47 protein-coding genes (2 of these 47 cut by a window edge) are annotated in these 57,671 nt (G+C 65.8%); 31 read left to right on the top strand and 16 right to left on the bottom strand.

Annotation, left to right across the window (positions count from 1 at the left end; all coding sequences use genetic code 11):
* Positions 1 to 117: the end of an IclR family transcriptional regulator gene (locus AB4061_RS03020; RefSeq protein ID WP_441630758.1), read on the top strand. 723 nt of this gene lie to the left of the window's left edge; 117 of the gene's 840 nt are visible here — the last part of the coding sequence; the start codon falls outside the window, past its left edge; its stop codon occupies positions 115 to 117.
* Positions 118 to 163: 46 nt separating this feature from the next.
* Here AB4061_RS03020 and AB4061_RS03015 read toward each other — a convergent pair whose 3' ends face one another.
* A complete protein-coding gene (locus AB4061_RS03015) occupies positions 164 to 1,411 on the bottom strand; it encodes a Zn-dependent hydrolase (protein WP_441630756.1) in 1,248 nt (415 codons plus the stop codon).
* Positions 1,412 to 1,713: 302 nt separating this feature from the next.
* Here AB4061_RS03015 and AB4061_RS03010 point away from each other — a divergent pair, with 302 nt between their 5' ends.
* From AB4061_RS03010 to AB4061_RS02980, 7 genes are all read left to right on the top strand, one after another.
* Positions 1,714 to 3,291 carry an ABC transporter substrate-binding protein gene (locus AB4061_RS03010; protein WP_441630910.1) on the top strand — a complete coding sequence of 526 codons (1,578 nt, stop codon included), beginning with the start codon at positions 1,714 to 1,716 and terminating at the stop codon, positions 3,289 to 3,291.
* 205 nt (positions 3,292 to 3,496) lie between these two features.
* Positions 3,497 to 4,447 carry an ABC transporter permease gene (locus tag AB4061_RS03005; RefSeq protein ID WP_183031677.1) on the top strand — a complete coding sequence of 317 codons (951 nt, stop codon included), beginning with the start codon at positions 3,497 to 3,499 and terminating at the stop codon, positions 4,445 to 4,447.
* Positions 4,448 to 4,474: 27 nt separating this feature from the next.
* A complete protein-coding gene (locus AB4061_RS03000; RefSeq protein ID WP_441630754.1) occupies positions 4,475 to 5,362 on the top strand; it encodes an ABC transporter permease in 888 nt (295 codons plus the stop codon).
* Between the two features lie 7 nt (positions 5,363 to 5,369).
* Positions 5,370 to 6,452, top strand: coding sequence for an ABC transporter ATP-binding protein (locus tag AB4061_RS02995; protein ID WP_441630908.1), 1,083 nt, complete (start codon positions 5,370 to 5,372; stop codon positions 6,450 to 6,452).
* Positions 6,453 to 6,543: 91 nt separating this feature from the next.
* Positions 6,544 to 7,527 (top strand): ABC transporter ATP-binding protein, encoded by a 984-nt coding sequence (locus tag AB4061_RS02990; protein WP_441630906.1) that lies wholly within the window; start codon positions 6,544 to 6,546, stop codon positions 7,525 to 7,527.
* Between the two features lie 123 nt (positions 7,528 to 7,650).
* A complete protein-coding gene (locus AB4061_RS02985) occupies positions 7,651 to 8,841 on the top strand; it encodes an amidase (RefSeq protein WP_441630752.1) in 1,191 nt (396 codons plus the stop codon).
* Between the two features lie 32 nt (positions 8,842 to 8,873).
* Positions 8,874 to 9,284, top strand: coding sequence for a DUF3830 family protein (locus AB4061_RS02980; RefSeq protein ID WP_441630750.1), 411 nt, complete (start codon positions 8,874 to 8,876; stop codon positions 9,282 to 9,284).
* Positions 9,285 to 9,336: 52 nt separating this feature from the next.
* Here AB4061_RS02980 and AB4061_RS02975 read toward each other — a convergent pair whose 3' ends face one another.
* Both AB4061_RS02975 and AB4061_RS02970 read right to left on the bottom strand, forming a co-directional pair.
* Positions 9,337 to 12,450, bottom strand: coding sequence for an efflux RND transporter permease subunit (locus tag AB4061_RS02975; protein ID WP_441630748.1), 3,114 nt, complete (start codon positions 12,448 to 12,450; stop codon positions 9,337 to 9,339).
* Positions 12,451 to 12,459: 9 nt separating this feature from the next.
* Positions 12,460 to 13,656 carry an efflux RND transporter periplasmic adaptor subunit gene (locus AB4061_RS02970; RefSeq protein ID WP_441630746.1) on the bottom strand — a complete coding sequence of 399 codons (1,197 nt, stop codon included), beginning with the start codon at positions 13,654 to 13,656 and terminating at the stop codon, positions 12,460 to 12,462.
* A 509-nt stretch (positions 13,657 to 14,165) separates the two neighbouring features.
* On the opposite strand from AB4061_RS02970, the gene hpnD reads away from it, so the two are divergent.
* From hpnD to AB4061_RS02955, 3 genes are all read left to right on the top strand, one after another.
* The gene (hpnD, locus tag AB4061_RS02965) at positions 14,166 to 15,002 is read left to right on the top strand and encodes a presqualene diphosphate synthase HpnD (RefSeq protein ID WP_441630744.1); all 837 of its coding nucleotides are present in this window, start codon (positions 14,166 to 14,168) and stop codon (positions 15,000 to 15,002) included.
* Positions 15,003 to 15,072: 70 nt separating this feature from the next.
* Positions 15,073 to 16,347 carry a Zn-dependent hydrolase gene (locus AB4061_RS02960; RefSeq protein ID WP_441630742.1) on the top strand — a complete coding sequence of 425 codons (1,275 nt, stop codon included), beginning with the start codon at positions 15,073 to 15,075 and terminating at the stop codon, positions 16,345 to 16,347.
* A gap of 92 nt (positions 16,348 to 16,439) precedes the next feature.
* Positions 16,440 to 17,336, top strand: coding sequence for an SMP-30/gluconolactonase/LRE family protein (locus AB4061_RS02955; RefSeq protein WP_441630741.1), 897 nt, complete (start codon positions 16,440 to 16,442; stop codon positions 17,334 to 17,336).
* Between the two features lie 132 nt (positions 17,337 to 17,468).
* Here the strand turns inward: AB4061_RS02955 and AB4061_RS02950 are convergent, their stop codons facing one another.
* The gene (locus AB4061_RS02950) at positions 17,469 to 17,810 is read right to left on the bottom strand and encodes a hypothetical protein (protein WP_441630739.1); all 342 of its coding nucleotides are present in this window, start codon (positions 17,808 to 17,810) and stop codon (positions 17,469 to 17,471) included.
* A gap of 255 nt (positions 17,811 to 18,065) precedes the next feature.
* On the opposite strand from AB4061_RS02950, the gene ompR reads away from it, so the two are divergent.
* The 6 genes from ompR to AB4061_RS02920 all read left to right on the top strand — a co-directional run bounded on the left by ompR (position 18,066) and on the right by AB4061_RS02920 (position 24,230).
* Positions 18,066 to 18,788, top strand: a complete 723-nt coding sequence (gene ompR, locus AB4061_RS02945; RefSeq protein ID WP_006576352.1) for an osmolarity response regulator transcription factor OmpR — start codon at positions 18,066 to 18,068, stop codon at positions 18,786 to 18,788.
* Positions 18,789 to 18,801: 13 nt separating this feature from the next.
* Complete coding sequence (locus AB4061_RS02940) at positions 18,802 to 20,151, top strand: sensor histidine kinase (RefSeq protein ID WP_150990620.1); 1,350 nt, start codon at positions 18,802 to 18,804, stop codon at positions 20,149 to 20,151.
* 455 nt (positions 20,152 to 20,606) lie between these two features.
* Complete coding sequence (locus AB4061_RS02935; RefSeq protein ID WP_441630737.1) at positions 20,607 to 21,908, top strand: MFS transporter; 1,302 nt, start codon at positions 20,607 to 20,609, stop codon at positions 21,906 to 21,908.
* Between the two features lie 298 nt (positions 21,909 to 22,206).
* Positions 22,207 to 22,755 (top strand): peroxiredoxin, encoded by a 549-nt coding sequence (locus AB4061_RS02930; RefSeq protein WP_441630735.1) that lies wholly within the window; start codon positions 22,207 to 22,209, stop codon positions 22,753 to 22,755.
* A gap of 141 nt (positions 22,756 to 22,896) precedes the next feature.
* Positions 22,897 to 23,418 carry a carboxymuconolactone decarboxylase family protein gene (locus tag AB4061_RS02925; RefSeq protein WP_006155913.1) on the top strand — a complete coding sequence of 174 codons (522 nt, stop codon included), beginning with the start codon at positions 22,897 to 22,899 and terminating at the stop codon, positions 23,416 to 23,418.
* 230 nt (positions 23,419 to 23,648) lie between these two features.
* Positions 23,649 to 24,230, top strand: a complete 582-nt coding sequence (locus tag AB4061_RS02920) for a GNAT family N-acetyltransferase (RefSeq protein ID WP_441630732.1) — start codon at positions 23,649 to 23,651, stop codon at positions 24,228 to 24,230.
* Positions 24,231 to 24,279: 49 nt separating this feature from the next.
* On the opposite strand, the gene ispF is transcribed toward AB4061_RS02920, so the two are convergent.
* Together ispF and ispD are read right to left on the bottom strand one after the other, a co-directional pair.
* Positions 24,280 to 24,789 carry a 2-C-methyl-D-erythritol 2,4-cyclodiphosphate synthase gene (ispF, locus tag AB4061_RS02915; RefSeq protein ID WP_150987634.1) on the bottom strand — a complete coding sequence of 170 codons (510 nt, stop codon included), beginning with the start codon at positions 24,787 to 24,789 and terminating at the stop codon, positions 24,280 to 24,282.
* 89 nt (positions 24,790 to 24,878) lie between these two features.
* Entirely contained in the window at positions 24,879 to 25,649 is a 771-nt protein-coding gene (gene ispD, locus AB4061_RS02910; RefSeq protein WP_441630730.1) for a 2-C-methyl-D-erythritol 4-phosphate cytidylyltransferase, read from the bottom strand.
* A 295-nt stretch (positions 25,650 to 25,944) separates the two neighbouring features.
* Between ispD and mfd the strand changes: the two genes are divergently transcribed.
* The 4 genes from mfd (at position 25,945) to AB4061_RS02890 (ending at position 33,589) form a co-directional block, all read left to right on the top strand.
* Positions 25,945 to 29,406 carry a transcription-repair coupling factor gene (mfd, locus tag AB4061_RS02905; protein ID WP_441630728.1) on the top strand — a complete coding sequence of 1,154 codons (3,462 nt, stop codon included), beginning with the start codon at positions 25,945 to 25,947 and terminating at the stop codon, positions 29,404 to 29,406.
* A 148-nt stretch (positions 29,407 to 29,554) separates the two neighbouring features.
* Positions 29,555 to 30,760: an acetylornithine deacetylase gene (gene argE / locus AB4061_RS02900; RefSeq protein ID WP_441630726.1), complete on the top strand. Its 1,206-nt coding sequence runs from the start codon at positions 29,555 to 29,557 to the stop codon at positions 30,758 to 30,760.
* A gap of 87 nt (positions 30,761 to 30,847) precedes the next feature.
* Positions 30,848 to 32,152, top strand: coding sequence for an MFS transporter (locus AB4061_RS02895; protein WP_441630725.1), 1,305 nt, complete (start codon positions 30,848 to 30,850; stop codon positions 32,150 to 32,152).
* Between the two features lie 60 nt (positions 32,153 to 32,212).
* The gene (locus AB4061_RS02890) at positions 32,213 to 33,589 is read left to right on the top strand and encodes an amidohydrolase (RefSeq protein ID WP_441630723.1); all 1,377 of its coding nucleotides are present in this window, start codon (positions 32,213 to 32,215) and stop codon (positions 33,587 to 33,589) included.
* A gap of 72 nt (positions 33,590 to 33,661) precedes the next feature.
* Here the strand turns inward: AB4061_RS02890 and AB4061_RS02885 are convergent, their stop codons facing one another.
* The 4 genes from AB4061_RS02885 to AB4061_RS02870 all read right to left on the bottom strand — a co-directional run bounded on the left by AB4061_RS02885 (position 33,662) and on the right by AB4061_RS02870 (position 39,066).
* Positions 33,662 to 34,903: a thiolase family protein gene (locus AB4061_RS02885; protein ID WP_441630721.1), complete on the bottom strand. Its 1,242-nt coding sequence runs from the start codon at positions 34,901 to 34,903 to the stop codon at positions 33,662 to 33,664.
* 67 nt (positions 34,904 to 34,970) lie between these two features.
* Complete coding sequence (locus tag AB4061_RS02880) at positions 34,971 to 36,089, bottom strand: saccharopine dehydrogenase family protein (RefSeq protein WP_441630719.1); 1,119 nt, start codon at positions 36,087 to 36,089, stop codon at positions 34,971 to 34,973.
* A gap of 62 nt (positions 36,090 to 36,151) precedes the next feature.
* Positions 36,152 to 37,783, bottom strand: a complete 1,632-nt coding sequence (locus tag AB4061_RS02875; RefSeq protein WP_441630717.1) for an AMP-binding protein — start codon at positions 37,781 to 37,783, stop codon at positions 36,152 to 36,154.
* The gene (locus AB4061_RS02870; protein ID WP_441630715.1) at positions 37,783 to 39,066 is read right to left on the bottom strand and encodes an acyl-CoA dehydrogenase family protein; all 1,284 of its coding nucleotides are present in this window, start codon (positions 39,064 to 39,066) and stop codon (positions 37,783 to 37,785) included. Before AB4061_RS02870 ends, AB4061_RS02875 begins: the two co-directional genes overlap by 1 nt.
* Before the next feature lie 271 nt (positions 39,067 to 39,337).
* Here AB4061_RS02870 and AB4061_RS02865 point away from each other — a divergent pair, with 271 nt between their 5' ends.
* Positions 39,338 to 42,019, top strand: a complete 2,682-nt coding sequence (locus AB4061_RS02865; RefSeq protein ID WP_441630713.1) for a LuxR C-terminal-related transcriptional regulator — start codon at positions 39,338 to 39,340, stop codon at positions 42,017 to 42,019.
* A 112-nt stretch (positions 42,020 to 42,131) separates the two neighbouring features.
* Here AB4061_RS02865 and AB4061_RS02860 read toward each other — a convergent pair whose 3' ends face one another.
* The 4 genes from AB4061_RS02860 to AB4061_RS02845 all read right to left on the bottom strand — a co-directional run bounded on the left by AB4061_RS02860 (position 42,132) and on the right by AB4061_RS02845 (position 46,873).
* On the bottom strand, positions 42,132 to 44,429 hold the full coding sequence (locus AB4061_RS02860; protein WP_441630711.1) for a molybdopterin cofactor-binding domain-containing protein: 2,298 nt from the start codon (positions 44,427 to 44,429) through the stop codon (positions 42,132 to 42,134).
* Entirely contained in the window at positions 44,426 to 44,893 is a 468-nt protein-coding gene (locus AB4061_RS02855; protein ID WP_441630709.1) for a (2Fe-2S)-binding protein, read from the bottom strand. The genes AB4061_RS02860 and AB4061_RS02855 overlap by 4 nt, the downstream gene beginning before the upstream one ends.
* 93 nt (positions 44,894 to 44,986) lie before the next feature.
* Positions 44,987 to 45,469 carry a MerR family transcriptional regulator gene (locus tag AB4061_RS02850; RefSeq protein WP_441630707.1) on the bottom strand — a complete coding sequence of 161 codons (483 nt, stop codon included), beginning with the start codon at positions 45,467 to 45,469 and terminating at the stop codon, positions 44,987 to 44,989.
* A gap of 159 nt (positions 45,470 to 45,628) precedes the next feature.
* Complete coding sequence (locus AB4061_RS02845) at positions 45,629 to 46,873, bottom strand: saccharopine dehydrogenase family protein (RefSeq protein ID WP_441630705.1); 1,245 nt, start codon at positions 46,871 to 46,873, stop codon at positions 45,629 to 45,631.
* 390 nt (positions 46,874 to 47,263) lie between these two features.
* On the opposite strand from AB4061_RS02845, the gene AB4061_RS02840 reads away from it, so the two are divergent.
* From AB4061_RS02840 to AB4061_RS02830, 3 genes are all read left to right on the top strand, one after another.
* Positions 47,264 to 48,499, top strand: coding sequence for an NADH:flavin oxidoreductase/NADH oxidase family protein (locus tag AB4061_RS02840; protein ID WP_441630703.1), 1,236 nt, complete (start codon positions 47,264 to 47,266; stop codon positions 48,497 to 48,499).
* A 198-nt stretch (positions 48,500 to 48,697) separates the two neighbouring features.
* Positions 48,698 to 50,362: an ABC-F family ATP-binding cassette domain-containing protein gene (locus AB4061_RS02835; protein WP_441630702.1), complete on the top strand. Its 1,665-nt coding sequence runs from the start codon at positions 48,698 to 48,700 to the stop codon at positions 50,360 to 50,362.
* A 40-nt stretch (positions 50,363 to 50,402) separates the two neighbouring features.
* Positions 50,403 to 50,555 (top strand): hypothetical protein, encoded by a 153-nt coding sequence (locus AB4061_RS02830; RefSeq protein ID WP_441630700.1) that lies wholly within the window; start codon positions 50,403 to 50,405, stop codon positions 50,553 to 50,555.
* Positions 50,556 to 51,120: 565 nt separating this feature from the next.
* On the opposite strand, the gene AB4061_RS02825 is transcribed toward AB4061_RS02830, so the two are convergent.
* Both AB4061_RS02825 and AB4061_RS02820 read right to left on the bottom strand, forming a co-directional pair.
* Positions 51,121 to 51,726, bottom strand: a complete 606-nt coding sequence (locus AB4061_RS02825) for a type VI secretion system amidase effector protein Tae4 (RefSeq protein WP_441630698.1) — start codon at positions 51,724 to 51,726, stop codon at positions 51,121 to 51,123.
* On the bottom strand, positions 51,719 to 52,300 hold the full coding sequence (locus tag AB4061_RS02820) for a PAAR domain-containing protein (RefSeq protein ID WP_441630696.1): 582 nt from the start codon (positions 52,298 to 52,300) through the stop codon (positions 51,719 to 51,721). Before AB4061_RS02820 ends, AB4061_RS02825 begins: the two co-directional genes overlap by 8 nt.
* A gap of 448 nt (positions 52,301 to 52,748) precedes the next feature.
* Here AB4061_RS02820 and AB4061_RS02815 point away from each other — a divergent pair, with 448 nt between their 5' ends.
* The 6 genes from AB4061_RS02815 to AB4061_RS02790 all read left to right on the top strand — a co-directional run.
* Positions 52,749 to 53,045: a hypothetical protein gene (locus tag AB4061_RS02815; protein ID WP_441630694.1), complete on the top strand. Its 297-nt coding sequence runs from the start codon at positions 52,749 to 52,751 to the stop codon at positions 53,043 to 53,045.
* Between the two features lie 160 nt (positions 53,046 to 53,205).
* The gene (locus AB4061_RS02810; protein WP_441630693.1) at positions 53,206 to 55,191 is read left to right on the top strand and encodes an IS200/IS605 family accessory protein TnpB-related protein; all 1,986 of its coding nucleotides are present in this window, start codon (positions 53,206 to 53,208) and stop codon (positions 55,189 to 55,191) included.
* A 95-nt stretch (positions 55,192 to 55,286) separates the two neighbouring features.
* A complete protein-coding gene (gene serB / locus AB4061_RS02805; protein WP_441630692.1) occupies positions 55,287 to 56,141 on the top strand; it encodes a phosphoserine phosphatase SerB in 855 nt (284 codons plus the stop codon).
* A gap of 104 nt (positions 56,142 to 56,245) precedes the next feature.
* Positions 56,246 to 56,548 carry a hypothetical protein gene (locus tag AB4061_RS02800; RefSeq protein ID WP_441630690.1) on the top strand — a complete coding sequence of 101 codons (303 nt, stop codon included), beginning with the start codon at positions 56,246 to 56,248 and terminating at the stop codon, positions 56,546 to 56,548.
* A complete protein-coding gene (locus AB4061_RS02795; RefSeq protein ID WP_441630688.1) occupies positions 56,548 to 56,874 on the top strand; it encodes a hypothetical protein in 327 nt (108 codons plus the stop codon). Before AB4061_RS02800 ends, AB4061_RS02795 begins: the two co-directional genes overlap by 1 nt.
* A 22-nt stretch (positions 56,875 to 56,896) precedes the next feature.
* On the top strand, positions 56,897 to 57,671 hold the beginning of the coding sequence (locus tag AB4061_RS02790; protein ID WP_441630686.1) for a PepSY-associated TM helix domain-containing protein. It continues 857 nt past the right edge of the window; 775 of the gene's 1,632 nt are visible here — the first part of the coding sequence; it begins with the start codon at positions 56,897 to 56,899; its stop codon lies off the right edge, out of view.

Below are 57,671 nucleotides of genomic sequence, written 5' to 3'. Positions count from 1 at the left end.
GGCGCGGTGCATGTGTCGCCGCCGGCCAGCCGCTGGAGCATGGCCGAGGCGCAGAAGAAGCTGGCGCCGATGGTGATCGAATGCGCGTGGGCGATCTCGCGTTCGATCGCCCACTGAGAAGTTGAATCGCTAACTCGCTAACTCGCTAACTCGCCAACTCGCTTTAGCGCGCGTGCTCCAGCATCGCTTGCAGCAGCACATTGGCGCCGGCCTCGATATGCTCGGGCAGCGCGTCTTCCAGCTCGTTGTGGCTGATGCCGTCCTTGCACGGCACGAAGATCATGCCGGTGGGCGCGCGCTGCGCCACGTACACGGCGTCGTGCCCGGCGCCGCTGACCACGTCCATGTGCGGCAGGCCCAGCGCGGCCGCGGCGCGGCGCACGCTGTCCACGCATGCCGGCGCGAACACGCAGGGCTCGAACTTCACCACCTGGCGGATCGACACGTCTACCGCGCCGCGCTGCGCAATCTGCGCGAACGACGCGCGCATGGCGGCGTCCATGCGGTCCAGCCCATCCTGCGAAAGATTGCGCAGGTCCACGGAAAAGTCCACGCGGCCCGGAATCACGTTGCGTGAGTTGGGCGTGACCTGCACGTAGCCTACCGTGCCGCGCCCGTGCGGAGCCTCCGCCACGGCGATGCGGTTGACTTCATCGATCATGCGGGCGGCCGCCAGCATGGCGTCGTGGCGCAGCGCCAGCGGCGTGGGGCCGGCGTGGGCGTCCATGCCGGTCACGGTCACGTCGTACCATTGCTGGCCGAGCGCGCCCGAGACCACGCCGATCGGCAGCCCGGCGGCTTCCAGCACCGGCCCCTGCTCGATATGCGCCTCGAAATAGGCCGCGAACATGCCGCCCGGCACTTCGCCCACGGGCTGCTCGCCGCGGTAGCCGATCTGCGCCAGTGCTTCGCCCACGCTGATGCCGTCGAGGTCGCGCTGGGCACGGATGAACTCCGCCTCGAACACGCCGGCAAAAGCGCCCGAGCCCATCATCACGGGGGTAAAGCGGGTGCCCTCCTCGTTGGTCCAGAACGCCAGCTCCAGCGGCGCGCGGGTGACGATGCCCAGGTCGTTGAGCGTGCGCATGACCTCCAGGCCAGCCAGCACGCCGAAGTTGCCGTCGAACTTGCCGCCCGAGGGCTGGGTGTCGATGTGGCTGCCGGTGGCCACCGCGGCCGCATGGGGATCGCTGCCGGCACGGCGCGCGAACACGTTGCCTACCTCGTCGGTGCGCACGTCGAGCCCGGCCTCGCGGCACCAGCCGACCACCAGGTCGCGGCCCTGGCGGTCCAGCTCGGTCAGCGCGATGCGGCACACCCCGCCCTTGGGCGTGGCGCCGATCTGCGCGAGGTCCATCAGCGATTGCCACAGGCGTGCTGCGTTGATGCGGGGAAGGTGTTGCTGATCCATGTCGGGAAGCCGGTTGGTTGGGAGTCAGACAGGGAAGTCAGCAAAAAACAGGCCATGGCAAGAACACCAGCGGCACAACGCTCGGGCACAGGCTCAGGCATCGGTACTGGCATAGGCACTGGCATAGGCACTGGCATATGACTTGCTTAACTGCTCCCGTCTCCCCTTCCCCCCACCCAGGAGCTTTGCCCGTGACCGTTTTCTCTTCCGACTCAGTAAGAAGCGTGAAACCCGGCCTGAAGTCCATCGCCGCCGCTGCAGCGATCACCGCCGTCTCGATCCTCGCCTTGCCGGGCACCGCGATGGCCGAGAAGGTGCTGCGCATCGGCATGACCGCCGCGGACATCCCGCGCACGCTGGGCCAGCCCGACCAGGGCTTCGAAGGCAACCGCTTCACCGGCATCCCGATGTACGACGGGCTGACCCAGTGGGACCTGTCCAAGGCCAACGGCCCCAGCCTGCTGATTGCCGACCTCGCCACGGAATGGAAGGTCGATGCCAAGGACAAGACCAGGTGGATCTTCAAGCTGCGCCCCGGCGTGAAATTCCATGACGGCTCGCCGTTCAACGCCGACGCCGTGGTGTGGAACGTGGGCAAGGTGCTCGACAAGACCGCCAGGCAGTTCGACCCCAGCCAGGTTGGCGTGACCGCCTCGCGCATGCCAACGCTGCGCTCGGCCAAGAAGATCGACGACCTCACGGTGGAGCTGGTTACGTCGGAGCCGGACTCTTTCCTGCCCTACAACCTGAGCAACCTGTTCATGGCCTCGCCCACACAGTGGGACAAGAAGCTGGCAGCAGTACCGGCCTCGGTGAGCGATCCGGCCGAGCGCTCCAAGCAAGCCTGGGTGGCCTTTGCCGCCGATGCCTCGGGCACCGGTCCCTTCAAGATGAGCCGCTTCGTGCCGCGCGAGCGCCTGGAGATGGTCAAGAACGCGCAGTATTGGGACGCCAAGCGCGTGCCCAAGATCGACAAGGTGGTGATGCAGCCGATGCCGGAGGCCAACGCTCGCACCGCCGCGCTGCTGTCGGGCCAGGTCGACTGGATCGAGGCGCCGGCACCGGATGCCGTGGCGCAGATCAAGAGCCGCGGCTTTGAGGTCTACGCCAATGCCCAGCCGCATATGTGGCCGTGGCAGCTGTCGTTCGCGCCCGGATCGCCCTGGCTCGACAAGCGCGTGCGCCAGGCGGCCAACCTGTGCGTGAACCGCGAGGGCCTGAAGACCTTGCTGGGCGGCTACATGGCTGAATCCAAAGGCATCGTCGAAAAGGGCAACCCGTGGTGGGGCAACCCCACGTTCGATATCAAGTACGACGCCAACGCCGCGCGCAAGCTGATGCAGGAGGCCGGCTACTCGGCCGCCAAGCCGATGAAGGTAAAGGTGCAGGTGTCGGCCTCGGGCTCCGGCCAGATGCAGCCGCTGCCGATGAACGAGTATGTGCAGCAGAACCTGAAAGCGTGCTTCATCGACGTCGACTTTGACGTGGTCGAGTGGAACACGCTGTTCACCAACTGGCGCATCGGCGCCAAGGACCCGAGCGCGCATGGCGCCAACGCCATCAACGTAAGCTTTGCGGCGATGGACCCGTTCTTTGCCATGGTCCGTTTTGTCAGCACCAAGACGCAGCCCCCGGTCTCGAACAACTGGGGCTACTTCGGCAACGCGGAGTTCGACAAGCTGATCGAAACGGCGCGCACATCCTTCGACGAAAAGGCGCGCGACACGGCACTGGCCAAGCTGCATGCCCGCATCGTGGAAGAAGCGCCGTTCGTGCTGATCGCGCATGACGTAGGCCCACGCGCGATCTCCAGGAAGGTCAAGGGCGTGGTGCAGCCGCAGAGCTGGTTTATCGACATCGCCACCATGTCGATGGACTGAGGCGTGCTACACGCCGAGCACTGAGCCGAGCACTAAGCCGTGCACTAGGCCGTGCACTAGGCCGTGCACCAAGCGGCCAGCGCGCGTGGCCGGTCCCGGGCCGGCCACGCGCACCGCAATCCAGAAGATGCCAGGCCGGCATGCATCGGCCTGGCTCCCCGAGAAACCACGGCAGGCAACGCTCGCCTCCCCCCCGGCCACGAACATGCTCTACCTGCTCCGCCGCATCGTCTACGCGATCCCCATCCTGCTCGGGGTCGCCCTGCTCTGCTTCTCGCTGGTCCATATCGCGCCAGGCGACCCGCTGGTGTCGGTGCTGCCGCCCGACGCCTCCGAGGATCTGCGCCGCCAGCTCACCGCGCTCTATGGCTTCGATAAGCCCTTCCTCGAACAATTCCTGCACTGGCTCACCCGCGCGCTGCACGGCGACCTGGGCACGTCCATCGCCACCAACCGCCCGGTGATGAGCGAGGTGATGACGGCGGTGATCAACTCGGTCCGGCTGGCCGCGGTGGCCACGCTGATCGGATTTACCTTCGGCTGCCTGTTCGGCTTCGTGGCGGGCTACTTCCGCGATTCCGCGGCGGACCGCACGGCCTCCTTCCTGTCGGTCTTCGGCGTGAGCATGCCGCACTACTGGCTGGGCATGGTGCTGGTGATCGTGTTCTCCGTGTTCCTCGGCTGGCTGCCCGCCACCGGCGCCGGCCCTGGTGGCTCCAGCGACTGGGCATGGAACTGGGAGCATATCCAGTACATGGTGCTGCCGGCGGTGACGATGTCGGTGATCCCGATGGGCATCGTGGCGCGCACCATCCGCGCGCTCGTGGCTGAAATCCTCTCGAACGAATTCATCGTCGGCCTCAAGGCACGCGGCTTGTCGGAGCTGGCGGTGTTCCGCCATGTGCTGAAGAACGTCGCGCCCACCGCACTGTCGGTAATGGGCCTGCAGCTCGGCTACCTGCTCGGCGGCTCGATCCTGATCGAGACGGTGTTCTCCTGGCCCGGCACGGGCTTCCTGCTCAACTCGGCGATCTTCCAGCGCGACTTTCCGCTGCTGCAGGGAACCATCCTCGTGCTCGCCGTGTTCTTCGTGCTGCTGAACCTGCTGGTCGATGCACTGCAGACCTTGTTCGACCCGCGCATCCAGCGCAACTGACGCCATCAAGGAAACCCGGGAGCCCCCATGGAAATGACTCTGAAAAAGCCCGCCCTTGTGCCCGTCGTGCAGCGCTCGCCTGGCTACTGGGCCACGGTGGGCAAACGCCTGCTGCGCAACAAGCTGGCCATGCTGGCCGCGCTGATCCTGCTGGCGCTGGTGTTGATGGCGATCTTCGCACCCGTGCTGATGCCGGCCGATCCGTATGCCGCCTCGATCATGAAGCGCCTCAAGCCGATCGGCACGGAGCACTACCTGGTTGGCACCGACGAACTGGGGCGTGACCTGCTGTCCCGCCTGATGCTGGGCGCGCGCCTGTCGCTGTTCATGGGCATCACGCCGGTGCTGATCGCCTTTGTGATCGGCAGCGCGCTGGGCATCGTCGCGGGCTATGCCGGCGGCTGGACCAATACCGTGATCATGCGGCTGGTCGACATCCTGTACGCCTTCCCCTCGGTGCTGCTGGCCATCGCGCTGTCGGGCACGCTCGGCGCAGGCGTCGGCAATGCACTGCTGTCGCTCACCATCGTGTTCGTGCCGCAGATCGTGCGCGTGGCGGAGAGCGTGACCACGCAGGTACGCAACCGCGAGTTCGTCGATGCGGCGCGCGCCTCGGGGGCGTCGTCGCTGACCATCGTGCGGGCCCACGTGCTCAACAATGTGCTGGGGCCGATCTTTGTCTACGCCACCGGCCTGATCTCGGTGTCGATGATCCTGGCCTCGGGCTTGTCTTTCCTCGGCCTCGGCGTCAAGCCGCCCGAGCCGGAATGGGGCCTGATGCTTAACACGCTGCGCACGGCGATCTATACGCAGCCGCTGGTTGCCGCCCTGCCCGGCGCCATGATCTTCCTGACCTCGATCTCCTTCAACCTGCTCGCCGATGGCATTCGCTCGGCGATGGAAATCAAGGACTGATGCCATGATGGAAACCTTGCAAGACACGGTACCCGATGCATTGGCCAACACCGATGTCGGCGGCCCCGCGCAACCGCTGGTGATCGCGCGCGACCTGATCAAGCACTTCCCGCTCAAGTCGAAACTACCCTGGCGCAGCGGTGGCGAAGTCCGCGCCGTCGACGGCGTCAGCTTCGAGGTGAGAAAGGGCGAAACGCTGGGCGTGGTCGGCGAATCCGGCTGCGGCAAGTCCACCACCGCGCGGCTGCTGATGCAGTTGATCGCGCAAAACAGCGGCGAGCTGATTTTCGATGCGCTGGGCGTGGGATCGGCGCAGCTGCCGATGAAGCGCTACCGCAGCCAGGTGCAGATGGTGTTCCAGGACAGCTACTCCTCGCTCAATCCGCGCCTGACCATCGAGGAATCCATCGCCTTTACCGCGCGCGTGCACGGCATCGACGCGGCCGAAGCCAGCGCGCGGGCACGTGCCCTGCTGGACCGCGTGGGCCTGGAGCCGGCGCGCTTTGCCGGGCGCTATCCGCACGAGCTCTCCGGCGGGCAGCGCCAGCGGGTGAACATCGCGCGGGCGCTGGTGCTGCGCCCGCGCCTGGTGATCCTCGATGAAGCCGTGTCGGCGCTGGACAAATCGGTGGAGGCACAGGTGCTCAACCTGCTGCTCGACCTCAAGGCCGAGTTCGACCTCACCTACGTGTTCATCAGCCACGACCTGAACGTGATCCGCTACCTGTGCGACCGCGTGATGGTGATGTACCTGGGCAAGGTGGTGGAAGTGGGTGACACCGAAACGCTCTATGCCAACCCCGCGCATCCCTACACGCGTGCGCTGCTGGCCTCGATGCCGGCAATGGACCCGGATCACCGCACCCAGGTCGCGCCGCTGGCGGGAGACCCGCCCAACCCGATCAACCCGCCATCCGGCTGCACCTTCCATCCGCGCTGCGCCATGGCGGAGGACATTTGCTCGCGCCGTGCGCCGCAGTTGTCCGAAGCGCTGGCGGGGCATCCGGTGGCCTGCCTGATGGCTAACGCGGACGGCGGCCACAGCCGGCAGATGCCCGCGGCCGCCAGCCCGCTCGTTGCAGCATCCTGAGGGCCAAATCGTGAATGCACCCGTGAACGTACCCCTGAACGTACCCGTGACCGCACCCAACCACAGCACCGAACCGCAGGCAGCCGCCCCCATGGTGTCGGTGCGCGACCTGCGCGTGACCTTCTCCGGCGGCGGCAAGACCATTCGCGCCGTCAGTGGCGTGTCGCTTGAGGTGGCGGCCGGCGAAACGCTCGCCCTGATCGGCGAATCCGGCTCCGGCAAGAGCGTGACGCTGCGCGCGCTGATGCGCCTGCATCCGCCGCGCCGCACCCGCATGGAAGGCGAGATCCGCATTGATGGCACCGACGTCACCGCCCTCGATGGCCGCGGCCTCGCCCGGCTGCGCGGCGGCAAGGTGGCGATGGTGTTCCAGGAACCGTTGCTGGCGCTGGACCCGGTCTACACGATCGGCCAGCAAATCATCGAATGCATCCGCACCCACGCCCGTGTGTCCGCGGCCGAGGCGCGCCAGCGTGCGCTGCGCGCGCTGGAGTCCGTGCGCATTCCCAGCCCGGAGCGGCGCCTGGCGGCTTATCCGCACGAAATGTCCGGCGGCATGCGCCAGCGCGCCATGATCGCGCTGGCGCTGTCGGCCAACCCCAAGGTCCTGCTGGCCGACGAGCCGACCACCGCGCTGGACGCCACCGTGCAGATCCAGGTGCTGATCCTGCTGCGCGAGCTGCAACGCGAGCTCGGCCTGTCGATCGTGTTCGTCACCCATGACATCGGCGCGGCTGTGGAAATCGCCGACCGCGTCGCCGTGATGTACGGCGGGCGCATCGTCGAGGAAGGCCCGATCCGTACCATCCTGCGCGCCGCGCGCCATCCCTATACGATGGCGCTGCTGCAAAGCCGCCAGCACGGCATGGACCGCGGCCAGCGGCTGCAGACCATCGCCGGCTCGCCACCCGATCTGTCGGCCTTGCCGCCGGGCTGCAGCTTTGCCCCGCGCTGCCCGCACGCGCGCGCGCAATGCCTGGAGGCGGTGCCGGGGGCTACCGCGCTGGGTGGCGGGCATAGCGTGAGCTGTGTGCTGGCCAGCGAGCCTGTCGCCCATGCCGAGGCGCTGGCGTAAGCGCTGTCAACCCGCCGTGACGCCGCGGCATGTCGGCACATGCAGTGCATGCCGTGCAATCCGTGCCAATATCGCCTTTACTGATTGCTACCCTAGCCTTCACTTTCACCGCTACCCGCATCCATGACCCTGGCCAGCCATCCCTCCCACGCCTTCCTCCCCTACCCTGACGCACCCGTCGCCAATGCGGCCAGCGGCCCCCTCGCCGGCCTGACCTTCGCCGCCAAGGACCTGTTCGACGTGGCCGGCTACCCAACCGGCGGCGGCAATCCCCATGTGCTGGCCATGTCGGGCATCAAGTCCACCACCGCGCCCACCGTGCAGCGGCTACTGGATGCCGGCGCGGCCTTCATCGGCAAGACCCATACGGATGAGCTGGCGTTCTCGATGAACGGGAAGAATGCCCACTATGGCGCGCCGGTGAACGGCGCGGCGCCTGGGCGCATCACCGGCGGCTCGTCCTCCGGCTCGGCCTCGGCGGTATCCAACAAGCTCTGCGACTTCGCGCTCGGCACCGACACCGGCGGCTCGGTGCGCGCGCCGGCCAGCCACTGCGGGCTGTTCGGCATCCGCCCCACTTTTGGCCGGATCTCGCTGGCGCAAACCCTGGCGCTGTGCGACAGCCTTGATACCTGCGGCTTCTTCGCGCGCGACATCGGCACCTTCGCCCGCGTGGCCGGCGTGCTGCTCGGCAGCGACCCCCGGCCCCTGCCCGCCAGCCCGCGCCTGCTGCTGGCCGAAGACCTGTTCCGCTTGCCCACCGCCCCCGCGCTGGACGCACTGCTGCCGGTGGTCGGCGGCATCGAGGCCGTCTTCGGCAAGGCCTCGCCCGTCACGGTGGCGGACCGCCCGCTGGAAGACATCTGGTGGGCCTTCCGCTACGTGCAGGGCTGGGAAGCCTGGCAGACCGACGGCGCCATGATCGAGCAATACGGCCTGCAGCTCGGCCCCGACGTGGCCGCGCGGTTCGCGTTCTCCAAGGGCGTCACCGAAGCCCGGTTCGAAGCCTCCAGCGCGATTCGCCGCGCCTTTACCGCGCATCTGGCGGCGCTGCTTGGCAACGACGGCATCCTGATCCTGCCGACCATGCCCGACATTGCCCCGCTGTCCGACGCCGCCGGCGAGGAACTCGAGACCTACCGCAACCTGTCGGCGCAAACGCTGTGCCTGGCACCATTGTCCGGCTTCCCGCACCTGAGCCTGCCGCTGGCCGGCCGCGCGGGCGCACCGCTAGGCATCTCGCTGATGGGCCCGGCCGGCAGCGACCGCAGCCTGATCGCATTTGCCGAAAAGCTGGTCGCCGCGCTAAGTTGAACGACCACCCCGATTTCCCCAGGAGAGCCTGAATGGCCAAGATCCGCATTACCGCCGGCGGCTACCAGTTCGTCGCCGAAACCCATCCCGACGCCCCCCTCACCGTGGCGGCCTTCACCAAGCTGCTGCCCTACCGCCAAAAGCTGATCCATGTGCGCTGGAGCGGCGAAGGCTGCTGGATCCCGCTGGGCGAGTTCAAGCTGGGCGTGGATTTCGAGAACCACACCAGCCACCCCTCGGTCGGCGACATCCTGTTCTATCCCGGTGGCTACAGCGAGACCGAGATCATCCTGGCGTATGGGAGCTGCTGCTTTGCCAGCAAGATGGGCCAGCTGGCGGGCAACCATTTCCTGACGATCGTGGAAGGCAAGGAGAACCTGCGCGCGCTGGGCACCAAGGTGCTGTGGGAAGGCGCGCAGGATGTCAGCTTCGAGCTGATGTGAGATAGGGAGCGTGCCCGGCGGTTCTGCCGCCAGGGCACGCCCGGGCGCGCGCTCAGCGTGCCAGCACCGCCCCGCCCGGCTCCGGCGCCTTGACCCTGAACCAGGCCGCATACAGCGCCGGCAGGAACAGCAGCGTCAACGCCGTCGCAATCACCAGCCCGCCCATGATGGCGACCGCCATCGGCCCCCAGAACACGGAGCGCGACAGCGGGATCATGGCCAGCACGGCCGCTGCCGCGGTCAGGATGATAGGGCGGCAGCGCCGCACCGCGGATTCGACGATGGCATCCCACACCGGCTCGCCGGCACGGATGTCCTGCTCGATCTGGTCGACCAGGATCACCGAGTTGCGGATGATCATGCCGAGCAGCGCGGTGATGCCGAGCTGCGCGACGAAGCCCATCGGCGCATTCAGCAGCAGCAGCGTGGCGGCGGCGCCAATCAGGCCAAGCGGCCCGGTCAGGAACACCATCAGCGAGCGCGAGAAGCTGTGCAACTGCAGCATCAGCAGCGTAAAGATCAGGAAGATGCACAGCGGCAGCTGCGCGGCGATCGACGCGCCGGCCTTGCCGCTCTCTTCTTCCGCCCCGGCCACCGTAATGCGGTAGCCCGCCGGCAACTGCGCGCGCAGCTTATCCAGCTTGGGATTGATCTGCGCCGTCACGGTGGGGCCCTGGATGCCTTCGACCACGTCGGCCTGCACGGTCACGCCAAAGTCGCGGTTCTCGCGCCAGATCACGCCCGGCTCGGAGCGAAAAGCGATGCGCGCGACCTGGGTCAGCGGCACCACGCGGCCGTTGGCGGTGGGCACCTGCATGTTCTGCAGGTCGGACATGGCGTCGCGCTCGTTGCGCGGCGCGCGCATCAGGATATCGATCAGCTTGTCGCCGTCGCGGTATTGTCCCACCGCCACGCCGGTCAGCACGGTCTGGGTCACCCGCGCAATCGCGGTAGTGCTGACGCCGAGCGCGCGCGCGCGGTCCTGGTCGATGTCCAGGCGCAGCACCTTGACGTTCTCGTTCCAGTTGTCGTTGACCCCCACGGTGTTGGGGTTGGCGCTCATCACCGCCCGGACCTCATCAGCCAGCTTGCGCACGCCGGCGGCGTCCGGCCCGATCACGCGGAACTGCACCGGATAGGGCACGGGCGGGCCGTTCGGCAGCAGCTTGACGCGGCCGCGCAACTGCGGGAAATCGCGCGCCAGCAGGTCCACCACGCGTTGGCGCACCCGGTCGCGCAGCGCGACTTCGGCCGGCATCACGATCACCTGCGCCACATTGGTCTGCGGGAAGATCTGGTCCAGCGGCAGGTAGAAGCGCGGCGCGCCGCTGCCAACGAAGGTGGTCAGGCTGGCAATCTCGCGGTCCCCGCGCAGCGCGGCCTCGAAGCGCTTGGCCTCGGCCTCGGTCTGCGCAAAGCTGGTGCCCTCCGGCAGCCACAGCTCCACCATCAGCTCCGGCCGGCTCGAGTCCGGGAAGAACTGCTTCTCCACAAACTTGAAGGCGTAGAGGCCGAGGCCAAAGGCCACCAGCGTGATGGCGATCACCGTCTTGCGCCACGTCACGCACCAGTGCACCAAGCGGCGGAAGCGGTTGTAGAACGGCGTGTCAAACACCTCGTGCTGCTCGCCCTCGCCGGCGGGCCGCGCCTTGAGCAGCAGGTAGCCCAGGTAGGGCGTGAAGTAGACCGCGGCCAGCCACGACAGCACCAGCGCCATCGCGGTCACGGCGAAAATGGCGAAGGTGTACTCGCCCACGGTGGAGCGCGCCAGCCCCACCGGCAGGAAGCCGGCGGCGGTGATCAGCGTGCCGGTCAGCATCGGCATGGCGGTGGAGGTGTAGGCGAAGGTGGCGGCCTCCATCTTGGAGAAGCCCTCCTCCAGCTTGCGCACCATCATCTCCACCGCGATGATGGCGTCGTCGACCAGCAGCCCCAGGGCCACGATCAGCGCCCCGAGCGATATCTTGTGCAGGCCGATCCCAAAGATGTTCATGAACAGGAACGTGACGGCGAGCACCAGCGGAATGGTCAGCGCCACCACCAGGCCCGGGCGCACGTCGATGCGCAGCGGCTTGGTATGCAGCCCGAGCGAGACAAAGCTCACGCCCAGCACGATCACCACGGCCTCGATCAGCACGTGCACGAACTCGCCCACCGACCGCTCCACGGCCTCGGGCTGGTTTTGCACCTGGTCCAGCTCGATGCCGACCGGCAGCTGCCCGCGCAAACCATCCATCGCGGCACGCAGGCTCTTGCCCATGGCGATGATGTCGCCGCCGCGCTCCATCGAGATGCCCAGCCCGATGACCTCCTTGCCCTGGAAGCGCATCTTGCTGGCCGGCGGATCGACATAGCCGCGGTACACATGGGCGATATCGCCCAGGCGGATATTGGCAATGCCGTTGGGGCCGCGCAGCACCAGGTTCTCCAGGTCGGCCACGTTGGCGAACTGGCCCGACAAGCGCACCTGCAGGTTATCGCCCGGGGTCACCAGCACGCCGCTGGCGGTCATGCTGTTTTGCTGCGAGATCTGGTCGGCGATCGCATTGATGTCCAGCCCGAGCTGGGCAAAGCGCGCCTGGTTGAATTCGATGTAGACCTTTTCGTCCTGCAGCCCGATCAGCGACACCTTGGCGACGGACGGCACGCGCAGCAGTTGCTGGCGCACCAGGTCGGCGTACTCGCGCAGCTCCTTGTAGTTGAAGCCGTCGGCCGAGAGCGCGTAGATGGAGCCGTACACGTCGCCGAACTCGTCATTGAAGAACGGCCCGCGCACGCCCGGCGGCAGCGTCTGCGCGATGTCGCCGACCTTCTTGCGCGCGGTGTACCAGATCTGGGCGGTGTCCTTGGCCGGCGCGGTGTCCTTGAGCTGGAAGATCACCGTGGTCTCGCCGGGCTTGGAGAAGCTGCGGATCTTGTCGGCGTAGGGCACTTCCTGCAGCTGGCGCTCGATCTTGTCGGTGACCTGCACCGCGATCTGCTCGGCGGTGGCGCCGGGCCAGAATGCCTGCACCACCATCACGCGGAAGGTGAAAGGCGGATCTTCGTCCTGACCGAGCTGGAAAAAGGCAAAGAGCCCGCCCAGCAATAGCACCACCAGCAGGTAACGGGTCAGCGGCTGGTGCTCCAGGGCCCAGCGGGACAGGTTGAAACGGGAATGATCCATGCCGGCGCCTTAGTTGCGCGCGGCCGGCGTGGGCGCCACGGCCTGCAGCGGCTTGACCTTCTGCCCGGGCTTGAGCAGGTGCACGCCCGCGGTGACGATGGTCTGGCCGGGCGACAGCCCCTGCCTGACCTGGATCTCATTGCCCTGGAGCTCGCCCAATGTCACGTTGACCGGCTGCACGGCGCCCGTTGCCGCGTCGTACACCCAGACCTGGTTGCTGCCCTGCTTTTGCAGCAGCGCGGAAAGCGGCACACGCAGCGCGGCATCGTCGCCGGTACGGGTGAAGGTGACCACGGCGGTCATGCCGAACTTAAAATCGGCCGGCGGATTGGGCACGCTGACGCGCGCCGCGTAAGTGCGCGTCACCGGGTCGGCCATTGGCGAAATCTCGCGCACGCGGCCCGGCAGCGGCCGGCCGGGCTCGGCCCAGGTGCGCACGGTGACGTCGGAGATGCCGCGCAGGCGCTCGACCTGATCCTCCGGCAAGCCAACCGCGACCTCCTTCTCCGCGGTTTGCGCCACCCGCACGACCGATTGGCCGGCGGCCACGACCTGGCCAACTTCCGCTTCGATCAAGGTCACCACGCCATCGGCGTCAGCGGTCAGCACGCCGTAGCCGGTCTGGTTGGATTGGTTGCGCAGCCCCGCCTCGGCCTGGCGCAGGCGGGAGGCGGCCGAGTCAAAGGTGGCCTGGCGGCGTTGCTGCTCGGCCGCACTGATGAACTTCTTGGCGAACAGCTCGTTGTAGCGCTTCAGATCAGCCTCGGCGAGGTCGCGATCGGTCTTGGCCGCGTCGTACTGGGCCCGCGAACCGGCTTCCGCCAGGCCAAGGTCGGTGGGATCGAGCCGGGCAAGCGGCTGGCCCTTGCGCACGGTGGCGCCCACGTCGACCAGGCGCGCGGCGATCTTGCCGCCCACGCGAAAGCCTAGCCGCGACTCGATCCGGGGCCGCACATCGCCCGAGAACTCGTACTCCGTCTTGCCTGCGCCCGGCTGCAGCTGCATCAGGCGCACCGGGCGGATCTCCGGCGCCTTTTCTGCCTGACGGCTGCAACCCGCCAGCGCCAGCCCGCCGAGCAGCAGCAGGGTCACCAACGCGCCGCGACCGCGCATGCGCAAACCGGCCGAGAACGCGTTCGCGCTGGAAAGCGTGGAAAAAGGCACTTCGATGGCCGCAACTTCCGGCCCGGGATAAGGCACTGGCATGAGTTAAGCGTTAGATCGGTGGCACTGTTGGCACGGTTTGCACTGCGGCAGGCACGGCGCGGAGCGGCGGCGATTAATAACTCGCCGGTCAGTAATGTAACGGCGTGAAGCCGAAAGCGTCAAATGGCACGCGAAGGGGGATCCCGGAAACGCACTTTTCAAACAGGCCACCCACCGTGGATCCCAAGTCGGGCGCAGGAATCGCGCCGGGCGCGGCCGAATGCCGCAGCGCCGGATATCCGCGCGGGCCGAAGTGCGCGGCGGCGCTCTCGCCCACGGCCGTTGCGGCCGGGAGCGCGATGTTACAATTCCGCGCGTCGCCCGCGCTGCCTTGCCACCCGCCGTGGAATGGCTTGACGACTGGAAATCGCGGCGCTTGGCGCAGGCCCCCTGGCTAGCGCATCGCGCCAACTCGCCACACCGGCCACCGCGCGCCGGCCAGGTTGCCGCGGCGACAGCGCAGGCATAAAGCCCCCCATAGCCCCCCATTTCACCGACCCGAGCCTGGCGTGACGCCCGATCAGTATTGCCAAGAGAAAGCCGCGCAGAGCGGCTCCAGCTTCTATTACAGCTTCCTGTTCCTGGCGCCCGAGCGGCGGCAGGCCATTACCGCCCTCTATGCCTGGTGCAGGGAGGTCGACGATGTCGTGGACGACACGCAAGACGCCAGCGTGGCCTATCAAAAGCTGGCCTGGTGGCGCAATGAGCTCGCCCAGATGTTCAACGGCGCGCCGACCCATCCCGTGACCAAGGCGCTGCAGCCGCACGTGCAAGCCTATGGGCTGACCCAGCCGATGTTCAACGAAGTGCTCGAAGGCATGGAGATGGACCTCAACCAGTCGCGCTACCTGGATGACATCGCGCTCACGCGCTATTGCCATTGCGTGGCCGGCGTGGTCGGCACCATGAGCGCCCGCATCCTCGGCCAGACGGATCCGCGCACGCTTGAGTACGCGGAAAAGATGGGCTTGTCGCTGCAAATGGTCAATATCCTGCGCGATGTGGGCGAAGATGCCCGGCGTGGCCGGATCTACCTGCCGGTCAACACGCTGCAGCGCTTCCAGGTGCCAGTCTCCGAGATCAACCAGGCCACGCACTCCGATCGTTTCGTCACGCTGATGCGCTACCAGGCCGAGCAGGCCCGCACGCTGTACCGCGAGGCGCTGGCGCTGCTGCCCACTGCCGACCGCCGCGCCCAGCGCGCCGGACTGGTCATGGGCGCGATCTACCAGACGCTGCTCGACGAGCTGGAGGGGAGTGAGTTCCAAGTGCTGAACCAGCGCATTTCGCTCACGCCCATGCGCAAGCTCTGGATCGCGTGGAAAACGTGGATGCGCAACCGCTGAACGCCACGTCCTGCCTTTTGCATCGCTACCAGCTTTCACTGCATTCACTGCCTGAGCCACCCGAGCTGCCATGACCCGATCCGCCTCCCCCCTCCTCCCGCTTGGCCAGACCATTCTCGACCAGGCCGCGGCGCTGGCCCGCTTCTCGGATATGGAAGGCGGCCTGACCTGCGCCTACCTGACCCCGGCCCACCGCGCGGCGCAGGCCCAGCTAGTGGCGTGGATGGAGGCGGCGGGCATGCAGGTCCGCATCGACGCCATCGGCAACGTGATCGGCCGCTACGCCGCCGATCCTGCCGTGGGCGACGGCGCGCGCGTGCTGATGACGGGCTCGCACTTCGACACCGTGCGCAACGGCGGGCGCTATGACGGCCGCCTAGGCATCCTGCTGCCCGTGGCGGTGGTTGGGGCACTCAACGCGGCCGGCATCCGCCTGCCCTATCACTTCGAGGTCGTGGGCTTTGCCGAGGAAGAAGGCTTGCGCTTCAAGACCAGCTTCCTGGCCAGCAGCGTGCTGGCCGGCCGCTTCGACCCCGCCCTGCTGGATCGTGCCGACACCGACGGCGTGACCCTGCGCGAAGCCCTGGCCGCCTCTGGCCTGCCGGGTGCGGGCGGTGTCGATGCGCTGCGCGCCGCGGCGGTGGACCCCGCCACCCTGCATGGCTTTGTCGAAGTGCATATCGAGCAAGGCCCGGTCCTGCTGCACCACGGCCTGCCGCTTGGCGTGGTCACGCAGATTGCCGGCAGTAGCCGCTTCCAGGTCCGCGTCGAGGGCCTGGCCAGCCACGCTGGCACCACGCCCATGACCCTGCGCAAGGACGCCGCCGCGGCGGCGGCCGAGATGGTGCTGCTGGTAGAGCAGCGCTGTGGGCAGGTGCCTACGCTGGTTGGCACGGTGGGCCAGTTGCAGGTGCCGAACGGGTCGAGCAACGTCATCCCCGCCGAATGCGTGTTCTCGATGGACATCCGTGCGGGTGAAGACAGCATCCGCGAGGCCGCCATTGCCGACATCGTGGCCGGCATCCAGGCCATCGCCGAGCGTCGCGGCCTCAGCGCCGGCGTGGAACGGGTGACGCCGGTCAACAACGCGCCCTGTGCGCGCTGGCTGATGGATCAGTTCGGCGCGGTGCTCAAAAAGCGCGGGCTGGACGCGTTCGAGCTGCCCTCGGGCGCCGGCCACGACGCCATGATGATGCAGCGCATGACCGACGTGGCGATGCTGTTTGTGCGCTGCGGCAACGGCGGTATCAGCCATAACCCGCTGGAAACCATCACGGCCGACGACGCTCAGCTCGCGGCCGAGGTCTTCGTCGACTTCCTGCGGCATTTCCAGCCACGCGCCTGACCCCCACCGCGGCGCGCTTGCGGTCCCGGCACAAATCGTATTGGATGTAGGCCACCAATCACAAGATCGAAAGATCACAACGGAGACACCGCATGGCGCACCGCGAACTATCGGTCCTGACGGAGGGACACACCTTTCTGGAAGGACCGCGCTGGCATGATGGCCGGCTCTGGCTGTCGGATTTCTATACCCACCGGGTGATAGCGGTGAGCCTGGATGGCGCCGTCGAACAGATCGCCGAAGTGCCGCAGCAGCCATCCGGCATGGGATGGCTACCGGACGGGCGCCTGCTGATCGTCTCCATGCGCGACCGCAAGCTGCTGCGCCGCGAGCCGGACGGCAGCCTCGTGGTACATGCCGACCTGTCCGGCGTGGCCAGCGGGCACCTCAACGACATGGTGGTGGACCAGTACGGCCGCGCCTATGTGGGCAATTTCGGTTTTGACCTGATGGCCGGTGCCCCGATGCGCACCGCGAGCCTGGCGCGGGTCGACCCGGATGGCTCGGTGACCGTGGTGGCCGATGGCCTGTTCTTCCCCAACGGCTCGGTCATCACGCCGGACGGCAAGTCCCTGGTGGTCGGCGAGACCCTGGGCAATCGCATCTCGGCCTTCGATCTGCACGCGGATGGCTCGCTGGGCCCGCGCCGTGACTGGGCACGCTTCGGCAACCAGCCGGCCGGATCGGAACTCGGCGAGGTGCTGGGCGGCGCGAAGGTGGCGCCGGACGGGTGCGCCCAAGATGCGCAAGGTGCGCTCTGGGTGGCTGACGCCATCGGCAATCGCGTATTGCGGGTAATGCCGGGCGGGCACATCGATGAGGAAATTGCCTGCGGGACGGGCATCTTCGCAGCCGCCCTGGGTGGCCCGCGCGGCACCACATTGTTCCTGGCCGCCGCGCCGAACTTCGACGAAGCGCAGCGGCGCGCTTCGCGCCTGGGCCATATCCTGATGACGGAAGTCGAAGTGCCGCACGCCGGCCTGCCGTGAGGCCAGGCGGCTAAGCGACTATGCGGTATGGGGCTATGGGGCTATGGGGCTATGGGGCTGAAGTAGGACGGACGCCGATACGCGCTCGCCGCGCATCGTGTCAAGCTGCACGCATGTGTGCGCGCCTGGTCCCTAGCCGCCCTGGTACATCTCCCGCCCGAGTTCGTACAGGTTCTGGCGCAGCTTGCGCCGCTCGTCGGGCGAGAGCTTGTCGTTCGGGGATGCGTGAGGCAGGTGCTCGTTCATGTCACGCTCGGCGCGGTACTTTCCGGCGCGCGCCCGCGCCTCATCGCGGCTGTAGCGCTCGCGCTCGTTACGCGGGGCGGCCTCGCGGCCTGCTGGCTTGCCGGCGCCCGGGAACAAATGCGCCATGCCGGGCGATTGCGGGTAGCCCGCACTAGCGGCAAGCAACAGCGCAACAGTCGCGCCGGCACGGGAAAAGGTATGCCCGGCGCGCTTGCGGGTGACTTTCATTGATAATGGCGGTTTTGGCTTCGGAAACGGTGGTTACAGGACCGCCGGAAGCCGGACATCCAGTAGCCCCGCCTCGCCACGTCATGGCAGTGAACTACACGGCGGACGCCCACGAAATCCCCGCGGGAGTGGCTACGGAAACGGTATGCGGCAGTTTAAACGCAGGGTGGATGCGCGCCTTCATACCTCGGGGTAAAGTATGTAACCTTTTGTTAAGCCATTTTGACCGAAAGCGTTTGTCGCTAAGATACCGCCATGGAAAATACCAGTCACAAGATTCTCGTCGTAGACGACGACCCCCGTCTGCGCGACCTGCTGCGCCGTTACCTTGGCGAACAGGGCTTCACCGTACTGGTAGCTGAGAACGCCACCGCGATGAACAAGCTCTGGTTGCGCGAGCGTTTCGACCTGCTAGTGCTCGACCTGATGATGCCCGGTGAAGACGGCCTGTCGATCTGCCGGCGCCTGCGTGGCGCCAACGACCAGACGCCCATCATCATGCTCACCGCCAAGGGCGAGGACGTGGACCGCATCGTCGGCCTCGAAATGGGCGCCGACGACTACCTGCCGAAGCCCTTCAACCCGCGCGAACTGATCGCGCGGATCCACGCCGTGCTGCGCCGCAAGGGCCCCGCCGAAGTCCCCGGCGCGCCCTCCGAAACCCCGGAAACCTTTGCCTTTGGCGATTTCGTGCTGAACCTCGCTACCCGCACGCTGACCAAAAATGACGAAGAGATCACCCTGACCACCGGCGAATTTTCGGTGCTCAAGGTCTTCGCCCGGCATCCGCGCCAGCCGCTGTCGCGCGAGAAGCTCATGGAAATGGCGCGCGGGCGCGAGTACGAGGTGTTCGACCGCAGCCTGGACGTGCAGATCTCACGCCTGCGCAAGCTGATCGAGCCTGATCCGGGCAACCCACGTTTCATCCAGACGGTCTGGGGCCTTGGCTACGTCTTCATCCCCGATGGCGTGAAGTAAGGCGCCGCGCATCTTGGCGACTGTCATCAGCCGCACGGCTACGCGCCTGTTCGGTTCGCTGTTCTGGCGAACCTTCATGCTGATCGCCCTATTGCTGGCGATCTCGCTGGGTATCTGGTTCCAGAGCTATCGGCTCTTCGAACGCGCACCGCGCGCCCAGCAGATCGCCATGCAAGTGGTCAGCGTGGTCAAGCTCACGCGCGCCGCCCTGCTCTATTCCGATCCCGCGCGGCGGCGTTTCCTGCTGCTCGACCTGGTGCAAAACGAGGGCATCAAGGTCTACCCGCGCGAGAAAGACGACGATTTCTCCGTGCCCACCACGAACCCCTTCCTGACCCAGCTGGTGCAGCAGGAGATTCGAAGCCGGCTAGGCGAAGGGACCGTGATCGCCACCACCGTGAACGACATTCCCGGCGTATGGGTGAGTTTCGAGATCGAGGGCGACGATTACTGGGTGGCGATCAGCCCCGAACGGTTCGAGCGCGTGCCCGGCATCCAGTGGCTATGGTGGAGCATCGCCGCGCTATTGCTGTCGATCATCGGCGCAGCCTTTATCACGTCGCTGGTCAACCACCCGCTCAAGCGGCTGGCCAACGCGGCACGCGCCATCGGCGGCGGCGGCGACCCGCCCACCCTGCCTGAGCATGGCGCCAGCGAAGTGGCGCAGGCCAACCACAGCTTCAACCAGATGGTGCGCGACCTGCGCCAGCTCGACGACGACCGCGTCGTCATGCTGGCCGGCATCTCGCACGACCTGCGCACGCCGCTGACGCGCCTGCGGCTGGAAACCGAGATGTCCCCCGTGGATAACACCACGCGCGAGGCCATGATCGCCGACATCGAACAGATGGACGCCATCATCGGCCAGTTCCTCAACTACGCCCGCCCCGCGCTGGAAACGGTCGAACCCGTCGACCTGTCCGCACTCGTGCAAGACGCCGTCGGCGTCTACGGCGCGCACGACGACGTACGCGTCCATGTCCGCGCCGGCGACCCCGTCATGGCCGTGGCCAACCGCATGGAAGTCCAGCGGATCCTGGACAACCTGGTCGAAAATGCCCGCCGCTACGCCAAGGACGAAGACAACGGCGTCGCCGTGGTCGAGATCAGCACCCGCATCGAAGACAAGGAAGCCGTGCTGACCGTGGCCGACCATGGCAGCGGTGTGCCGGAAGCGCAATTGCCCTTGCTGACCAGGCCTTTCTACCGGCTCGATGGCGCACGCAGCGAAGCCAAGGGCGCCGGGCTGGGGATGTCGATCGTCAATCGGATCTTGCAGCGAAATGGGGGCAGGTTGATGTTGGCGAATCGGCCGCCGCCGGCAACCGGGTTGGTGGTTAGTGCGTTTTTCAGGCGGGCGTAGATCGCGATATGCTCGCTGCAACTGCAACTGCAACTGCAAAATCAGCTTCAACTGCTTAAGTTCAAGGTCAAAGGCAACTGCAGTTTCACCTCCCCGCAGGGGAGGTGAAACTGCAGTTGCCTTTGACTTTCAGCTTTTGACTTTGCCGTCAAGCAGTCGCACGTACGGTTGCCCCAAGTTACCGCAAAATCACACCCCTCCGTACTAACCCTAATCCCCCCATCCCCCTTCATCCCACTGACAGGCTTTCGACAGCGTTTGATATCAAACTGAAAGCCATTTGACAGCGTAATGACAGCCCCCCCGGCGCAAACTTGCCGCCGTTAGCAGTACCCCCAAAGACCAAGCCCAGCCAAGGCCATTTCCCAGAAAAAGGGGAAGCCGCCTCATCTGGCGCCCGATCAAAATCAAGCCGCCGGAACCAACCGGCGGCAACTGCGAGAGACACCAGCAACATGTCAAGCTCCCCCTCCCAGCAACACGGGTTCCGCACCGTGTTCCGCGTTGTCAGCGGCAACTTCCTGGAAATGTACGACTTCATGGTGTACGGCTTCTACGCCGCCGCCATCGCCAAGACGTTTTTCCCCAGCGGCAACGAGTTCGCCTCGCTGATGCTCTCGCTCGCGACCTTCGGCGCGGGCTTCCTGATGCGTCCGCTTGGCGCCATCATCCTGGGCGCGTACATCGATCATCACGGCCGCCGCAAGGGCCTGATCATGACGCTGGTCCTGATGGCGCTCGGCACCCTTCTGATCGCCTGCGTGCCGGGCTATGCGTCGATCGGCGTGGCCGCACCTTTGCTGGTGCTGGCGGGCCGGCTGCTGCAGGGCTTCTCCGCCGGCGTTGAGCTGGGCGGTGTGTCGGTGTACCTGGCGGAAATCGCCAAGCCCGGCAAGAAAGGCTTTTACGTGGCCTGGCAATCGGCCAGCCAGCAGGTGGCGGTGATCTTTGCCGGTCTGCTCGGCGTGGTGCTGCACTCGATGCTGTCGCCCGAGGAAATGGGCGAATGGGGCTGGCGCATTCCGTTCCTGATCGGCTGCCTGATCGTGCCGTTCCTCTTCCTGATCCGCCGCTCGCTGGAAGAAACCGAAGAGTTCAAGACCCGCAAGCATCGCCCCAGCATCAGCGAGATCTATCGCTCGATGCTGGAGAACTGGCGCATCATCGTGGCCGGTTGCATGATGGTTGTGATGACAACGGTGTCGTTCTACATGATCACCGCGTACACGCCGACCTTCGGCAAGACCGTGCTCAAGCTGGATGATGTCGACAACCTGATCGTCACCATGTGCGTGGGGCTGTCCAACTTCATCTGGCTGCCGCTGATGGGCGCCTTGTCGGACCGCGTGGGCCGCAAGCCGCTGCTGGTGACCTTCACCATCCTCACATTGCTCACGGCCTATCCGGCGGTGTCCTGGCTGGTGGCGGAGCCGTCATTCAGCCGCCTGCTGATGGTCGAGCTGTGGCTGTCCTTCCTGTACGGCAGCTACAACGGCGCGATGGTGGTGACCCTGACCGAAGTGATGCCGCCCGCGGTGCGCACGGCGGGCTTCTCGCTGGCGTATAGCCTGGCCACGGCCCTGTTCGGCGGCTTCACGCCGGCCATCTCGACCTACCTGATCCACAGCACCGGCAACAAGGCCGCGCCTGGCCTGTGGCTGATGTTTGCCGCTGCATGCGGGCTGATCGCCACGCTGGTGATTTTCCGCGGCGGACGGCAGCATGCCTACGTCGAGCCCGCGGCCAAGGCTGCCTGAGGTTCACGAGGGCGGCCCTGCTGGGGTAGACTCGCCGTTCCGGCAGGGCGGCTGCGAACACCGCGGCTGACATCGCGCGGCAATATGACGGCGCCAACATCACTAGCCGGCGCCCGCGCTTGCCGGATGTGCGGCGCCCCGCGCTTGGCTATCGGGCTCTTTGAGAATATCAATTAGCCCCGCCCCCCGGGGATGACGCATAATCCATGTTCGTTGCGCGGCAGCCTGGTCTTATCCGTTGGTGATGGCCCGGCTTGCAACGCGAGCGTCTCTCTTCAACCGTATCCAGGAGCAGTCTATGAAGACCGTTGGTGACAAGATCGAAGCCTTCCACGTCGTCGGCGTCAAGCCGGGTTTCAACAACCATGAAGAGAACGGCCAGTCGGCTTTTGAAGACATCACCGAAAAGTCGTTCGAGGGCAAGTGGAAGATCATTTACTTCTACCCGAAGGACTTCACCTTCGTGTGCCCGACCGAAATCGTTGCTTTCGCCAAGCTCAACGGCGACTTCGCCGACCGCGACGCGATCGTGCTGGGCGGCTCGACCGACAACGAATTCGTGAAGCTGGCATGGCGCCGTGAGCACAAGGACCTGAACAAGCTGGACCAATGGCAATTCGCCGACGTGACCGGCTCGCTGATCGACCAGCTCGGCGTGCGTGACCGCGCTGCCGGCGTCGCGCTGCGCGCTACCTTCATCGTCGATCCGGACAATGTCATCCAGCACGTGTCGGTGAACAACCTGAACGTCGGCCGTAACCCGGACGAAGTGCTGCGTATCCTCGACGGCCTGCAAACCGACGAGCTGTGCCCGTGCAACCGCACTGTTGGCGGTGCCACGCTGTAAGCTGTCGACCCGCTGGCATGCTGCACAAACTGCCGGTGAGAAATTGCCGGCGATTTGTGACGATCTGCGCGCCGGGCTACGGCCCGCGCCTCAAAACCCGCCAAGGCGGGTTTTTTGAGACCTTACCGATAGGAGATTTGTATGGAATTCCTCAGCACGATTAAAGGCCTTATTCCTGACTACGCCAAGGATATCCGCCTGAACCTCGATGGCACCATCGCCCGCTCCTCGCTCGAGGGCAACGATGCGGTGGCGGTGGCGCTGGCCGCGGCGTTTGCCGCCAAGAGCCGCGTGATCGTCGACGCGATCCGCAACGCGGGCGTGCTGTCGCCCGAGGAAACCAATGCCGTGCTCACCGCCTCCGCGCTGATGGGCATGAACAACGTCTGGTACCCGTTCGTGGAAATGGCCGACGACCAGGATCTCGCGACGCAGCCGGCCGGCCTGCGCATGAATGCATACGCCACGCACGGCGGCGTGGACAAGCGCCGCTTCGAGATGTACGCGCTGGCCGCATCCATCGTCGGCAAATGCCATTTCTGCATCAAGTCGCACTATGCGCTGCTCAAGAACGAGCAAGGCATGACCGCGCAGCAGCTGCGCGACGTGGGCCGCATTGCCGCCGTGGTCGTGGCGGCTGCCAACGTCATCGCGGCGGAATAAGGCCGTATCGAGGCCTTGCGGGTAGCACGCGCCGGCACGGCACGGCCCCGCATGATGCTTCCGGTACTTCCCCGAAAGCCCCGCGGCGCAAGGCCGGCGGGGCTTGCCCAGCATGCCGCGCGCGTCAGCGCAAGCCTGTTGCCAGCGCGCCTAGTCGGTAATTCACTGACTGCATTTGTGCACCGAAGGGCCTACAATCCAGCAAGGTCACAGCCTTCGCCACCTCTGCCATGAGCACCCTTCCTTCGCATACCTCCCCCCGCTTTCACTACCGCCTCGCCACCGTGCAGGACTGGGGCGACATTGCCGCCGTGACCCAGCAAGCCTATGGGCAATATGAGCTGGAGATCATGGAGGACTGCCGCGAATCCTTCCAGCAAGGCATGAAAGCCGTGCTGGCCGCATCGACTTCGGAAATGGAATGGTGGGTGGCGGAAACCGATCACGGCATCAGCGGCGCGGTGTTGTTCTGCCATCCCGGCGCCACGTTGCAGGCGCTGGACGGCAGCACCATCACGCTCGCCTTGCCGGAAGCCCGGCTGCTCGCGGTCAGCCCGCAGGCACGCGGGCTGGGCCTTGGCCGCACGCTGATGCAGGTCTGCATCCAGCGCGCGCGCGATATCGGCGCCGGCGCGCTGCTGGTGCGCACCATGCCGGAAATGAAATCCGCCAACCAGCTGTGCCAGCAGATGGGTTTTGTCAAACGCACCGAAGCCGGTGCGCGCTCGGGCCCGATGGCCAGGCTGATCGACTACCTCTACGCGCTCCCGCCCGAAGCCGCTGGCGCAACCGGGGCGGCCGCCGGAGGCTGAGCGCGCTGCGCCCAGCCCTGCACCAACGCAACGCCGCGCCAGCCCCGCATCAATCCTGCGGGGAGACGATCGTGCCGCGCCAGATCAGCACCACGGCTTGCGCAACGATACCTTCCTGACGCCCCTCGAAGCCCAGCTTCTCATTGGTCTTGGCCTTGACGTTGCAGCTGGCGGCAGCCAAGCCCAGGTCCTCCGCCAGGTTCGCCACCATGGCGCCGATATGCGGCGCCAGCTTCGGCGCCTGCGCGATCACCGTCGCATCCACGTTGCCAATTTCATAGCCGGCCTCGCGCACGCGCCGCGCGGCCTCGCGCAGCAGCACACGGCTGTCCGCGCCGGCAAAACGCGGATCGGTGTCGGGAAAGTGGCGGCCAATGTCGCCCAGGCCGGCCGCCCCGAACAGCGCATCGGTGATGGCGTGGAGCAGCGCGTCCGCATCGGAATGGCCCAGCAGGCCGCGGTCATGGGGAATGTCCACGCCGCCCAGGATGAGCTTGCGGCCCGGCACCAGCGCGTGCACGTCATAGCCTTGGCCGACGCGGATATCGAATGGGGTCATGGGAACAATTCTCCTTCAGGATCGGAACGGGGATGGATAGGAATGAATAGGGATCGGCGGGGATGGCAGGCAATGCACGAGGATGACGGTCAGGGCATGCCAGCACCCTCACCCAGCAACAGTTCGGCCAGCGCGAAATCCTCGGGGTAGGTCACTTTGAAATTGCGCAGCGAGCCATTGACCAGGCGCGGATGCAGGCCCAGCCGCTCGATCGCGCTGGCCTCGTCGGTCACCACGGCGCCCGCGGCCAGCGCTTCCTGCAGCGCCTGCCGCAACACACCCAGGCGGAACATCTGTGGGGTCTGCGCCTGCCACAAGCCCTCGCGCGAGACCGTGGCGCCGATGCGCACCACGGCCGCCGGCTGTCCGCCAGGGGGCGCATCGGCGCGCTTGAGCGTATCGGGCACCGGCACCGCCAGGATGCCGCCGATGGCGGCGTCGGGGCCGTCTTCGTCTGCGCCGTCGCCCTCCACCGCGCGCACCAGCGCGTGGATCATGGCGGGCGTCAGGCCCGGGCGGGCCGCATCATGGACCAGCACCCAGTCACGGTCCGTGGCGCCAAGTTGCGCCAGGTGATGCAGGCCAGCCAGCACCGAGGCATGGCGCGTATCGCCGCCCACGAAGGCTGTGTCAAAACGCAGGCCGGCAAACGCCGCCGCGCCGAAGCGGGACTCCAGCGGCATATCGTCGGGCGCCAGCACCAGCGCGGTGGCGCTGATGGCATCGCAGGCGGCAAAAGCGGCGAGCGCGTACCAGATCATCGGCCGGCCGGCCACGGTCTGGTATTGCTTGGGCAGGCTGCCGCCCGCGCGGCTGCCGGTACCGGCACAGGGAATCAGGGCAAATCGGCGAGCAGACACGGATAGCGTGAGGGACAAGGTAAGCGCCCTGCCAGGAGCACGGCGCAAGGCTTCAGGGCCCCCGCCATGGGCGGGGGAGCGGGAAGCGCGGCATTGAAAACGCGGATTCGGAGCGCATTCTATAATACGGCCTTCGCTCGCGGACATGCGGGCGTCGATCAGCGCGAGCGCCCGCCGGGCGCCGCATGCTTCGTCCACTCCCCGCCCGCGACGCCGGCGGGGTGTCGCTGTTGCATCGCCGCGCTCTTTTTGCCCCACAACGCCTGAAAGCCGCCAACAAGCCAGCCCGTACCCGATGCCTGAAGCCAATCGCCCCGCCCCCTTCGCCAACCTCCCCTTGGTCAAGGCCGGCCAGCGTTATACCGTGTCCGGCCTGCCTGGCTCCGCCGACGCCCTGGCACTGGCCACCTATGCCAGCCAGCACCGCGAGCGCGTGCCGATGCTGGCAGTGGTGTGCGCCAACGCGGTCGACGCGCAGCGGCTGGCCGAGGAAATCCCCTGGTTCGCGCCCGGCCTGCGGGTGCGCCTGCTGCCCGACTGGGAAACCTTGCCGTACGACAGCTTCTCGCCGCACCAGGACCTGGTCTCGGAGCGGCTCGCCACGCTGCACGACATCCAGGGCGGCCAGTGCGACATCATGCTGGTGCCGGCGCAGACCGCGCTCTACCGGCTGGCGCCGCCCGCTTTCCTCGCGGCCTACACTTTCTTCTTCAAGCAGGGCGAGAAGCTGGACGAGGCCGCGCTCAAGGCGCAGTTCACGCTGGCCGGCTACGAGCATGTCAGCGCCGTGATGCGGCCCGGCGAGTACAGCGTGCGCGGCGGCCTGATCGACCTGTTCCCGATGGGCTCGCCGCTGCCGTACCGGATCGACCTGTTCGGCGACGAGATCGAAACCATCCGCGCCTTCGATCCCGATACGCAGCGCAGCCTGTACCCCGTGAAGGAAGTGCGCTTGCTGCCGGGCCGCGAGTTCCCGCTCGACGACGCCGCACGCACCGCGTTTCGCGGCCGCTGGCGCGAACTGTTCGAAGGCGATCCGAGCAAATCGACGATCTACAAGGACATTGGCAATGGCGTGCCGTCGGCCGGCATCGAGTACTACCTGCCGTTGTTCTTCGAAAGCTCGGCCACCGTCTTCGACTACCTGCCTGCCAACAGCCAGCTCGCCTTTACCGGCGATGTGCCTGACGCCATCCGCCGCTTCTGGGCCGACACCACGCAGCGCTACAACTTCATGCGCCATGACCGCGAGCGGCCGCTGCTGCCGCCCGCCGCGCTGTTCCTGTCGGAAGAGCAGTTCTTCGCAGGCGCAAAGCCGCTGGCGCGGCTCGTGCTGCAAGGCACCGCGACCGGCGACACCGTGCCACTGGCTGAGTCCCTGCCCGATGTCTCGGTCAACCGGCGCGCAGAAGATCCGCTAGTCAATCTGGAAGCGTTGCTGCTGAAAAAAGACCGGCGCGTGCTGATGTGCGCGGATTCCGCCGGACGGCGCGAAACGCTGCTGCAGCTGTTCGGCGAAAGCGGGCTGCGCCCGCAGCCGATCGATGATTACGCCGCCTTCCTGGCGGGAGATTCGCATTTCTCCATCGTGGTGGCGCCGCTGCAAAGCGGCTTTGCCGTGCCCGGCGCGCAAGGCATCGAGCCGCTGGCCTTTGTCACCGAGGCCGAGCTGTATGCCGGCACCGCGCGCCGCACGGGCCGGCGCAAGCAGGAACAAGCCAGCGCCGTCGACTCGATGGTGCGCGACCTGGCCGAGCTCAAGATCGGCGATCCGGTCGTGCATAGCGAGCACGGCATTGGCCGCTACCAGGGCCTGGTCTCGCTGGACCTGGGCCAGGGCGAGGAGGAATTCCTGCACCTGGACTACGAGAAAGGCAGCAAGCTGTACGTGCCGGTGCACCAGTTGCATGTGATCTCGCGCTACTCCGGCGCCGATCCGGACACCGCGCCGCTGCACTCGCTGGGCTCCGGCCAGTGGGACCGCGCCAAGCGCCGCGCCGCGCAGCAGATCCGCGACACCGCCGCGGAGCTGCTCAACCTGTACGCGCGCCGCGCCTTGCGCCAGGGCCATGCCTTCGAGCTGACGCCCAGGGACTATGAGAAGTTTGCCGAGAGCTTCGGCTTCGAGGAAACACCGGACCAGGCCGCGGCCATCGCCGCGGTGATCGCCGACATGACCTCGGGCAAGCCGATGGACAGGCTGGTGTGCGGCGACGTGGGCTTCGGCAAGACGGAAGTCGCATTGCGCGCCGCCTTCGTCGCGGTCATGGGCGGCAAGCAGGTGGCCATCCTGGCGCCCACCACGCTGCTGGCCGAGCAGCATTTCCAGAATCTATCCGACCGCTTTGCCGAATGGCCGGTGCGCATCGTGGAGCTGTCGCGCTTCAAGACCAAGAAGGAGATCGACGGCGCCATCAAGCAGATCAACGACGGCACCGCCGATATCGTGATCGGCACCCACAAGATGCTGTCGGACGACGTCAAGTTCCAGCGCCTGGGGCTGGTCGTCATCGATGAGGAACACCGCTTTGGCGTGCGCCAGAAGGAAATGCTGAAGACCCTGCGCGCCGAGGTCGACGTGCTCACGCTGACCGCCACGCCGATTCCCCGCACGCTGGGCATGGCGCTCGAAGGCCTGCGCGACTTCTCCGTGATCGCCACCGCGCCGCAAAAGCGCCTGGCCATCAAGACCTTCGTGCGCCGCGAGGAAGACGGCGTGGTGCGCGAGGCCATCCTGCGCGAGCTCAAGCGCGGCGGACAGGTCTACTTCCTGCACAACGAGGTCGACACCATCGAGAACAAGCGCGCCAAGCTCGCCGAGCTGGTGCCGGAAGCACGCATCGCGGTGGCGCACGGGCAGATGCACGAGCGAGAGCTGGAGCGCGTGATGCGTGACTTCGTGGCACGGCGCGACAACATCCTGCTGTGCACCACCATCATCGAGACCGGCATCGACGTGCCGACCGCCAACACCATCCTGATCCACCGCTCCGACAAATTCGGCCTGGCGCAGCTGCACCAGCTGCGCGGCCGCGTCGGGCGCTCGCACCACCAGGCCTATGCCTACATGCTGGTGCACGATGTCGAAGGCCTGAGCAAGCTCGCGCAGCGCCGGCTCGAAGCCATCCAGCAGATGGAGGAACTGGGCTCGGGCTTCTACCTGGCCATGCACGACCTGGAAATCCGCGGCGCGGGCGAAGTGCTGGGCGACAAGCAATCGGGCGAGATCCACGAGATCGGCTTCCAGCTCTACACCGACATGCTCAACGCCGCCGTCAAGTCGCTCAAGGCCGGCAAGGAACCGGACCTGATGGCGCCGCTGGCCGTGACCACCGAAATCAACCTGGGCACCCCGGCCCTGCTGCCCAGCGACTATTGCACCGACGTGCACGAGCGCCTCTCGCTATACAAGCGCCTGGCCAATTGCGAGACGGCCGAGCGCGTGGACGATATCCAGGAAGAACTGATCGACCGCTTCGGCCGCCTGCCGCCGCAGGCGCAAGCGCTGATCGAAACGCACCGCCTGCGCATCACCGCTGTGCCGCTGGGCGTGCGCAAGATCGACGCCAGCGACGCGGCCATCAGCATGCAGTTCCTGCCCAACCCGCCGATCGACGCCATGAAGATCATCGAGCTGGTGCAGAAGAACCGCCATATCAAGCTGGCCGGCCAGGACAAGCTGCGCATCGAGGCCAAGATGCCGGATGTGGCAGTGCGAGCGCAGACCATCAAGCACACCCTGCGCCAACTGGCCTGATTGGCCTGATTGGCCTGATCATTGCTCCACAGTACCCGTTTGCGGCGCGACGGCGCCGCGGCGGGCCACGATGGTGCATCGTGCATGGACCGACGGGCCAGCACGGTGTAGCATCATTTACTTAACACGTTACCCAAAGCCAACCGCCATGCACGCCGATACCCTCAGCAAGCCTGCCGATGCCGCAACCCGCGGCAGCGCGCTCGACTGGACCCAGCGCCTGGTCAGCTACGACACCACCAGCCGTCACTCCAACCTCGGCCTGATCGAAGCGGTGCGCGATCATTTCCTGGCCAAGGGCCTGCGTCCCCATCTGAGCTACAACCCGCAGGGCGACAAGGCCAACCTGTTCGTCACCGTGCCTGCCGCCGATGGCAGCACCGATGGCGGCATCGTGCTGTCGGGCCATACCGACGTGGTGCCGGTGGACGGCCAGAACTGGACCACGGACCCGTTCAAGCCGGTGATCCGCGATGGCCGCCTGTACGGGCGCGGCACCTGCGACATGAAGGGATTCATCGGCACCAGCCTGGCGCTGCTGCCCACGCTGCTCGAAGCCAGGCTGCGTGAGCCGGTGCACTATGCGCTGTCCTTCGACGAAGAGATCGGCTGCATGGGCGCCCCCTACCTGCTGGCGGAACTGCGCGAACGCGGCGTGACCCCGGGCGGCTGCATCGTCGGCGAGCCCACCAGCATGCGCGTGATCGTCGCGCACAAGGGCATCAACGCCTACCGCTGCTGCGTCAAGGGCCAGGCCGCGCATTCGTCGCTCACGCCCAAGGGCGTCAACGCCATCGAGTACGCCGCCCGCCTGATCTGCCATATCCGCGACATCGCTGACGAGTTCAAGGCCAACGGCCCCTACGATCGCGACTTCGACGTGCCCTTCACCACGGCCCAGACCGGCACCATCCACGGCGGCATCGCGCTCAACACCATTCCGGCGTTGTGCGAGTTCGTGTTCGAATTCCGTAACCTGCCGGGCGTCGATCCGGAAGCCATCTTTGCCCGCATCCAGGGCTACGCCAACGACGTGCTGCTGCCGAAAATGCGCGCCGAGCATGCCGACGCGGGCCTGACCATCAACAAGATCGCTGCCGCGCCCTCGCTCGACGTGGCCGAGCAGGCCGCCATCACGCAGCTGGTGCGCGCGCTGACCGCCGACCGCGACGTCAACAAGGTCGCCTACGGCACCGAGGCCGGCCTGTTCCAGCGCGCCGGCATCCCGGCCGTGGTGTGCGGCCCCGGCGATATCGAGCAGGCCCACAAGCCCGACGAGTTCGTCGCGCTGGACCAGCTCGCCGCCTGCGAAGCCTTCCTGCACAAGGTGGTCGACAGCCTGCGCGTGAACTAAGCCGTTTTCCTCGTTTTCCGTTGTAGCCGGCCCGCTAACCCTGCGGGCCGGTGGTTGCGTCATGTCCAAAAATAACCCGGAGACACCATGACAGCAGTATCGGCAAGCGGTAGCAGCAATAGCGGCGCGGCAGCATCGGCAGCGCCCGCCTCGCGCCATCCCTGGCGCGCGGTGATCTCAGCCTCGATCGGCAATGCGCTGGAGTGGTTCGACCTGGTCGTCTACGGCTTTTTTGCCGTCACCATCTCCGCGCTGTTCTTCCCCAACCACGATGAAAACACCTCGCTGCTGCTGACGCTCGGCACCTTCGGCGTGTCGTTCTTCATGCGGCCGCTGGGCGCGGTGGTAATCGGCGTCTATGCCGACCGCAAAGGCCGGCGCGCCGCGCTGACGCTCTCCATCCTGCTGATGATGGTGGGCACGCTGATCATCGCGCTACTCCCCACCTATGCCGCGATCGGCGTCATGGCGCCCATCGGCATCGTGCTGGCGCGCATGATCCAGGGCTTCTCGGCCGGCGGCGAATTCGGCAGCGCCACCGCCTTCCTGGCCGAGCACGCGCCCAACCGGCGCGGTTTCTACTCCAGCTTCCAGGTCGCCAGCCAGGGCCTCACCACCCTGCTTGCCGCGGGCTTTGGCGCGGTGCTAACCACCACGCTCACGCCCGACCAGATGCAATCCTGGGGCTGGCGCGTGCCCTTCCTCTTTGGCCTGCTGATCGGCCCGGTGGCGTACTACATTCGCCGCCACGTCGACGAAACCCCCGAATTCCTCCAGGCCGAGACCACCGAGACGCCGCTGCGCGACACGCTCAGCCACCAGAAGGAGCGCCTGCTGCTGGCCATGGGTGTGGTCATCGTGGCCACGGTGTCGACCTACCTGGTGCTGTACATGCCCACCTACGCGGTCAAGCAGCTCGGCCTGCCGCCCTCGGCGGCGTTTGCCGCCACGCTGGCCACGGGTGTGGTGCAGATGCTGTTCGCCCCGCTGGTCGGGCACTGGTCGGATCGCTATGGCCGCATCCCGCCCATGCGCCTCGCCGCGCTGCTGTTGCTGGTGTCGATCTGGCCGCTGTTCTGGCTGCTCAGCCACTATCCCGGCTTCGGCGTGATGCTGGCGGTGCAGGTGGTGCTGGGACTGATGATGACGCTGTACTTCGGCGCGCTGCCCGCGCTGGCGTCGGAGATCTTCCCGGTCAAGACGCGCACCACGGGCCTCTCGCTCTCGTACAACATCGCGGTGACGCTGTTCGGCGGGTTCGCGCCCTTCATCCTGACCTGGCTGATCGGTGCCACCGGCAGCAAGCTGGCGCCGAGCTTCTACCTGATGGCCTGCGCCGTGGTGAGCCTGGTGGCGCTGGGCCAGACGCGTGCGCGCCTGGGCATCCGCTAGTCGCGCATGCGTTGGTTTGTTCATCCTGTTCCATCACGAAAAAATAAAAAAGGAGTCTTCATGGCAGCACGCCAAGCCCATTCCCCTGCCGCGCTGCGCGCCGGCGTTTCCGCCCTCGCGCTGGCCGCCGGCCTGCTGTGCCTGGCACCCGCCGCCGCGCAGGCGCAAGCCACCGGCAGCGAGAGCCTGCAGGCCCAGATCGAGACCCGCGCCAAGGCCGTCGAAGCCCAGCTGATCGCCTGGCGCCGCGACATCCACCAGCATCCCGAACTTGGCAACTATGAGGTCCGTACCTCCAAGCTGGTGGCAGACCATCTGCGCAAGCTCGGCATGGAAGTCACGACGGGGGTCGCCAAGACCGGCGTGGTGGGCGTGCTCAAGGGCGGCAAGCCGGGCCCCGTGGTGGCGCTGCGCGCGGACATGGATGCCTTGCCGGTGAAAGAGCGCGTGGACGTGCCCTTCGCCTCCAAGGCCAAGGGGCAGTATCTCGGCAAGGAAGTGGACGTGATGCACGCCTGCGGGCACGACACCCACGTCGCCATCCTGATGGCCACGGCCGAGGTGCTGGCCGGCATGAAGGACCAGTTGCCCGGCACGGTCAAGTTCATCTTCCAGCCGGCCGAGGAAAGCCCGGCGGATTTCGAGCCCAACGGCAGCAATATGTGGGGCGCCAAGCAGATGGTGGCTGAGGGTGTGCTGGACAATCCCAAGGTGGATGCCATCTTCGGCCTGCACGTGAGCAGCGGCATCGAGTCGGGCAAGCTGGCCTGGCGCAGCGGCCCGTCGATGGCCGCCGCCGACCAGTTCTGGATCGACGTCAAGGGCCGCCAAACCCATGGCGCGCGCCCCTGGGGCGGCATCGACCCGATCGTGGTGGCGTCGCAGATCGTGCTAGGCCTGCAGACCATCCAGAGCCGCCAGGTCAACGCCATGCTGGAGCCTTCGGTGATCACGGTCGGCACCATCCACGGCGGCAACCGCATGAACATCGTGCCGGAGAAAGTCGAAATGATGGGCACGGTGCGCACCTATGACGAAGGCATGAAAAAAGACATCCATGCCCGCATGAAACGCACCACCGAAGCCATCGCCAGCAGCGCCGGCGCCGAGGCCACCTTCAAGGTCGTGGAGCTTTACAACGCCACCGTCAACCAGCCCGCGCTGACCGACAAGATGGCGCCCACCCTCAAGCGCGTGGCCGGTGACGGCAACTGGATGATCGCGCCCAAGGCCACGGCGTCGGAGGATTTCTCCTTCTATCAGGAGAAGGTGCCGGGGTTGTTCTTCAACCTGGGTGTGACGCCCAAGGGCGTGGATGTGACCAAGGCAGCATCCAACCACTCGCCGGAGTTCTATGTGGATGAGGCCGCGCTGGTGAATGGGGTCAGGGCGCTAGCTGGCCTGACGGTCGACTATATGACGATGGCGCAGCGATAAGGGGGTTGCCGGGCAGTCCGCGCAAGGCGTGCGAGCCACCTCCTCCTCGCCACCTGCCCGTCGACTGCCCGATTACCTGCCCAGTATGGTCAGGCAGGCCACTGCCTCTTCCACGCCGTGCAGGCCACCACCGTTCTCGGCAATAGCGATTCGCGCACCGTCCACCTGGCGCGCGCCTGCCTCTGCTCGCAACTGCGATACCAGCTCATAGACCTGCCCAAGGCCGGTGGCGCCGATTGGGTGCCCCTTGGACTCCAGGCCGCCGGAGGTGTTGACGGGGATGCGCCCGCCGATACGCGTATCGCCCCGCTCCGCGGCCAGACCACCCTCGCCGGGCTCGCAGAGGCCGAGTGCCTCCACCTGAATCACTTCGCCGATGGCGCTGGCGTCATGCACTTCCGCGAGCGAGATATCGCGCGGCCCCACCCCGGCGATCCGGTAGGCGTCGGCCGCCCCTTTGCGCACAAGGTGGTCGGCAAGCTGTGCCGGCGCGCGGTCGCTGCCGGTCACCACGACGGACGCAAGCACCCGGATGGCACGGCTGCGGCTGCCGTCGAGCCGGGCAAGAGCCGCCTCGCTGCACACGATGGCAGCGGCAGCCCCATCGCTGATGGGCGAGCACATCGGCAGTGTCAGCGGGAACGTGATCGGCGGCGCGGCCAGGATTTCCTCGATGGTGTAGGCCTCGCGGTATTGCGACAGCGGGTTGTGCACGGAATGCCGATGGTTCTTGGCGGAGACGGCGGCAAAATGGCGCTGCGTCGATCCGTATTCCCGCATGTGCATCCTGCCCATGGCCGCGTAGATGTCCATGAACACGCTGTAGGGCCTGGGTGAGGTCGAGCCATCCGGCACTTCCACGCCTTCGCCCATGGCCAGTAGCCGGGCGGTGCCGGCCGCCTTGTCGTGAACGTCCCACGCACCATCGAACACGCTCAGCGTGCGCGCCTTGTCAGTGGAGAACATCTTCTCCGCACCCACCGCCAGCACGATATCGGCGGCGCCCGCCTTGATGTACTGGACCGCCAGGTGCAGCGCCGAGCTGGCGCTGGCGCACGCATTCTCGACATTGATCACCGGGATGCCCTGGATACCCATGCTGCGCAGCGCGATCTGGCCGCGGATCATGTCCTGGCCCTCCATATGCCCCTGCGTGCAATTGGCAAAGAAGGCGCCCTGCAACGCGCGGGCCTCGCAGCCCGCATCCTTCAGGGCAGACGTCACGGCTTCGCGCGTCAGGTCCTTGATGCTCTTGCCGATCCGCTTGCCGAATGGCGTCATGCCGACGCCAGCGATATATACCGTCTCGCTCATTATCTTTCCCCAAGGCGATGGCACCGTGCGTGCCATGCCGCACCGGCGCCATCGCGTCATTGCCGCTTCAGAACTGCGTCACGTTCCAGGCCAGGTAGCCCTGCTCTGCCTGGGCACCAATCAGTTCCCGCGCGCCGAAGGCCGCGGCCGGCGAGGCAAAGCCGGTCGCCTTCAGCTTGCCGGCCAGGAGGCGCCGGGTGGCCTCCGCGTTGAAGACGCCGGTCTGTGCATACGGTGAGTTGCCGCGCAGCACGACCGATACCGATGCCGTGTTGCCGCGCCCGAAGCACGACAGCACGCAGCGATTGATGTTGGGGTCTTCGCGCGGAGGCTCCACCGTGGTCATGCCCTTGCCCCAGTCATTGGTGATCTGCTCCCGTTCTTCATGCGGGAGCTGCCGGCAGTCGGCTTCGAACTTCTGCAGCATGCCGAACACTGCCTGGAACGCATCCTGGTTCTTGAAGGACACCAGCGTGCATGCATGGCGCACACGCTCGTCGCCCTCATACCAGACCGGCTCGCCACCACCGCTCCATGGCAAGGCCATGATCGCCGCGTGTTCGCCTGGCACATTGACGGTGTAGGCCGTGGCATAGGGCCATTCGACCAGCGCGCGGTCCTGGATGCGGTACTGCGGATTGGTGCACATGCGCAGGAACGACATGGTCGATGCCACGCTGACCTGCGAGTCGGCCAGATACACGGTTTCCAGCGTGTCGATGCCCGGCGTTTCCAGCGCCAGCTCCGTGGCCAGTACGCCTTCGGCCCACATATAGGAATTCGCCGGGCAGAGCAGCAGGTCGCGCTGGCGGAACTTCTCGCCGAGCTCCCGCTTCAGCAGCAGCATCCAGTCCTGCTCACCGGTGGTGTCGAGATAGTGCGCTCCGGCCTCCAGCGCCGCCTGGACGACCGGCAGCCCCAGTTGCATGAAGGGCCCCACCACATTGATGACGACCTGGCGCCCGGTAAACAGGGACAGCAGGTCGGCGTGCTCGTGCCGCACGCCCACGCAACGGTAGTCGTGGCCTTCCAGTTCCGGAACCAGCGCCATCTGCGCCTCAAGGCGTGCCGGGTCGCGCCCGGCCGCAATGAAGGGAATGCCGGCGGTGGCCAGCTTCCAGGCAATCAGCTTGCCGGTATAGCCGCTTGCGCCATAGACGACGACTTGGTATTGATCGGTACGCATTTTGTGTCTCCTGAGAATCAATGGCGGGCATGGTTTGCCCTGTCCGTTTTGTGTTTTGTGGCTTAAGCCGGTACTTCCTGGAAAACGTTGTCGCGCCGGGCCTGGAACGCTTCCAGCAGGAAGCGTTCCTGTGGCTTCTCCGAAGCCGTCTTGGGTATTTCCGCGATGACCTGGAGGTAGGACGGCACCATGCCGGCACTCAGCCGCTCGCGGCAGCTGGCGAACAGGGCCTGCGGATCAAGCGCCCCGCCGCGTGCGGGCACGATGGCGGCGACCACGTCTTTCTCGCCGGGCGCGCCGGATGCCGCCGGCACGCCGTAGACATAGACGTCGGCCACGTCCTCGCATTCGGCGATGACCCGCTCGATCTCGCCGGGCTGGATGAAATCCCCGTTGTGCCGGATGCCGCCGCCGATGCGGTAGTCGAAGTAGAGCCAGCCGTGCTCGTCGCGGTGCCCGATGTCGCCCATGCGCAGCCAGCCATTGCTGGTCTTTTTCGCGGATGCGTCGGGGTTGTGCAGGTAGGCCACGTCCGCCGGCGTGCCGTTGGCAAGCTGAAAGATCAGTTCCCCTGGCTGGTTGGCCGGGACATCCCGGTCCTGATCGTCGACGACCCGGACATTGAGGAAAGGCGGCGGCTTGCCGATGCTGCCAACCGGCCCTTCGCCCAGGTTGACGCAGAGCCCGCCCTCCACCGCGCCGTAGAACTCGACGATGCGCACGCCGAACCGCTTCGCGAACGCTTCCCAGATGGCGGCGGGCATGCCCGCGCTGATGACAAAGCGCACCGGGTTGTCCGCATCGTTGGCCTTGGGCGGCTCGCTGTAGACCGCGGTGGTCATGCCGCCAAGCAGCGTGAAGGTGGTGCAGCCATACCTGCGGGCGACGTCCCACAGGCGCGACTTGGTGAAGCGCCGGCTGAAAACCGCGCGCATGCCGAGCTTGAGCGTCGCGGCCAGCGTCACGATCTGCGCATTGCCGTGCGTCAGCGAGAGGCCGGTATAGGGACGGTCATCCCGTACATAGCCGAACAGCGGCGCCCACCCCGCGGCAGCGCCGTAGCGCGCGTGCCGCATGACCACGCCCTTGGGATCGCCGGTGGTGCCCGAGGTGTACATGATCTGCATCGGGGCCAGCGGATCCACGCTGCGGACAGTCTGCGTGGCAACCGCCGCGCTCAAGATATCCCCCATTCGCGGATAGTCACCCTGCAGCGGCAGTACCTTCGAGGAATCGGACTCCAGCAGCCAGACCCATTGCAGGTCCGGGACGTCCTGCCTGACCGCCATCAGTGTCTGCACCGCATAGTCGGCACAGATGACGCCCCTGCAGCCCGAATGGCGCAGCATGTAAGCGAGCTTGTCGCCACGGGTGCGGGGATCGATCGGCACGAACACGGTGCCGCTGATCGATGCACCGACCATGGCGTCGACGAATTCGGGGTGGTTCTGCATCAGCAGCGCAAACCTGTCGCCTGGCGCCATGCCTGCCTGGTCGAGGGCGGCCGCGATGCGGCAGCCATTTTCCCAGAGCTGGCGGTAGGTCCTGACCTCGGCGGGGCCGCCCTCGTGGTCGAAGGTCAGCACGTCGCGGTCCGGCTCCGATTCCGCACGGTTGGCAATCAGGTTGGCCAGGATCAGTTCATCGCGCGTGGCCGCGGTGCCAGCTGCCACGCCAGCCTCGGTCGCGCCCATCACACACGCTCCTCGTCGACCAGGTAGGCCCCGCCCTTGATAGCCAGGACCTCGTTGCAGCCATCCTCGATCAGCGATGCCCGCGCGTCGCGCAGGATCTTCTCGATCGGGTACTCGCGCGTCAGGCCATTGCCGCCGAAGATCTGCAGCGCGTCGCTGGCCACCTCGAACGCATGCTGCGTCGAGGTGACCTTGGCCATCATCCCGGCATGCAGCGCGGGCGGATCGTTGGTCAGGTTGTAGTGCACGACACGCTGGGCGAGTGCCCGGGCGCATTCCACCTTACGTGCCAGATGGAACAGGCGGTGGGCCACCGACTGGTGACGGATGATGGGCACGCCGCCCTGCTTGCGCTCATGGGCGTAGTCAAGCGCGAGCTCATACGCGGACCTGGCCGTGCCGGTGAACACGGTGGCCATGATCGAATTGGCGAAGGTGTGGATGGCGTAGACCGCCGTCAGGTAGTCATCGGGGCCGGCGAGCAGGTAGTCCTTCGACAAGCGCACGTTGTCGAAGTAGATCTCGCCCTGGTTGAGCGCGCGCTGGCCCATCTTGTCGAGCGGCTTGCCGCGCGAGACGCCGGGTGCGTCCATCGGTACATAGACCACGCAGCCGCGCCGGCTGTCCGGACCGTTGCCGGAGTCGGCGGCACAGTAGAGGATGCAGACCTCGGCAATGGTGCCGTTGGATACCCACGCGGACTTCTGCCCGTTGATCACGACGGCGTCACCGTCCAGCGTGGCCACGCAATTGGGCCGCCCATAGTTGCCCTGGGGGTGGAAGATCATGCGGTTCGCATCCAGCGAGTCCGAGCCGTGGTCCGGCTCGGTAATGCCCCAGCAGCCAAGCATCGTGTCGGGGAAGCGCTCCATCAGGAAGCGATTGCCGAATGCGGCCGCCATGAAAGCGGGCAGCAGGCCGGCGCCGATCGAGATGGCCAGGCCCGCGTCTCCCCAGCCCAGTTCCTCGAACAACACGCAAAGGACTTGGGCGCGCTCGGACGGCTCGAGTTCGAAGATGGATTCGATGGTGAAGCCCAGGTCGAGGTACTGCTTGCGCGACTTCCAGAACGGCGAGTCAGGCGCGATCACCTCGTCGGGCGTCATCTTGTCGAGCCGGATGCCGACCGGCCGAAGCACCTCTTCGGCAAAGCGGTGCACCGTCTCCTGGACCATGGCCGCCGTCTCGGACAGCGCCGGCTGCGCGCCGAGGGGACCAAGCTTGGGTTTTGGGGATGCCGGCATGGCTGGCGGTTCGACGTCAGGGGTGGCCGTGGCTTTCATGGTGTGTCTCCTTGTGTTCAGGTGTCCGGTCGGTACGTCTGAGGGTGCGTCCGATCTCTGTGCCTGAAGCTTAGGGCGCCGTGACTTGCGCCTGCATCACGCTGAACCGTGAATCGGTGGCTGGCGCGGTGTCACGGAAATCCGTGATTGCCGGTGCGGTGCCCGATATGCCACTGGCGGCTAGCGCCGGGACGCGGTACGCTGGTGACCGCTTGACCGCTTGATCGCTTGATCGCCCCGTCCCCCATGCCGCCAACGTCGAACCGTGCCCATGCTCTCTGGCAACGATCCTTTTTCCGGCCCTGCGCTAAATCCGCTCAAGCTGGCGCCGCCCGGTGAGATCGGGCCAGGCGTCGAGCGAAGTGCCATTGCTGCCACCTGGGCTGACAGCCGCGCCGCCGTGACGCTGGTCTGCGCCCCGGCCGGCTTTGGCAAGACCACGGCGATGCGACAGCTCCTGGTTGCCGCACGGCAGCACGGCGTGCCGGCTGCCTGGCTCAATCTCGACAGCGCTGACAACGACCTGGGCCGGATCACCCCCTATCTCTGGGCAGCCCTGCACACGGCACTGCCTTCGCTGGGAGAAGCACCATCAACCGGCCAGTGGATCGATGCCTCCCGGGGGCTGCCGGGCGGATCCGCCCGGCAGTTGCTCGACGTGCTGTCCCGGGTAGAGACACCCTTTGTGTTGTTCGTGGATGAATTCGAGCTGATTAAGGACAGCAGCGTGTTGTCCCTTTTCAGCGAGCTGGCCTTCAGTCTTGGCCCGGGCCAGCGCCTGGTGCTCGGCTCACGCCACAAGCCTGGCCTGCCGCTCGGGCGCCTGCGCGTGCAACAGCGCCTGCTGGAAATCGACGCGCCGATGCTGCGCTTTGGCGCCGGCGAAGTCCGCGATTACATGACGGGCTGCCGTGGCATTGGCATGGCGGATGCGGACCTGGGCGAACTCCAGGCCCGCACCGAGGGTTGGCCCGCGGCGCTGCAGCTCGCGGCCTCGGCACTGGCCGGGCGCGCAGACTCGCGAGCGTGGCTGCAGCAGCTTTCCGGCACAACCGGGAACCTCGCGGAGTACCTGGCCGAGGACGTGCTGTCCAGGCTGTCCGAGCCCCATCGCCGCTTCGTGCTGCGCTCGTCCATTTTCGAGGCGATCTGCCCCCAGCTCTGCGATGCCGCGTTCGGGAGCGCGGACAGCGCGGACTGGATTGCGCGGAGCGTCCGTGACAATCTCTTCCTGCTGCCGATCGAGGCCGAAGGCGACTGGTATCGATACCATCCCCTGTTCAGGCAGTTCCTTCGTGCACAACTCTCGCGCACCGCCGCGCAGGAACTGGCCGGGCTGCATGTGCGCGCGGCGAACTGGCTGGCATCGACGGCCCGTTACGCCCAGGCCATCGCGCATGCTTCGGCTGCCGGCGATACCGCGCTGACCGCCGATCTGCTCGAACGCTGCGGCATGGATTATGTACGTGGCGGGCAAATGGCCCTGGTGGTGCAGTGGGCCGACACGCTGCCGCACGCCGAACTTGAACGGCGTCCTGCCGTGCTGGCCGCTACCGCGTACGCCATGGTTTTCCTGCACCGGTATGCGGCCGCGGAGCGCCTGCTGGGCGCGCTGGAGAAGCATCCCGGAGCCAGCCACGAGGAAGACGTCACCGTCCTGCGGGTCATGTTGTCAGCCTGGCTGGACCGGATGGACGATGCTGTCCTGGCGGCGCGCACGGCCCTGGCGGGCGCGGGGCTCGCATCGCCCTTTGTCAGCGGCCTGCTCCAGAACGCGGTGGCGTACGGCGATATGCTGCAGGGACGCTTTGTCCCGGCCCGGCATGCCCTGTTGCAGGCAAAGCGCGAGCTCGAGTCCGTCAACGCGATCTACGGATTGACCTACAGCGCCTGCATCGAAGGCATGATCGACATGCTGCAGGGCAATGTCCGCGACGGCCTTGCCCGCTTCAGTGCCATGCTGAACCGCATCGTTGCCAGCGGGCAACGCTACACCAGCTCGGGCCCGGTTGCATGCACGCTGCTGGCTGAAGCACTCTACGAACTTGGCGACAGCGCCGCCGCCGACGCGCTGCTGAGCGAATACCTGCCCCTGATCCGCGACACCTGCCTGCCGGACCACCTGATCGTCGCCCATCGGCTGGCTTCCCGCATCGCGTGGCTGGGCGGCGACGCCGGCAAGGCCCTGGACCAGCTCAACACACTCCAGGGACTTGGCGACGCACGCGGCATCGCACGCTTGGGCATGGCGGCCGCCATCGACAGGAGCCGTCTTGCCTTGCTGGCGGGCGATGTCTCCAGCGCGCGGCATGGATTGGCCGTGGCCGCGTCATTGGCGCCACCTTCCGGTACCCTGATGCGTTACTCGGACGACCTCGACGATCTCGAGATCGCCAGCTTTCGCATTGCGCTGGTGGCCCCCGGCGAAGAAGCCGATGTGGAACGCATCGAAGCCGCACTGCGCCTTGCGGAGCGCAGCGGCCGTGCGCGGCGTGCCGTGCGCCTCGCTTGGCTGCTGGCGCAGGCGCACCATGCCGCGGGCCGGTCTGCGCAAGCACGGATCTGGCTTGAGCGTGCCCTGGCACAGAGCCAGGCGTGGCAGGCGCACCGGATCCTTGCCGATGAGCCGTGGCATCTGCAACCACTGCTTGCATCACTGGCATCGCGGCAGCATGTCTTCGATCCGCGGTACCTTGAGCGACTGGTACAGGCCGCACAGGCCTCATCGCAGCGCGGGACGCCCGTGCGCGGCGAACAGGAAGGCCTGCTCAGCCCTCGTGAACTCCAGATCATCCGGCGCGTCGCCGATGGCCACTCCAACAAGGCCCTGGCGCGTTTGCTGTTTGTTTCGGAAAACACCGTCGAGACACACCTGCGCCGCATCAATGGCAAGTTGGGCACAGGCAACCGGATGCAGGCCGTGGCACGCGCGAGGGAAATCGGACTTCTATGACCGAAATCCTTGGCGAGTGCAATGATCGATATCGCATCCAATATGGATGACGGCTTATGCGTCGACTACGGAGGTTCGAGGGACGCCGCGAAGTATCCACATTGTTTTTGCCTTACCCGATCGGCAGTTGCCGCACCGGTTTGCCGGTGAGCTGGGCGACGGCATGTGCCACGGCCGGTGCGACCGGGGGCACTGCAATTTCACCAACGCCACTGGGCTCGGCCGTGCTGGGCACGAGGTGGGTTTCGATCACCGGTGCCTGCGCCATCGTCAGCAGCGGATAGTCGGGGAAGTTGGCCTGCACGACCTGCCCGTCCTTGATCTGGACCTGGCCGTACAGCGCCGCAGTCAGCCCGAAGATGATCCCGCTTTCCATCTGCTGCGCAACGATGTCCGGATTGACCACCGTGCCGCAGTCCACGGCGCAGACAACGCGATGCACGCGCGGCTTGCCGTCCTTGAGCGATACTTCCGCCACTTGCGCCACCACCGAGCCAAACGCATTGTGCAGCGCGAGCCCACGCGCACGCGGTGCGCCGTCCGCGGCCGGTGCCAGCGGCTGGCCCCAGCCTGCCGCCTGCGCCAGGGTGTCGAGCACCTTCAGCTCGCGCGGGTGCGCCTTGAGCAAGTCGCGCCGCATCGCCAGCGGGTCAAGTTTGGCAGCGGCCGCCACATCGTTCAGGAAGCCCTCCAGGAAGAACCCGGTGTAGGAATGGCCGACGCTGCGCCAGAACCCGATCGGTACCGGCAAATCGACCACCATGTGCGCGATGTGCTCGTGCTCGATCTCGTACGGCAGGTCGAACAGGCCCTCGGCTGCATAGCGGTCAATACCGGCCGACGGCGCGCCGAACAGACGCTCCAGCTCGCCGGCCAGGATCGACTGCCCGGCACTGCGCGAGGCGATGGCCGTCACCTTGCCATTCTCGACGCGTGCCTTCAGCCGTGCGATGGCCTGCGGGCGATAGAAGTCGTGGCGGATGTCGTCTTCGCGCGCCCAGATCACCTGTACCGGGCGGCCCTCGGTCTTGGTGGCGATCGACACGGCCTGGCCGATGAAATCCGACTCCAGCCGCCGTCCGAATCCGCCGCCAATAAGCGTGATGTCGATCCGCACCTGGTCCCGGCTCACACCTGCGGCGCGCGCGGCGACCAGTTGCGCCAGCGTGGCCACCTGGGTGGGCGCCCAGAGCTGCACGCCATCCCTGGTCACCTGCGCCGTGCAGTTGATCGGCTCCATGGCGGCATGCGCCAGGTACGGCACACTGTATTCAGCCTCGACGAGGGTTGCGCCATCCGTCTTGTCAAAGGCCTTCAGGCCATCGCCCATCGAACGGTACGTGTGGCCGCCCTTGTCGCTGTCGAGCGCGCCGACGAGCTGGCGCCGGATGCCCGCGGAATCGAGCGAGGCATGCGGCCCGTTGTCCCAGGCCGGTTCGAGCTTTTCCAGGGCCTGGCGTGCCTGCCAGTAGTGGTCGGCCACCACCGCCACGCCCGGTGCGCCACCCGTCGATCCCTCGAACGGCACGACATAGCGCACGCCGGGCATGGCAAGCGCCGCCTTCGACTGGAAGGTCTTGAGCTTGCCGCCAAACACTGGACACATGACGACCGCCGCATACAACATGCCGGGCGGCCGCGCATCGATGGCAAAGCGTGCGCTGCCATCCGTCTTGGCGGCGATGTCATTGCGCGGTGCAGGCTTGCCAATCAGTCGATATTGCGCAGCCGGTTTGAGCGTGACGCTCGATGGCGGCGCAATGTCGCGCGCCTTCCGCGCGACTGCGGAGAAAGGCATCTGCTTGCCGCCCGGGCCGATGAGCTGGCCTTCGCGCACCGTCACCTGCGCCGCCTGCACGCCCCATTCGCGCGCAGCAGCTTCCACCAAGGCGGCGCGCGCGGTCGCGGCGGCCTCGCGCACTGGCTGCCAGCCATCGGCCACGCTGCTGCTGGCGCCGGTGATGATGAGGCCGATCTCGCGCGCGCTCTTAGCCATGATCCAGTGCAGTGCGCGCGCCCAGGTCTTGTCGGCATCGTCCGGATGCAGCGGCAGCGAGCTGTCGCCCATGGCGACGACATTGCCGTAGATGCGCTCGATGGGCGACGACTCGATGCTCACCCTTGCCAGCGGAATATCGAGCTCCTCGGCGGCCAGCATCGACAGCGCGGTGTGGATGCCCTGCCCCATCTCCACCCGCGGCATGGCGAGGATGACGTTGCCTTCCTGCGTGATCTTGATCCAGCCGTTCAGGGCGATCTGGCCGGACGTTTCAGGAAACACTGCGGGATCGCCAAGCCGGCTGCGCGGGGGCATCACGCCCCAGCCCACCACCAGCGCGCCGCCAAGGCCGAGCGCCCCCAGCAGGAATCGGCGCCGCCCGCGGCGCGGGGTCGTTGCGTTGGCGTTCATGCGCGGCCCTCCCGCAGCGCCTTCGCGGCACGCTTGATGGCGGTGCGCACGCGCGGATAGGTGCCGCAGCGGCACAGGTTGGTGATGGCCGCATCGATGTCGGCATCCCCAGGGTCTGGCTGCCGGGCCAGGAGGTCCGCCGCTGCCATCAGCATGCCCGACTGGCAGTAGCCGCATTGCGGCACCTGTTCGTCAATCCAGGCCTGCTGCAGCGCGTGGCGCTTGCCCGGTGCGCTGGCCAGCCCTTCGATCGTGGTGATGCGCTTGCCGGCCACCGCCGCCACGGGCAGGACGCAGGACCGCACCGCCGCGCCATCCAGATGCACGGTACACGCACCGCAAGCCGCGACGCCGCAGCCGAACTTCGTGCCTGTCAGGTTCAGGTGGTCCCGCAACACCCACAGCAAGGGGGTGGCCGGGTCGCATTCAACGCTGACCGGCTGGTGGTTGACGTCCAGATCCATGTGTTATCTCCTTGCCCTTACCGAAATGCATGCTGGCTTGCCGCGCATGCCGAGCGCGTTGGCCGCGCAGTTGCGCAGACCATCGACGGCCCATTAGCCAGTCCTGCCTGACCGGCGCCGGCTTGCCTTGCGAAGTGTAGTGACATCGCCCGCCCCCAGGGCCGGGCTTTCCATTTCCCCTGACCGCATCCGCGACAGCACCCTCCTCGCGTTGGTGGCGCAGTCAATATCCTCAGGCTTCGCCTCGATCTCCGCCAGCAGTGCGACGAGGTGCGCCTTGCTCTGCGCAAGCCGCGCCTCCAGCGCCTCGATGTCCTGCACCTTGCCGCGGAGCGTTTCAATCAACGAGCCATGCTTCCAGTGCGCCAGGTCGGGCGGTAGCAGCGTACGAATCTCGTCGAGACTAAAACCGGCCTGCTGCGCAGCCGCGATCAGGTCGAGCACCAGCACCGTTTGAGGCGGATAGGTCCGGTAACCGTTCGGCTGACGCTCGACCTTCAACAGGCCGATGCCTTCGTAAAAGCGGATGCGCGAAGGGGCAAGGCCAGTGCGCTCCGCCAGTTCCCCGATCTTCATGCTCGCCACACTCCTCAAACAATTTGAAGTCGCCCTCAAGAATCTCCGGCTCTAACCGTCAGTTAAAACGCGCTACCCAACCTAACGGCAGGGCTCAGCGTTTGGCCAACGCCATCTTGGCTTGCAGGCTGGATGAGCGGGCATCTTTCAGGTGCTTCGTCATATCACCTCGAAGCGCAAACCAGCATGGCGCGTCAGGCGGTCGATAAAGCGCTCGTCGAATATCGTCGCCGGTGTCCAGAAGCCGCCACCGCGCCCGATCTTGGTACCGTTCTTAACGTGGTCCAGTGCCAGACTGGCCGCCGCCTGGCCGAGTATCTTGCTAGTGGAGCCATAACCCGGATCGCGATCACCGGTGACTTTCACACGTAAGGTCTGCCCCCCTTCGGTTCGACCCAGGAAGCGTAGATCGTAGCGACCGGCCAACTGTGCCGCAGGGCTGGGCCCTTCACCGGGCTTGGGCAACAAGAAGCGCTCCATCACGCCGCGTATGGGGCTGATGACGGCTCCCACCATGAACGCACCGAGACCCGCCACGATCGTCAGTGCGGTCAAGCGGCCTTTGAAACCCACCCCTGTCAGCAGCGCTTCGTCATACGTGAACGGATTGCCATAGGCCTTGCCTGACAAGGCGTTGGATCGGTGAACCACGCGCTCATTGATCGCCGCCATGACGAAGGGGGCTATCCAGGCATCGAAGTCAGTATCGAATTCGGCGGCGCTAACGTAGTGCTGGCGTGCCGTGAAACCGTGGCCTCTGGGGCAAAGTGCATAGGGGTTGACCAGCTCCTTGCGCAAGGAAGGATCGGCAGCGGCCTCCTTGACCACATTGATCATGCTGGCCACCGTGCCGCCTGAAGCGCCACCCTTGATTGTCTTGACGCGCATCTTGACATGGGCGGCCGGGGCACCAAAATGCCGCATCGCCTGTCGCTGCAAGAAATAGACGCCCATGTCGGAGGGCACCGAATCGAAGCCGCAGCAATGCACAATGCGCGCCCCCGATTGCCGGGCCGTGGCCTCATATTTCTCGATCATCCGCTTGATCCACTGGGTCTCGCCGGCGAGGTCGCAGTAGTCCGTGCCACTTGCAGCGCACACCTTGATCAGCGGTTCGCCATACAGCGCGTAGGGGCCGACGGTGGACACCACCACCCGGGTCTGCGCGCACAGGGCTCGCAACTGGGCTTCGTCAGCAGCGTCCGCCACGATGATGGGCAGGGACTGCCCCGCCGCGCCCAGCGAGCGCCTGACGTCCTCGAGCTTCGCTTCGGATCGGCCCGCAATGGCCCAGCGCAAGGTTTCAGCCTGACCAGCGAGGTATTCGGCCAGGTACCGCGTCAGGATCTGACCAACAAAGCTGGTGGCGCCAAATACGACGACGTCATAGCCTGGGGCGGTCATGGACGTTTCCTTGCGGCGCTGATTGCCGAGGGGCTGGAATTCAAGCCTTCCGGCTCACCTTCCGTCGGTCCGAATTCGATCCGCGTGAACCGCCTATGCATATTCATTGCGTTTTCTCGATGATTGACCCTGTACGCGGTACCTGAGACAAGCCGATCAACAGTGGGCAGCCAACACTTTAAGGTTAAACACAACTTTAAGGTCAAGCATCCAGATGCGGATAGTTCGGGTTGGTCTCATTTCGGTCACCTTGTGGGGCCAAACAGCCGCCAGTCGGCGTCCAGTTCTCGCAGCCATCCACGGCGATGCTCACACGTCACCTCAAAAAAGGGGTTGACCTTAAAGTTGACTTCAACCTTAAAGTCAAGCCACGACAAACGAGGTGACCCCATGAACGTGTTCGACAAGTTGATCCTCCGTAACGGTTCAACCGTTCCGAATCGCATCGCCAAAGCCGCCATGGAAGAGAACATGGCGGACGCTGACCACGCCCCCTCCGAGGCGCTGATGCGCCTGTACAAGGCTTGGGCAGAGGGGGGTGCCGGCCTGCTGATGACCGGCAATGTGATGGTGGACAGCCGTGCCATGACAGGGCCCGGCGGCGTCGTGCTGGAAGACGCCAGGCACCTGGACCGGTTCAAGCGCTGGGCACGGGTCGGCCGATCCAAGGAGGCGCAGTTCTGGCTGCAGATCAACCATCCCGGCCGCCAGATGCCTGCCAATCTGGGGCAGCCCACCTGGGCTCCCTCCGCTGTGGCAATGAACCTGGGCAATATGTCCAAGCACTTCAACACGCCGCAGGCGATGACGCAGGAGGTTATCGAGGACGTGATCCAGCGCTTTGCCCGTACGGCGCAACTGGGGGAACAGGCAGGTTTCACGGGCGTCGAAATTCACGCGGCGCACGGCTACCTGCTGAGCCAATTCCTCTCGCCGCTGAGCAACCAAAGAACAGATGCGTGGGGTGGCCCGCTGGAGAACCGCGCCCGCCTGCTCTTTGAGATCGTCAAGGCCGTACGCGCCGTGGTTTCGCCCGGATTCGCAGTTGCCGTCAAGCTGAACTCCGCCGACTTCCAACGTGGCGGCTTCAGCGCGGATGACGCCCGCCAGGTTGTGAAGCTGCTCAACGAGCTCGCCGTTGACCTGGTCGAGTTGTCGGGAGGCAGCTATGAGGCCCCGGCCATGCAGGGTGACGCCCGCGACGGCAGCACGCTCGCCCGCGAGGCCTACTTTGTCGAGTTCGCCCACGACATCCGCGCGGTGGCGAAGATGCCGGTGATGGTCACAGGCGGCATCCGCCGTCGGCCGGTGGCCGAGCAAGTGGTCAAGAGCGGCGTGGACATGGTTGGCATCGGGACCGCCCTGGCCATCGACCCCAATCTGCCGCGCGACTGGCGTGCGGGCAAAGACAGTGCGCCTGCGTTGCTGCCGATCAGTTGGAAGAACAAGCCGCTGGCCTCATTGGCCAATATGGCGGCAGTCAAGTTTCAACTGCGCAAGCTCAGCCGGGGCAAGGCCACTGATCCCAAGGTGTCACCGCTGCGCGCGCTGATCCTGCAGCAGGTGTCCAACGCATGCCGCGTCCGCCAATACCGGCGCTGGATGGCTCAGCGCGTCCATGCCTGACAGTCTGACTGAAGGAGCCGTCATTCACCGCCATGTTCGCTGGCCCCGCAGCCGGAACGCCCCGTGTGCCAGGAGACGCCTTGCTTTGTGGCCGATGTGCGCCGCAAAGCGCAAGCGGCTCTCACGCGTGCAGCCAGAAAAGCGACAGCCCTGCACGCCGGTCGGCTATCATGCCATTCCTCTCCGAAGTGGCCCCCTATGATTTCCGTCCGTAATGTCACGCTGCGTCGTGGCGTCAATGTCGTACTCGACCTCGCGTCCGTCACTTTCAACCCCGGCGAAAAGATTGGTCTTGTCGGCCGCAATGGCGCCGGCAAGTCGTCCTTCTTCGCCCTTCTCAACGGCACGCTGCACGAAGACAGTGGCGAGTTCTCGATTCCCGCTGCATGGAAGATGGGCCAGGTCGCGCAGGAGATGCCGGAGACCGAGCAGAGCGCGACCGACTTCGTAGTCGAGGGTGACACCGCGCTGTTGGCCGCGCAGGCCGAAGTAGCCGCCGCCGAGGCCAGCGACGACGGCATGCGCATGGCGCACGCCTACATGGCCCTGCACGACGCCGGTGCACACGATGCCCCCGCACGTGCCCAAGCGCTGATCCTGGGCCTTGGCTTCAGTGCTGCGCAGCTGAGCCAGCCGGTCAACAGTTTCTCCGGCGGCTGGCGCATGCGACTGCAACTGGCGCGCGCGCTCATGTGCCCGTCCGACCTGCTGCTGCTCGACGAACCGACCAATCACCTGGACCTCGACGCGCTGGTCTGGCTGGAAGCCTGGCTCAAGCGCTATCCAGGAACCCTGGTAGTGATCAGCCACGACCGCGAGTTCCTCGACGCGGTGACGCAGGTGACGGTGCACGTCGACAATGCCAAGCTCGTGCGTTATGGCGGCAACTACAGCAAGTTCGAAGACATGCGCGCTGAGCAACTCATATTGCAGCAGGCCGCGGTGGCCAAGCAGGCAGACAAGATCGCCCACCTGCAGAAGTTCATCGACCGTTTCAAGGCCAAGGCCTCGAAGGCGAAGCAGGCGCAGAGCCGGGTCAAGGCGCTCGAACGCATGGAGAAGATCGCACCGGTGCTTGCCGACGCAGAGTTCACCTTCGAGTTCAAGGAGCCGCTCAACGTCCCGAACCCGCTGTTGTCGATGCTGGACGCGAGCTTCGGCTACCCGGCGCCGACCGACGCACTGCCGGGCACGCCGCCCACGGTCATCGTGCGGGGCATCAATCGTTCCGTGCTGGCCGGGCAGCGCATCGGCATTCTCGGTGCCAACGGTCAAGGCAAGTCCACGCTGGTGAAGACGGTGGCGCACGCGCTGGCGCCGATTTCCGGCGAAATCAGCGAAGGCAAAGGCCTGAATATCGGCTACTTCGCACAGCAGGAACTCGACGTGCTGCGCCTGCTCGACACGCCGATGGAACACATGATCCGCCTTGCCAAGGACACGCCGGCGCACATGCGCGCCCCCGGCCAGAGTGGCACCGAACAATCCCTTCGCACCTTCCTCGGCACATTCAGCTTCAGCGGCGACATGGTCCATCAGGCGGTTGGCACGATGAGCGGCGGTGAAAAGGCGCGGCTCGTGTTGTGCATGATCGTGTGGCAGCGCCCCAACCTGCTGCTGCTCGACGAGCCTACCAACCACCTCGACCTGGCCACACGCGAAGCGCTAGCCATGGCGCTCAACGAATTCGAAGGCACTGTGATGCTGGTCAGTCACGACCGGGCCCTGCTGCGCGCCGTATGCGACGAGTTCTGGCTGGTCACCAAGGGCGGCGTCGAGCCCTTCGACGGGGATCTGGACGACTACCAGCAGTTCCTGCGCGACGAAGCCCGTCGCATGCGCGAGCAGGCTGCCGCAGAGTAGGAGGTCATCGCCTGAAATGGTGAGCTTCACAGGATTCAGCGTGAAGGTCACCATTGAGCGCCTCGAGACTGATACGAACTTCGGCGCCGAGATCGTTCTCGGACTCACTTCGCCCACTTTGTTTCGCTGGATCGAACGGCAGAGATGGGGTGAGGATTCAACCGGTCAACGCAACACACTGAAGGCTGCGTGAGCAGTGAGGGGTGTTGCATCGACCGGTTGAATCCTCATTCGGAAGCTGACGCCGGAGCCGTGCTGGGGCGAACGACGGCGGCGGGTCGGTTGCCATCGTTGCGACAATCAGCCGCTCCCGGCCATGGCCGGCCCTCGCTAGGCAGCACTCCCGCGTGCGGTCAGATGCCACTGAACTGCCCCGGATTAGTGGGCGAGAAGTGGTAAACAGGGCCTTACCCTAAGCCGCTACAGCGCAACAATTCTAGTGGCGGCGAATGCCACTGCCCAATGTGTGAGAATCGCCGCCATTAACGCCGCGACTAGCGGGCCGGTTCTCTCGACGCGCGTGCTTAGCACGAACCCCAACACGCCAAACAGAACCGGTGGAACGGGTATCAACAGGATCAAGCCAAACAGCATCCGCGCATCAGCAGGGCACACGTCTATTCCAACGCATGTCCCAGGCTGCGGCGTGCATAGCCGCAGGAACATGTCACAGAGGTACGCATCAATGACGGAAGATCCGACGACACTTGCCAAGCCGACGCCGACAAATGCGATCGTCACGACGAAGCGCCACCTGCTCACTTGATTTCCCAAAAGAGTATCTCCGTTGATCGACCGAGGTCCGACCATCCATAGCGGGTGCCGGGAAAGAACGCATCCCACCCCAAGCTGCGGCCGATTGTTGAAACGACGCCGGGAGTACTGCTGATCGTCAGCCGCGACCCATTCCACAGGTCAATGTGACCGCCGCTAGCGTTCCCAGCCGTTTCGCCATCGCGCCTCCAATAGTTCCTGAACGCAACGATACCAGTGCGTCCCGCGATCTTCTTTTGCCAATCAGACCCGTTGATGTTTTCCGGTGCGCCGATGCCAGCCATTGGCTTGAGCCGCAGCCAGTTCGCCATCTCGGAAGCCAGAACGGCTGTGCGCTTTCCTTCCAGGCGAATCTGGCCCTTGCCGCGGAACGACTTCATCTCGATGCCAACCTTGTGCAGGGTGACGCTCATCCGAATCGCGCATTGATTTTCAAAGCCCGCCGGCACATCTCCTGTCTTGGGATCGACGTATGGCGTTCCTCCCGGATAGGCCGCCCACAATTCGGAAAATGTGACCCTCCTGAGCGGCACCTCGGCCTGGGAGTCCACTTTTGTATTGGTTGGCACCAGTTTTTTCTTGTTAGCCATCCTCGTCTCCAAGGTGCTTTGCGAGCGCTTCATCCCCCCAATAGACTGTCAACGAACCGGTGGTCATCGTAGCAATGCGAGGCAGCCGGCCCTGCTCATCCGTGTGGCCAAACAATCCGCGGCCATCTGACGTTTCCACAAAATACGGGTAATCGGCAATGGGCCCGCTCGGGCTCACCGCTATCACCAGTTCGTCGAAGCTCTCCGGTACCGGCACTCCCGTAGTTGTGAATCCCGCATTACCGGAGCCGCGCAACCCGGATGCCCCGGCGCGCGCCCCCATATCCTCGAACCACTTTTCGCCGGCAACCAAAGCAACGATGCGCGGCGGCGTGGGGCACCGGCACAGGACAACATCGCCGTCCAGGGCAACCTCGCCCATGAACTGCATCCGGCGCGGCCCGCCCGCCTTCGCAATCGTGCCGGTGCTCTTGCAAGCTTCGCAGTAAGCCTGGCCTCCGATCAGTGCGGCCTGGTGGCCGGGATCACCAAAGGTACAAGCTGGGCCTGCATAGGGCAGGATCTTCCCACCGGGCTCCAGTACGTCGCCAACGCAGGCAATTCTTCGCCTCATGGTTGGACCTCCCGAATGTCGATGTGCTGTTTGTCTTCCTGCATATGATCTCCCTCGGGATGGGTTATGTGCGCAAATGCGCCCCCCCCATTTGGGCGTACTGCATCACGGAGATCAATGAGACTGGTCCGAATTTGTACTGAGAAATTTCTTTGTCTGTGCTGCACGTTTCCTACATGGGATCTGAGAGCGGTACCGACCACACCGACCCAAAGCCCCACTCGACGATCTCACGCTATACTCTCTCTCGTCGCTGCAACCACAGCGACCGGGATTGGAAGCCCGAACAAAGGCGGACCGCGCCGCCGCCTGGCGTTTTCATTGACAGGAGACCGCACCATGCGCCTCTTTGCATTCGACCATTCCGGCTTCCCACCCGCATGCTCAGCGTCACCCCTTTCCATCGCCGTCCTCCGCAAAGCGCAAGCAAAGCACAAGGAGACGCCCAATGGATAACCCCCGCCAACACACCCGCTACGGCCTCACCGCCGAATACCGCAACGCGGACATCCACCTGAGTTCACGGGTGCTCTGCGAAACCCCGCTGAGCCTGGCCGTCGAAAAATCGGCCCAGCTCTGCGCCCTGCTCTTCCTGACCCGTGACAATGCCGAATCCGGCGTCTTCGGCGACCTGAACCCGGAGATCCAGAACCGGGTTCTGTCGCTGGCCGCCGGACTGGCGCATGAGACGCTGGTGTTGAGCGAACTGGCCGCGCAGTGCGAGGCTAACGTGCAAGTAGCGTAGTGTGATGAGGGCTGGCCTGCGGGCCAGCCCCATACCTCGACGAGCACGATAGAACACAGCCGCCTACACGGACCGTGAGGTGTCGCAGAGAAATTCCTTGCGCTAGCCCGCGCTTCGAATACGATGTGGTCCTGATTCTCAAACGGCACTCTTTTCTGGCATGACACAAGGCAAGGCAGACCACACGGCGCACGAATGGTTCGACTCCATCGAGCAGCGCGTTGTCGTGCTCGCGAAGCCCGTTGGCCACTTGCTGGAGTGCTGTCTCGCGCTGACCCTGCAGTGCAAGAATCTGCGCAACACGATCCACTATGTCGTGCGCAATGTCCTTACCGCCTACACATGGGATGTCAGTAGCGAATGCTGGCGGCGGAAGAGCGAACTTCACACCGCGCAACAGGCGGCGATCGACTGCTTCAGCCAGGTAATCAAAGAGCTAAACGCCGCCCGCGAAGCGAAGTACCTGGCGATCAAGGACGCTGGCGGCGAGAAGGCCGACAAGGCAAAGCTCACCATCATCCCGGAGCTCGGCCTGACCGTGCAGAACATCTATCGCACTGCCATCGACCTGACGGTGCTAGACAACGTCGCCAAGCTCTGGCCCGATCAGCATGGCAACGTGGTCTATCGCCGCCTGCCGGCCAAAGCCGCCCAACTTGTCGTGGCCCGCTATAAGGATGGGTGGTCCGGATACTTCGAGGCGAAGAAGGTCTATGAGGCCAAGGGGCCTGGCGCCGCTGCCATGACGGGGGCACCGAAGCCGCCCAACTACCTGGCCAAACGCGAGCACTTCGTCCTGGAACTGCCGCTGACGCAGATCGGGCCAACGCTGATCGGTCTCGGTGATCGAAAAATCCCGGTCAACTTTGAGGAATCCCTGTCGCTGACAGCCGGGCAAATGGAGGCGTGGAACGCCTACCGAGTCGGCGAGCAAGTGGAGCGTGCCTGCGCAAAGCGCGGCATTCTGGCCAGCGCGGCGCAGCACTTGCGCATGGTTCCTAAGGGGAAATCCGTCAAGTTCGAGGTTGTGGTGCGGGTGAAAAGCCGGATCCCGTCAACGTCGCTGCTTGCGCAAATGAAGCAGTCGTTGGGCAAGGTGATGGACGGCTCAGCCAGCAGACGAAACGAGGCCTTGCGTGGTGCGGTGGCGAGCGTCGATGTCCCGGCCGCCGGCGGCGATCGCGGACTGAACAATACCCTGACGCTCGCCTTCACGACCGGTCACAACGCAGAAGTCATCAGCGGTGGCAGGCTCGATGAGGTACTGGGTCGACTGGACGAGGCGCTCGATAACCTGAAGTCAAAGCTGACCACACCAGAGGTCCGGGCGCTACAGCAACGTAAGGAGGATCTGGCGTTGGCGGGGTCCAGCCTCACGCGTCGCGAGCGCATCGAGTTCACGCAAGGGCTGAAGGCGATCTATGCTAACCCGGAGTATCGGGAACTGCGTGGCGCGCGGGAGCGCTGGCTGAACGATTACTTCCATAAGCTGAGCCGTGGCGTGGTGAACCTTTGCGCTAAGCGCGGCGTGCAGGTGATTGCTCTGGGGCAGAACAAGGGCTGGAAGGTCGAGTCGAACATGGGCGTCACGCAAAACCGGCGCTTGGGGCGGGCGCCGCTGACGCGCCTGATCGAGATGATCCGCTACAAGGCGGAAGCCCTCGGCATGGTTGTCGTGACGACCGAGGAGTCCTACACCAGCAAAACGAGTTTCGTCAGCAACGAGCCGCTGCGAAGTTTCGAAGAGGAAAAGCCGAAAAGGCAGAGGAATCAAAAGAATCTTGAGGCTGCCTCGCAGCCGCTGTCGGCGCAAGCCGGCACACCCAAGGCCCAGCCAACTGCGTTGGGCCGGCGTCTGAAGGACAAAGAACGGAATACGTTCGTCAATAACCAGGAAACCGGACGCCTGGCGCGTGTGCATGCGGATGTGAATGGTGCATTCAACGTTTTGAGAAAGGTATTTAAAGGCTTCGCTCACCACCGTAAGCTGAGCCTGAACTACCGGCTATCACGCGTGAGCCCGAGGCTTGGGCTCACTGCCATTCGGTTGACGGGCGGAGGCCGTTCCTCCGATTTGGGAACAGCGGGGAGCAGTAACAGGCGAAGTCCCCGCGACTTCATACTCTCAGCTCGCGCTGCGGAATGATGAAACAAGCCTACAATAGCGGTCTTCGCCGCTGCTGCGGCTCGCATCCCGCATTTACCGCCATCGGCCGCCCGGCCCGGCCCTGCATTCGCGCCATGTCCCTGATTCTGCAAAGTCCCGCCCCGCTGTCCGCCAACGATATCGACGCCATCCGCGCCATCGCCCAGGCTCCCACGCTCGCGCTGCGCGCCGAGTCCGTGGCGGCCGCCGATGCCAGCGCCGCGCTGACGCCCGCCCTGCGCGAAGCGCTGGACGCCTACTGCGGCCCGCGCAGCATCGACTGGGCCATCGTGCCCGCCGGCCGCAAGCTCTCGGACTTCAAGCTGGTGGCGATGGATATGGACTCCACGCTGATCACCATCGAGTGCATCGACGAGATCGCCGATTTCTGCGGCCTCAAAGCGGAGGTCTCGGCGATTACCGAGGCCGCCATGCGTGGCGAGATCACCGACTTCAACGAGAGCCTGCGCCGCCGCGTGGCCCTGCTCAAGGGGCTGGACGCCAGTGTGCTGGACCGTGTCTATGAAGAACGCCTGCGCCTGTCGCCCGGCGCGGAGAACATGCTGCAGACCGTGCAGGCCCTGGGCATGCGCACCTTGCTGGTTTCGGGTGGTTTTGTGCATTTCACCGAAAAACTCAAGCCCCGCCTGAAGCTCGACGTGACCCGCGCCAATACGCTGGAGATCGTCGATGGCAAGCTCACCGGCCAGGTGCTGGGCGAGATCGTCAATGCCGACGTCAAGGCCCGCACGGTGCAGGAAGTGTGCGCGCAGATCGGCGCGGACCCGTCCCAGGCCATCGTCATGGGCGATGGCTCCAACGACCTGAAGATGATGGCCGTGGCCGGCCTGTCGGTGGCTTTCCGGGCCAAGCCCGTGGTGCGTGCGCAAGCCAGCGTGGCATTCAACCACGTTGGGCTGGATGGCTTGCTCCAGCTTTTCCCGCATTAACTGCCGCTGCCTGCGCCCGGCACAGGCGGGCTCCACGCAGCGCGCTTGCGAATTGAAATACGAATTATTATCATCTGGCTTTGTAAGAAATTACTGAGCCCGCCATGCAAGTGTTTGCCGTGCTGCTGGGGTTGGGTGGCGCATGCTGCCTGTACCTGGCATCGCCCAACCAGCGGCTGTTGCTGCTGCCGCTATCCGTGCCCGCCACGGCACGAAGCCGCCGTGCGCGCCTGTGCTGGCTGGCCACCCTTTCGATCGCCGCCTCGGCGTGGGCATGGAGCCTGACGCAGGGCTGGCCGGCCGCGATCGCGGCTACGCTCGCCACGGTTGGCACCGGCCTGTCCTTGTGGCCTTTTGCCGGTGCTTACCGCGATGCGCGGCGCCAGCGCCTCGCCCAGGCCGGCTGATGAAAGCCGCCTCCACTCCCCAAAACGTCCGCAGCAACCGCAAACCCAAGCCTGGCATGGGCACCAAGTGGCTGGCCGGCACCCTGCTGGGCCTGCCGCTGGCGGTCGCGCTATCCGCCCTTGGCGTCATCTGGCTGCCCGGCGGCTGGCAAAGCGGCGCCATCGGCGCGATCCTCGCCTGCCTGCCGATCTGGGTGGCCATCCTCTGCGCCAGCCTGCTCTTGCCCACCAGCCGCGCGGCCTGGCTCTGGCTCGCGGCTGGCAACCTGATCGCTTACGGCGGACTGTGGGCATGGCGCCTGCTGCTTACCCCCGGCGCGGCATGAACCAGCGCACCAGGAACCCCGCATGAAAGCCGCAACCCTGCGCTTGTACCAAACCCTGCACACCTGGGTCGGCCTGATGGCCGGCTGGGCCCTCTTCATCGCTTTCTTCGCTGGCGCGATCACCGTCTTCCACGAAGAACTGCACGCCTGGCAATCGCCGCAGCGCACCGCCGCGCATAGCCCGGCCACCCAGCCGGCCAACCCTGCCGCGCTCGACCGCTTCATGCAGGCCCTGGTGGCGGCGCATCCCACGAGCGCAGCCAGCGCCTACGTGACGTTGCCGACGGAGCACGAGCCTGGTTTCACGGCCTACTGGCAGGGCCAGGCCGGCGAGTGGCACATCACTACCTCCGCCATGATTGACGGGGGCAAGACCACGCCCAAGGACATCGCGCTCGACGCGGCGCCCGAAGAATTGGCAGCATTCATCAACAGCCTGCACTACACGCTCGGCGTGCCAGTGGCCGGCGGCTACTTCATGGGCGTTATCGCGGTGCTGTATGGGCTGGCGCTGGTGTCGGGCGTGCTGCTGCACCTGCCGCGGCTCAAGCCCGACCTGTTTGCCATCCGGCCGGGGCGCAATCTCAAGCGCTTCTGGATGGATGCGCACAACGTCGTCGGACTGTTCAGCCTGCCCTTCCACCTGGTGTTCGCCATCACCGGCGCGGTGCTATGCCTGGGCTTGGTGCTGGTGATGGTGTTCAACGTCATGGCCTTCGATGGCAAACTGTCCGAGGCGTTGCCGCGCCTGACCACCGCCTCGCCGGAACTGAAGGCATCGGGCCGCGCAGCGCAGC

The organism is Cupriavidus sp. YAF13, from assembly GCF_052113425.1.
GTDB lineage: Bacteria > Pseudomonadota > Gammaproteobacteria > Burkholderiales > Burkholderiaceae > Cupriavidus.
The sequence above is the reverse complement of the archived record's forward strand: the minus strand, read 5'-3'. Positions and strand labels throughout refer to the sequence as shown.

Coding starts and splice junctions, on each gene's coding strand:
- AB4061_RS03010 (WP_441630910.1), top strand. CDS start 1,714: ATGGCCGAGAAGGTGCTGCGCATCGGCATGACCGCCGCGGACATCCCG.
- AB4061_RS02815 (WP_441630694.1), top strand. CDS start 52,749: ATGGATAACCCCCGCCAACACACCCGCTACGGCCTCACCGCCGAATAC.
- AB4061_RS02865 (WP_441630713.1), top strand. CDS start 39,338: ATGCTCTCTGGCAACGATCCTTTTTCCGGCCCTGCGCTAAATCCGCTC.
- AB4061_RS02895 (WP_441630725.1), top strand. CDS start 30,848: ATGACAGCAGTATCGGCAAGCGGTAGCAGCAATAGCGGCGCGGCAGCA.
- AB4061_RS02960 (WP_441630742.1), top strand. CDS start 15,073: ATGACCCGATCCGCCTCCCCCCTCCTCCCGCTTGGCCAGACCATTCTC.
- serB (WP_441630692.1), top strand. CDS start 55,287: ATGTCCCTGATTCTGCAAAGTCCCGCCCCGCTGTCCGCCAACGATATC.
- AB4061_RS02800 (WP_441630690.1), top strand. CDS start 56,246: ATGCAAGTGTTTGCCGTGCTGCTGGGGTTGGGTGGCGCATGCTGCCTG.
- AB4061_RS02875 (WP_441630717.1), bottom strand. CDS start 37,783: ATGGGCGCGACCGAGGCTGGCGTGGCAGCTGGCACCGCGGCCACGCGC.
- AB4061_RS02885 (WP_441630721.1), bottom strand. CDS start 34,903: ATGAGCGAGACGGTATATATCGCTGGCGTCGGCATGACGCCATTCGGC.
- AB4061_RS02925 (WP_006155913.1), top strand. CDS start 22,897: ATGGAATTCCTCAGCACGATTAAAGGCCTTATTCCTGACTACGCCAAG.
- AB4061_RS02930 (WP_441630735.1), top strand. CDS start 22,207: ATGAAGACCGTTGGTGACAAGATCGAAGCCTTCCACGTCGTCGGCGTC.
- AB4061_RS02890 (WP_441630723.1), top strand. CDS start 32,213: ATGGCAGCACGCCAAGCCCATTCCCCTGCCGCGCTGCGCGCCGGCGTT.
- AB4061_RS02795 (WP_441630688.1), top strand. CDS start 56,548: ATGAAAGCCGCCTCCACTCCCCAAAACGTCCGCAGCAACCGCAAACCC.
- ispF (WP_150987634.1), bottom strand. CDS start 24,789: ATGACCCCATTCGATATCCGCGTCGGCCAAGGCTATGACGTGCACGCG.
- AB4061_RS02855 (WP_441630709.1), bottom strand. CDS start 44,893: ATGGATCTGGACGTCAACCACCAGCCGGTCAGCGTTGAATGCGACCCG.
- ompR (WP_006576352.1), top strand. CDS start 18,066: ATGGAAAATACCAGTCACAAGATTCTCGTCGTAGACGACGACCCCCGT.
- AB4061_RS02935 (WP_441630737.1), top strand. CDS start 20,607: ATGTCAAGCTCCCCCTCCCAGCAACACGGGTTCCGCACCGTGTTCCGC.
- AB4061_RS02820 (WP_441630696.1), bottom strand. CDS start 52,300: ATGAGGCGAAGAATTGCCTGCGTTGGCGACGTACTGGAGCCCGGTGGG.
- argE (WP_441630726.1), top strand. CDS start 29,555: ATGCACGCCGATACCCTCAGCAAGCCTGCCGATGCCGCAACCCGCGGC.
- AB4061_RS03000 (WP_441630754.1), top strand. CDS start 4,475: ATGGAAATGACTCTGAAAAAGCCCGCCCTTGTGCCCGTCGTGCAGCGC.
- mfd (WP_441630728.1), top strand. CDS start 25,945: ATGCCTGAAGCCAATCGCCCCGCCCCCTTCGCCAACCTCCCCTTGGTC.
- AB4061_RS02975 (WP_441630748.1), bottom strand. CDS start 12,450: ATGGATCATTCCCGTTTCAACCTGTCCCGCTGGGCCCTGGAGCACCAG.
- AB4061_RS02880 (WP_441630719.1), bottom strand. CDS start 36,089: ATGCGTACCGATCAATACCAAGTCGTCGTCTATGGCGCAAGCGGCTAT.
- AB4061_RS02985 (WP_441630752.1), top strand. CDS start 7,651: ATGACCCTGGCCAGCCATCCCTCCCACGCCTTCCTCCCCTACCCTGAC.
- AB4061_RS02990 (WP_441630906.1), top strand. CDS start 6,544: ATGGTGTCGGTGCGCGACCTGCGCGTGACCTTCTCCGGCGGCGGCAAG.
- AB4061_RS02950 (WP_441630739.1), bottom strand. CDS start 17,810: ATGAAAGTCACCCGCAAGCGCGCCGGGCATACCTTTTCCCGTGCCGGC.
- AB4061_RS03015 (WP_441630756.1), bottom strand. CDS start 1,411: ATGGATCAGCAACACCTTCCCCGCATCAACGCAGCACGCCTGTGGCAA.
- AB4061_RS02835 (WP_441630702.1), top strand. CDS start 48,698: ATGATTTCCGTCCGTAATGTCACGCTGCGTCGTGGCGTCAATGTCGTA.
- AB4061_RS02870 (WP_441630715.1), bottom strand. CDS start 39,066: ATGAAAGCCACGGCCACCCCTGACGTCGAACCGCCAGCCATGCCGGCA.
- AB4061_RS03005 (WP_183031677.1), top strand. CDS start 3,497: ATGCTCTACCTGCTCCGCCGCATCGTCTACGCGATCCCCATCCTGCTC.
- AB4061_RS02860 (WP_441630711.1), bottom strand. CDS start 44,429: ATGAACGCCAACGCAACGACCCCGCGCCGCGGGCGGCGCCGATTCCTG.
- AB4061_RS02840 (WP_441630703.1), top strand. CDS start 47,264: ATGAACGTGTTCGACAAGTTGATCCTCCGTAACGGTTCAACCGTTCCG.
- AB4061_RS02920 (WP_441630732.1), top strand. CDS start 23,649: ATGAGCACCCTTCCTTCGCATACCTCCCCCCGCTTTCACTACCGCCTC.
- AB4061_RS02970 (WP_441630746.1), bottom strand. CDS start 13,656: ATGCCAGTGCCTTATCCCGGGCCGGAAGTTGCGGCCATCGAAGTGCCT.
- AB4061_RS02825 (WP_441630698.1), bottom strand. CDS start 51,726: ATGGCTAACAAGAAAAAACTGGTGCCAACCAATACAAAAGTGGACTCC.
- AB4061_RS02980 (WP_441630750.1), top strand. CDS start 8,874: ATGGCCAAGATCCGCATTACCGCCGGCGGCTACCAGTTCGTCGCCGAA.
- AB4061_RS02850 (WP_441630707.1), bottom strand. CDS start 45,469: ATGAAGATCGGGGAACTGGCGGAGCGCACTGGCCTTGCCCCTTCGCGC.
- AB4061_RS02995 (WP_441630908.1), top strand. CDS start 5,370: ATGGAAACCTTGCAAGACACGGTACCCGATGCATTGGCCAACACCGAT.
- AB4061_RS02955 (WP_441630741.1), top strand. CDS start 16,440: ATGGCGCACCGCGAACTATCGGTCCTGACGGAGGGACACACCTTTCTG.
- AB4061_RS02810 (WP_441630693.1), top strand. CDS start 53,206: ATGACACAAGGCAAGGCAGACCACACGGCGCACGAATGGTTCGACTCC.
- AB4061_RS02845 (WP_441630705.1), bottom strand. CDS start 46,873: ATGACCGCCCCAGGCTATGACGTCGTCGTATTTGGCGCCACCAGCTTT.